Origin of the sequence: Halalkalibacter sp. AB-rgal2 (genome assembly GCF_041821005.1) — a bacterium.
GTDB lineage: Bacteria > Bacillota > Bacilli > Bacillales > Bacillaceae_D > Halalkalibacter.
Genome location: NZ_JBGUAV010000013.1, coordinates 57,672 through 99,286, shown reverse-complemented (window position 1 = coordinate 99,286; position 41,615 = coordinate 57,672). Strand labels below are relative to the sequence as shown.

Here is a 41,615-nt window from a genome sequence, read left to right as displayed (position 1 = left end):
GACTAATCTTTTATCAGTCGTCTTTTTTACTCTATCTTATTGTTCAGGATTACCGTAAATTTCTTCTAATGGTTCTGTAATAATTTTATTAACGTCTCCAATGATAGTACTTAAGTTTTGTTCTGCTTCCATTAATTTTGAAATTAATTCATGCTGCTGAACAAGTTCAAATTGCTTCTGTGCTTGCTCCGCTTCTTCTTGTGTAATTTGAACACCTTGCATTTGCTTTTGTTGTAGCTCAAGTTGCAATTTACGGAAATTGTCTAACATTCTTTTTGCCACTTCATCCGCATTAATTTGCCCATGTAATGAACGTAAAGTTGCAAACTCTTCACTATCAGCTAATGTTTGCTTTAATTCTTGAGCTTTTTCAATAATTGTAGACATGTTACGTCCTCCTAATAAAAGTATCTCTACGACTATAACAGTCCGTCGAAGAAGCGTCAAATATGATTCCTATCATTTTATCGTACAAAAAATAAAAGGAACCCTTGCAACAAACCGATAAATCCTCCAAGAAATGCACCTAAATATGTAATCATCTTAAATTCACGGCGTGATATTGATAAAACAAGATCTTCGAGACGCTCAACAGAAAAGGCCTCTACCTGTTCCTTCACGATGTCGTCTAAATGAACCTGCTCTAATAATATTTCTAAGCGAGAAGCAATTAAACCAATTAATACAGTGACTGCTCTTGGAATAACTACATCCATAACAGTGGATTCATATTGATTAGACCATTCCTTTATTGGTGATTTCATCCAATGAAAAATCGGAAGATTTTTTTCGATTGCTTGCTGTACATACGAAACAATTTCTTCTTCATTTAAATAAGACTCAAGCTCGTGTAATTCTTTTTGCTTCCACTTATTCCATTCTTGATGAAGTAATCGTTGTATAACTTTTTTGGTCTCATCATCTTGTAAGCCTTTTACAAGCGCAGGTTGGATTTTATCAACTAATCGATCATTGCCAAGAAACATCGAGATCATATTTCCAATTTTCCCTTTTTGTACAAGGAAACGGTCGATCATCACACTAAGCTGATCCTTCCCTTCTGAGCTTTGCAAGTACATTTCACCACGTTCAAGTAAATAGTCAGTGACGGTAGGTATGTTCGTTTCAATCTTTTCCATCATTGAGAGCGGCAAAAGCTCGTCCAATTTCTGATATCTATTCTTAGCAAAATAACTACGATAACTACCCTCAACTAACTTTCCAACTTGCGTATTGAGCCTTTGATAAGCTGAGGCTAGTCCCAATTGGTGCTTGAGAAAATGTTCACCTGTTTGTTCACTATTCATGAACTTCTCCGCTTCTTTTTGCAACCAGTTCGTCAATCCATCTGTAAACGTCGTGCTCATGAGACGTTTTGATATACCTTCCGCTGTAATTAAATAATGAACAACCATCTTACCGAGCTGTGAGGCTAACTCATGTCGCCTTTTTGGAATGACTCCAGGAGTAAACGGAACACGAAACCGTCCAATCCATTTCTCTGTATATGGTCGAAACAGCATTTTGATTGCTAATGAATTCGTTAAACCTCCAATAATAGCTCCTATTATCACCATGAATACGATTAATCCAAAAACACCCAAACTAATACTCCACTCCTTCTCTTCAATTCACCAAGTAGGCATGTAACACATAGTATACGATACGTACACTCTCCTATCTAGTATTTGTTTACACTCACCATTAAGACAATTATAGATGTAGGAGGATCATAATGAAACTAATTACTATAACCTCTAACTTATGGGAACAATACCGTTGGCCTTTATTGCTATTTGTTCGTCGTTATGAGAACTGTCACAACTATTCACTTTACCGCCGGTTATTCCATCTTAAAAAGAATGATTTACAAAAGCCTGGAACATGTATTTTAGTTGCGTTTTGGGAAGGACAATTAATAGCTACTGCCGTCATTAATCATTATGGCACCAAACATTCAGAAATTGTTATTTCACCTACATTCGATCGACCCAAAATCCATAAACGACTCATTCATTCTATCATCGACCAGCTTGGTGTCTTTTACACAAAAGTAAAGTACGATGATGAAAGAAAATTTAAAACCGCTCTCGAATCTGGGCTTGTTTGCTTCTCCTACAGTCAAGAACAAGAGACTAATTACCTTTGGCTCGGTGGAGGTCATTGGAATACAAATGACGTCGTCTCATGAATAAGATTAGGCCTCCTTTCAAAAACTAAAGAGTATCCTATATCATTGAATATTAGAAGGACGTGACATCAATGAAGAAAAAACAAAAGCATTCGTTCATCCCAGATCAAAATGCAAGGGAGCAGGCCTTTCTCGATGTTGACCGCATGATCAATGAAGGTTTAGGTGGTGGCACTGTACACGGTCATGATTCCGGCTTAATTGAAGAAACAAGAGGAAGTCTTGAACAGGAAGACCCTCCAAACTCCACAGATCATTAAGAAAAACCGTAATGCGCTCTTTTCTTAATTGCGTAAAGCGGAACGTGTAACGAGAGAAGTTCTCGCCTCACGTGAATCAACTACGTCCTCCTTGATTAAACTTCTGAAAAAAGAACGTATCATTAGGTTTTACCTAACAGATACGTTCTTTTTTGTTATACTTATAGTAATTAGACAAGCAATAAGGAGACGGCAACATTGAATGAAAAACTAATCAAACAATTCAAGCATGCTATTGTAACAAATAAGACTGAAGAACATGAATCGATTATATGGCTTGAGGATGAAACAAGACAACCTGTTGGCTTTTTAACAGACCAGTTAACAGAAAGTGAACTGCTGCTACTAACGATGCTCTTTCAACCAGTTGATTCTACTCCAAAACCTCAAGGTTCAAATGAAGAACATTGGGCTCATTTTTTATTGGCAAAAGGTGATCAACCTCGCGATCCTAAAATAATAAGAATGATTCATTTTACACTCGACAAGCGTATAGATGACCTCGATTCATTTCGTGATGTTTGGAATAATATTTTAGATGGACCAGTCATTATCGTATGGACATCATCCACACGTGGACTGATTATCCTTGATACGACAATGGAAGAGGAGCTTCCCGACTTCATTAGTATCAATCAAGCTATCGCTTCTGACTTTTACATCGATATGACATTACTAGTTGGTTCTAGCCACGAAATTGAACACGCTAAAGAGCAATTTCGTTGGGAGTCAGCTTGCTTAGATGCACTTATTAAAGCAAAAGTCATACATCGAGTGTTTTATGAGTATGAAGCGATTCCTTATTTATTACTAGAACCAATCACATTTGAGTTACGTGAACAATTTATTAATCGACTTTTAGATGAAGAACTGCGGTCCGACAAAGACTTCCTAAAGAGCATGAAAGTTTACTTTGAACATAATTTAAACATTTCAGCAGCAGCAAAGGCTCTGCATCTTCATCGCAATAGCTTACAATACCGCATTGATAAATTTACTGAACGAACGAATTTCGACCTTAGGCAATTTACTCACGCCTCCCTACTCTATCTAGCGTTATTACTTTTAGATACTCGTTCATAATCGGCAACATGCACAAAAACGCTTACATTTTTTTGTGCAAGCTTGCTATAGTGTTTTAAAAAGAAAAGGGTTACAATTTCATTAGTTCATTAATAGGAGGCGTTATACATGGCAGATATCGCATTAAAAAATGTATATAAAATTTATGATGGTGATGTAACAGCGGTTACAGATTTCAACCTTGATATTGAAGACAAGGAATTTATCGTATTCGTTGGTCCATCTGGTTGTGGTAAATCAACAACATTACGTATGATTGCAGGACTTGAGGATATTTCTAAAGGGGATTTATACATTGGCGACAAGCGTATGAACGAAGTAGCGCCAAAAGATCGTGATATCGCGATGGTATTCCAAAACTATGCCCTATATCCACATATGAATGTATATGATAACATGGCGTTTGGTCTTAAGCTTCGTAAGTTTAAGAAGGATGAAATTAAACGTCGTGTAACAGATGCAGCTAAAATTCTAGGTCTAGAAGAAATGCTTGATCGTAAGCCTAAAGCAATGTCTGGTGGTCAGCGTCAACGTGTTGCACTTGGACGTGCGATCGTTCGTGACCCACAAGTATTCTTAATGGATGAACCACTTTCTAACTTAGATGCGAAGCTTCGTGTACAAATGCGTGCAGAAATCATCAAGCTTCACAAACGTTTACAAGCAACGACAATCTACGTAACACATGACCAAACGGAAGCTATGACGATGGCAACACGAATCGTTATAATGAAATTAGGGGTTATCCAGCAAGTTGGTACTCCGAAAGATGTATATGATAACCCATCAAACGTATTCGTCGGTGGTTTCATCGGTTCACCATCTATGAACTTCTTACACGGTACATTAGAAGGTGAGTACTTCAAAGTGAATGACATTAACTTAAAAGTACCTGCCGGAAAGCTTTCATTCCTTAAAGAAAAAGGCTATGACGGTAAAGAGTTAATCCTCGGAATTCGTCCAGAAGCTGTACATGATGAGCTCGTATTCTTAGAAGGCTCTCCTGATACAAAGATTCAAGCAAAAATTGATGTTGCAGAGTTAATGGGTGCTGAAACGATCCTTTACTCAACAGTCGGTGGCCAAGACTTAGTAGCTCGTATTGATTCTCGTACAGATATTGCAAGTGGTCAAACGGTAGAGCTTGCATTAGACATGAACAAAGCTCACTTCTTTGATAAAGATTCAGAGGAAGTTATTAAAAAATAATAAAAACAAAAGAAGGTGTGTATCCTCCAAAAGGATCGCACCTTTTTCTACTATAATAATCACCACTCTTGAATGAGTACCAATGAAGCCTTATTACATGTTGGACAAGCCACGATATGGGCACATTTTTCCTCCTTTTGGTCATCCTTAATTCCATTATCTAATTTCTTCATTTCAATCGGTAAATAAGCATCGTATTTCTCACCAAAATCCATCATTCTACCATGATCAACAAGGATGGTATGACAATGCTTACACGTTTCATTTAATTCATTTAAGCCATTACAAACCGGACACATACTCATTTACATCCACATCCCTCACTTTATAACAATCAGCCAGAAAGGGTGCCCTTCTAAAATAAGGACACCCATGCCATTTTGTATTCATTTCATTATTAAGATTGACCACCCATTTGCTGTTCAGCCATTTGTACTAAACGCTTTGTAATTTCTCCCCCAACTGATCCGTTTGAACGAGAAGTTGCATCAGGTCCAAGCTGTACACCAAATTCTGAAGCAATTTCAAATTTCATTTGATCTAATGCTTGTTGTACTCCAGGTACGACAAGTTGGTTTGAACTATTATTATTTGCCATGTTGTCTCACCTCCTTGTGTACCTATAGTTTGATTCTTTTCTTCTCGATTATGTAAATGAATTTCTGATAATTTATGGCAGAATCTTATAGAAAGTATGATTTAATAATCATGATTTTTTATCTATATTTTCCTTTTTTAGAATTGTAAGAAAAATATAAAAATTGTACTATTCACGAATACATTTGTGTGATATATTATATCCTGATATTAATTATATTTATAAAGGAGGACAAACAATATGGCCTTAAATCAAGAACCTGGTCGCGAGCAATGGGCAACAAGATTAGGGTTTATCTTAGCAGCAATGGGGTCAGCCGTTGGATTAGGAAACATTTGGCGTTTTTCATATGTTGCAGGGGAAAATGGAGGAGCTGCCTTTCTTCTCATTTACTTAGTCATGATCCTTCTAATCGGCTTGCCTATTGTTATGGCAGAATTTACAATTGGACGAAAAGCACAAAGTGATGCGGTCGGTTCATTTGAGAAGCTTTCACCAGGAGGAGAACGATTAGCCGCCGGTGAACCTTGGAAAATAGCAGGTATTATGGGAGTCTCCGCTGCTTTTATGATTCTATCGTTTTACGGAGTCATTGCAGGATGGTTATTCTATTACTTGCTTAATTACTTGACAGGTAACCTTTGGACAGCTCCTGAAGGTGGCTATGGTGATTTCTTTGGTACTTTTATTGCAAGCTCAAGTCAACCAATTATATGGCAATTCATTTTTATGATTGTAACAGTCGGAATTGTGTATGTCGGTGTTAAAAAAGGAATTGAACGTGCAAATAAGATCTTAATGCCATTATTAGGTGTTTTATTAATTGTCTTATCAATTTACGGTCTTTCACTCGGTGGTGCTAAAGAGGGATTAGCATTCTTATTTTCACCAGATTGGTCAGCACTTTCTGATCCTTCCATTTACTTAGCTGCTTTAGGGCAGGCTTTCTTCTCACTAAGCTTAGGGATGGGAGCATTAATTACGTATGGTGGTTATCTTTCTAAGAAGGAAAGATTACCTGGTGCAGCAGCAAGCGTTGTTTCGCTCGATACATTGTTTGCTATTATTGCTGGTTTAATGATTTTCCCTGCTGTATTCGCTTTTAATATTAATCCTGCAGAAGGACCAGGTCTTGTCTTTGTTGTCATGCCAGATGTTTTTAATAGCTTTACGTTAGGTGGGGTGTTTGGAATCCTCTTCTTCTTCCTCCTTTCTGCTGCTGCATTGACATCTGGAGTTTCATTATTAGAGGTAGCCGTTGCTTATTTCATTCGTAAGTTTAGCTGGAACCGTAAGAAGGCAACGTTAATCGTTGGATTTATTATTTTCTTAGTTGGTATTCCATCGGCACTTTCACAAGGTGTATTAGCTGGATACGGTTTAGGTGGCCTCGATATTATCGATTCTGTAGACTTTATCGCTTCCAATATCTTTCTACCACTTGGTGGTTTAACTATTGCCATCTTTATGGGCTGGGGATGGAAGAAATCAGATGCATTACGCGACTCTGATTTTGGGGATACTCGACTCGGTCGAACATGGATCTTCTTATTACGATATATTGCACCTATTGCCATCTTGCTTGTATTCCTTGGTTCAGTCGGTGCTTTTAACTAATACCATTTCAAAAAAAATCACCAGATGTGAAAGGAACACGTCTGGTGATTTTTTATATTTTAAGGGATAATTGACAAAGCGCTCGCTCAGTTTATAGGTGCGGCTTGCACTTCCATTTCCTCTTTTATTAATTCTAATAAGAGCGTTAATCCTTTTTCAATCTTTTCCGGAGTCGCATGAGTGAAATTTAACCTCATCGTATTTTTCTTTGGTTCACCAGCATAGAACGGTTCCCCTGGAACATAAGCTACTCCTCTATCAACTGCTTTACTTAATAAATCCGTCATATTCAAACAAGGATCAACCTCAATCCAAATAAACATTCCACCCTTAGGCTTAACAAAGCTCAATCCAGGTACATTCGCTTGCTTTAAAAAGGCGACCATTGCCTCCATACGCGCTTGATACGTATCACTAATCTTCTGAATATGAGCATCCAAATCAAAGTGGCAGCATAATTGATATAGTGCATGCTGAGAAAGTGAATTCGAATGGAGATCATTCGCTTGCTTCGCTTGGGCCATCATCCGAATCACTTGATATGGACCAACAATCCAGCCTGTTCTTAGTGCAGGTACGGCTGTTTTTGAAAAAGTACTCGTATATAATACATGTGTACCATCATCCAATGCCGCAAGAGGTGTATACGTTTCACTTCGATCAAACTGAATTTCACCATACGGATCATCTTCAAACACAACAACTTTATGTTTATGGACAAGATTGACGAGTTGCTTTCGACGTTCAAGTGACCATACACGACCTGCTGGATTTGAAAATGTTGGGACGACATAGACACATTTAGGACGATACTCCTTTAATTTTCTCTCAAGATCTTCTGGAATCATTCCATCATCATCAGAATCAACTGCGACCACGTTCGCTTCATAGGAATGAAATACTTGTAAAGCTGCTAAATAGGTAGGATCTTCTGTTAATACAATATCTCCTGCACTTAACATTATTCTTGCAAATAAATCAATCGCTTGCTGAGAACCAGTCGTAACGAGAACATTATCTGGTGAATAGTTGACAATATCTTTCTTCGCCATCCGATCAATAATCACTTCACGTAACGGACGTAACCCCTCTGTTTCCGCATATTGCATCGACTGCTTTCCTGACTTAAACGTCCGATCAAACGCATCTTTAATACCTTCAATTGGAAACAAATCATCATCAGGTAATCCACCTGCAAACGAGATAATGTCTCCCTTACCAACAACCTTTAAAATATCACGAACAGCTGATGATTGGAGGTGTTTCACTCGATCTGAAAATGCATACTTCATCTAACGCACCTCTATTGTAATAAAATTTTGAATATTATATATATATACTACCTTATTCCGATAGAATGTCAACGTGAGATAAAAGAAGAGAATAGCTCAGAAACTACTCTCTTCAACAAACTCCTTATTTTTTCATCATCGCCGCATATTGCGATTTTACTAATTGGTAATATGCGCCATGATTATTCATTAATTGCTCATGTGTTCCCTCTTCCAAAATTTGACCATGCTCTAATACAACTATTTTATCTGCATCGCGAATCGTCGATAAACGATGAGCAATCATAATCGCCGTTCGACCTGCTAAGAGCTTCTTTAACCCTTCTTGTATTTTCAATTCTGTTTCGGTATCGATACTAGCTGTTGCTTCATCGAGAATAAGAATACGCGGATCTGCAAGTAATGCACGAGCAAAGGATAACAGTTGACGTTCACCAACCGACAGAACACTTCCTTTCTCTTCTACTTCCGTATTATAGCCATCCTCAAGCTTCAGAATAAACTCATGTGCTCCAATTGCACGTGCGGCATTTTTAACTTCCTCATCCGCTGCATTAGGACGCCCAAATCGAATGTTATCCATAATTGTTCCAGCAAAAATAAATGTATCTTGTAAAACGTAGCTAACATGCTTTCGCAAATCATCTAGCTTCAAGTCTCGTAAATCAACTCCATCTAGCAAAACCTTTCCGTTAGTCGGGTCATAGAAACGGCTGATTAAATTGACAATCGTTGATTTACCAGAGCCAGTATGTCCGACAAGTGCAATCGTTTCACCAGCTTCAAATGTTAAGTCTATGCAATGCAATGCTTTTCTCTTCTCATCATATGAGAACTCAACGCCTTCAAACGTAACCTCACCTTTTACATCTGCTAACACTTTTGCTTCTTCTTTTTCAGGTACAGATGGCTTCTCATCTAAAAATTCAAAGATTCGCTCCGATGAGGCCATACCTACTAATAATTGATTGTACACTTGACCTAGGCGGGAGATCGGCTCCCAAAACATTCCTAAATAGAAGGCAAAGGAAACAAATACACCGAGTGTTAATGTACTCGTATCTGATTGAAGCAAATACGCCCCATACCAAATTAAAACAACTGTACCGATAGCACCAGACATCTCTACAATTGGACGGAAAATCGCATTTTTCTTTGTTGCATCTCTCCAGCTTTCATAGTTATCTGTATTCACGCCATCGAAGAATTCCATATTTTCATGTTCTTGTGCATACGCTTGAGTGACACGAATGCCTTGAATACTTTCGTTCAAATGCGAATTTAATTTCGATTGTCGAATCCTAACTTTCTGCCATGAACGTCGTATGTTCTTTCTTAGCTTTGTTGAGATAAAGAACATGATCGGTACGACGATTAAAACCAAAATAGCTAATTCAGGACTTAATGTGAATAAAATAATGACAATCCCTAGTAACATCGCAATGTCCATTATTAAATTGACGACACCATTAGTAAATAAATCTTGCATCGAATTCACATCATTAATAACCCTTACCAAAATAGACCCAGCCGATCGTTGGTCGAAAAAACGGTGTGATAAACGTTGAATGTGATTAAATAATGCTGTACGTATGTCATAGATCATATGTTGCCCAAGCTCATTCATCCAGCGAATACGCAAAATATTAGCAAGCCACGATGCTAAATACATAAATAGGACTGTCAAAGCAATTGTCGTCATAAGCGACATATCACCAGGAGCAATCGCATAATCAATTGACCACCCAATAAAAATCGGAGCAGCTAATCGTACTGCACTTACAACGAGCATCGCTAAGATCGTTTTAGGTAAATAGCTTTTTGCATACGGCTTCATAAAGCCTAGTAAACGGCTCATTTGTTTCCAGTTAAAAGGCTTATCAATAATTTGTTCCACTGTATAATGAAATCGAGACCTTTTCTGCTCTTGTGTACGTTGTACGTCTGTATGTGTTTGACTCATTTTTACTCCTCCTTTCTCTATACTTGCTGCAGGACATATTCCTGATCCTGGTTTTGAATGTCATAAATACGGCGGTATTGGCCTTTTGAGTTTCTCAATAGTTCTTCATGTGTCCCACGTTCAATAACTTCACCTTGATCCAATACGAGTATTTCATCGGCATGCTTTACAGATGAAATACGATGAGCAATCACAAACGTTGTTCTTCCTTTCATCACTTCTTGAAACGCACGTTGTATTTTCGTTTCCGTTTGCATATCAACGGCGCTTGTAGCATCATCCAGAATTAAAATACGTGGATCCATAATAATCGATCGTGCAATAGCAATACGTTGCTTCTGACCACCAGATAATCCTAGACCACGTTCACCTAACACCGTGTCATAGCCATCAGGTAATTCTGCAATAAACTCATGCGCATCAGCACGCTTGGCTGCATCAATGATGTCCGCAATCGACGCATCAGGTCGACCATAGGCAATATTATCACGAATCGTTGATGAGAAAAGAAAGGTTTCTTGTAATACAGCACCAATCTGTTCGCGTAGTTCCTTCAACGTGTAATCATCAATCGAACGACCATCTATCAAAATATCGCCAGATGAACGTTCATAGAAGCGAGTAATCAATTGAATAATACTTGATTTTCCTGAACCCGTTGCACCAACTAATCCAATTGTCTTACCCTTCGTTGCTTCAAAGGAGATGTTCCTTAATGCTTGTTGCTGCTTGGACCCATACGTTAATGAAACGTTGTTAAAAATCACTTCTCCAACAAAATCATCTTTCTTTTGCAAGACAGGTTCCTTCGCATCATCACGACGTACAGACTCATCTAATACCTCGATTAATCGCTCTCCTGACGCTTTTGATTGTGAAAACATATTCACAATAAACCCTAGTTGCATAATCGGACCTATAATAAACCATACTAAGCTAAAGAAGGCGATAAGTTGGCCAACTTGCAAACTACCTTGAATCGTTAAATAACCACCATAAGCTAATAAAATAACAGCAGATACATGTCCTAGAAACTCCATTAAAGGAAAATATCTTCCCCATATTTTAGCAAGGTCAATATGTTTCTTACGGTAATCTTCATTCGATTGAGAAAATCGCGTAATTTCCTCATCTTCCTGTGATAACGCTTTAACCGTATTCATACCACTAACGTTTTCCTGGACTTTTGTGTTTAAACGAGCTAATGATTTTCGAATACCACGAAATCCTGGATGTACTCGCTTATCAAATTTTGCTACACTAATGGCTAAAAATGGGATCGTTATCATTGAGACGAGAGTAAGTGGTACGGAGTAATAGAACATTACTGACATACTAAAACCAATGAGTAATATAATATTTAAGAGTTGAGCACAGCCGAACGATAGGAAGAAGCGAAAGGCTTCGACATCTGCGGTTAATCGAGACATTAAATCGCCTGTCTTGGCATTATCATAATAGCGGAATGGTAAAAACTGAAGCTTTTCATATAACGTATCTCGTAATTTACGTACCGCCTTTATCCCGAATAAATCTCCTAAATATTGATGAACGTATACTGCACCACCTTTTATAATCATCGTTCCCATTATCGTTAAAGCTAAATAAGGAATTAATTCAAATCGACCATTTTCAATTGCTTCATCAATTGTAAATGCTAGAATCATTGGATAAAGAACCGTCATACCCGTTACGACAACGAGTGCAAGTAACGACCAAACGAACAATGATTTAAATGGCCAATAAAACTCTTTCAAACGTTTAAATGTATCCATCTCCATCACCTCATAATATGTACACTCTTAAACTCTATAAATTTATTTAGAGTCTCGAATGATTTTATGAAACTAAACACTATATTAAACCTAATACAAACTAGAAGTCAATAACGTTTTAAAACGTTTTCAAAATTTTATTAAAAAAGCTGTACAGCAATCTTTTCTTAGTTGAGTCGTGCGTGTAGCCGTTACAAAGAAATTATCGTTTGTAAGTAGGTTTCTCCTGTAGCGTATGGAGCCGACGTCACCTGCGAAGCCACGTTACACCTTCCACCATTAGACTTTCAAACGATTTATATAGTATGGATTATCTTAAAAAGATATCCCACTGCTTTACTTATTAGCAGTGGGATTTGGTTCATAAATATTTACGTTGTACTTTATGACCATCGAACACAAAGGTGATCGCTTTATCATTTACCTTCGTTTCAATATGAACGGTTCTTCCCCATAATTGGTATATATAAGGAAGCACTTTTTCTAAATACCCAACGTCAAGCTCTGTTCCTTCATAGGAGTGAGTAATATATAATTCACCGTTTTTCATATAATCACCGTTTGTCACAAGTAAATACGGAAAACCACCATTCACTCGAGACAAAACGAGCTGATCGCGAATATGCTCCCACTCTTTATCAACAATTTTATACTCACTTCCTTGCTTTTGGAACAAATACATGTCTTCGTTCATAACGAGATCTTTCGTTAGATAGTTACGAATAAATGAAATATCTGATTCAATCTCACGAACTTCAAAGATCTTATCTCTTCCACTACCCTCTTTAATACCTTGCCTTTCCTTCATATCATCAGTTGGGTGATTAAAACGTTCTTCAATATCCTCAAATATTTTCAACCCTAAATAGTAAGGGTTAATCGTCGTCTTTGATGGCTGAACAACTCCAGCATTTAATTTAGCAAATTCAATCGTTTCTTCGCTCGTTAAATCCATTTCCCTCAAAATACGTGCATGCCAAAATGATGCCCAGCCTTCATTCATAATTTTCGTCTCAAGCTGAGGCCAAAAGTATAGCATTTCTTCACGCATCATCGTTAAGACATCGCGCTGCCAAGGATCTAACTCTCGACTATACTCCTCTATAAATAACAATAAATCCTTTTCAGGCTTAGGTGGAAACTTCTTCTTCTTTTTTTGCTTTTCCTTGTCACCCTTCTGGTCCATATTCCATAAATCATCATATTCTGATTTTTTTCGTTTTACATTGGTGTCATCATCTTCATCTGTCATAGACCAATTTAATTTAGGTCTTACTAGACTAGGATCTATATGTTCTTGAATCGCCAAAACAGCATCTAAGAAACTTTCTACCTCTTCCTTCCCATATTGATGTTCATAATGCGCAATTCGTTCGGCAGTCGCACTCATACTCTCAACCATGTCACGGCGTGTATTCGAAAATCGAACATTGTTTTTAAAGAAGTCACAATGCGCAAGGACATGAGCAACAATGAGCTTATTTTGTATTAATGAATTACTATCTAACAAAAAGGCATAGCATGGGTCAGAATTAATAACAAGCTCATAAATTTTACTTAAGCCAAAATCATATTGTAGCTTCATTTTATGATATTGCTTTCCAAACGACCAATGGCTATACCTTGTTGGCATTCCATATGCACCAAACGTATAAATAATATCAGCCGGACATATTTCATATCTCATTTCATAAAAATCAAGTCCAAATCCATCGGCAATTTCAGTGATTTCTGAAATGGCATATTCCAGCTCTTTCTCTATTAGAGACATTGTTTTTCCCTCCCTCGTTTCAACCTCTCTTATTTGTATATGATTGAAGAAGGAAAATCATGTATCCGTATCTAGTTATGAACTCTCTTCGTTCCAAGTGTAGATACAAAGCGAACAAATGCTGAACGACCACTATCATCACGCTTAAACACTCCAGCATGGTGCAATATTTCTAAAAAGACTTGTCCAAGCTCTTGACGTAATAGTTGCTCAAAAGAAGCCTCATTGTCAAAGCCAAATTGATGTTTTATTTTATCTACCCATTTTAAATGCTTTGTAATCTCACCAGTTGCATTAACTGTTTCACCACGTTCTTTAGCACCTATATATGTGACAACTTGTTGCAGTTCATCCTTCAATCGTCCCGGTAATACCGCTAACCCCATCACTTCAATGAGCCCGATATTTTCTTTCTTAATATGATGAACATGCTGGTGAGGATGGAATAAGCCATCAGGATGTTCATCTGTTGTTTGATTGTTTCTTAAAACTAGATCTAATTCAAACTTTCCCCCTCGCATCCGGGAGATTGGAGTAATCGTATTATGTGGTGTACCATCTGTTTGTGCAACTATGTTAGCCTTACGATCCTCATATACACGCCAAGCTTCTAAAATATCATAGGCAACGTTTGCTAACTCTTCCTTATTCGTTGCCTGTAACCGTAGCACAGACATCGGCCATTTCACGATCCCTGCTTGTACTGATGGGAAACGTTCAAAAGAAAACATTTCTTCCATTTCCGCCTTAGCCATTGGAAAATCATGAGCTCCCCCTTGGAAATGATCATGGCTTAATATCGAGCCTCCGACAATAGGCAAATCTGCATTAGAGCCTAAGAAATAATGTGGAAACTGATCAACAAAATCAAGAAGACGTTTAAACGTTAAATGAGTAATTTTCATTGGCTCATGCTTTTCCTTTAAGACAATAGCATGCTCATTATAATAAACATACGGCGAGAATTGAATGTGCCATCTCTCGTCATTTAGCGTAACAGGGATTGTTCGTAAATTTTGCCTTGCCGGATGGTTGATACGACCTTTATAGCCTACGTTTTCTACACAAAGTAAACATTTAGGATAGTTAACACTTTCCAACCCTTTCGCAGCAGCAATCGCCTTAGGGTCCTTTTCCGGTTTGGATAAATTAATTGTAATTTCAAGCTGTCCATAGTCCGTATCAGCATACCAATGCTCATTCTTTGCAATGCGGTCCGTTCGAATATAATGGACATCCTTAGATAACTGATATAAATAACGCGTTGCCGCTTCAGAACTTTCCTTCTTATATTTCCAAAAAAACGTATCAATCACTTCAGAAGGTCGCTTCGTTAACATACCCATTAGTTGTGTATCGAGTAAATCACGATATACAACTGAATTAGATTCGAGTACACCCTCTTTTGCAGACCAATCTAATATACTTGTGAGAATGGTCACTGGTGTATCTAGCTCCTCTTCATCAACCTTTACTTCTTCAACCGTATCTAAAGACAAAACCGCTAACAGTTGGTTACGTGTCCAAATGACGTCCTCTTTCTCTATTAATTTTTTTTTCAATCCGTATTGAACTAATCGTTCAATATCATGATAAATACTCATCGCTCACGCATCCTTTCATAGTCTTAGTATCGGATACTCACCCTCAGTTTACACTAAACGAGAAAGTTAGTAAATTTATTTAATAAAGTTTTTATAAATTCATATCATATTATCTTCATCGATGATTTATGATCCATACAAGCAAACATAAAGTATAGATTCATGACACAACTGTATGAGCTTTCCACTAAGTAAAAAAAGCCTGCAAAGAAACACTCTCTGCAAGCACGCCATGTTAAACAAGTGATTGGACTTTAGCCATCACATCTGCTTTTAACGTTTTTAACGCCTGTTGACTTTCATCCAACGAACTCTTGTTTACACCAAAATAAAATTTCACTTTTGGCTCCGTACCAGAAGGACGAATACAGAACCATGATCCATCCGCAAGTTTATATTTTAATACATTTGACTTAGGCAACGTAATAGCCGCCTTTTCATTTGTCTCTAGTTCCATCACAATACTCGCTTCGTAATCTTCAACTGATACTACCGCATGACCGCCCATCATCTTTGGTGGTTCATGACGGAACTTCGCTAATATATGTTGAATCTTTTCAACTCCGGCTTTCCCTTTAAGTGTTAAAGACTCTAACCCTTCCTGATAGAATCCATATTTAGAGAAAATTTCTAACAACCCATCATATAATGTCATTTGACGTGTTTTATAATAGGTAGCTAACTCTGCTGCAAATAAACAAGCCTGAACAGCATCTTTGTCACGTACAAAATCTCCAATTAAATACCCGTAACTTTCTTCATAACCAAACAAAAATTGATGTTGCCCCGTTTCTTGATACTGTTTAATTTTTTCACCAATAAACTTAAAGCCTGTTAACGTATCAATCGTTGTTAAATTAAAACGATCTGCAATGGCTCGACCAATTTCAGAAGTTACAATGGTTTTTAACACCGCACCATTTTCAGGAAGTATATGCTGATGTTCCTTTTGTGTTAGCAAATAATCAAGCATTAGAGCGCCTGTTTGATTTCCAGTTAAAACAACATATTGATCTTCACTGTTTTTAACAGCCACACCAACACGATCTCCGTCTGGGTCTGTCGCTAATAGTACATCAGCCTGTTCTTTTTCACCTAACTCCATTGCTAGCTTAAATGCCGCATGCTCCTCAGGATTAGGCGAGCTCACCGTTGAAAAGTCAGGATCAGGGAGTTCTTGCTCAGGAACAACTGTAAGGTTCGTAAATCCGTTACTTTCCAACGCACGGCGAACTGGGATGTTGGCAGCCCCATGTAATGGTGTGAAAATAATTTTCACATTTTGGCCTTCTTCTTCAACCATTTCTTTTTGGACTAGAATCGACGCTAACGCTTCGTTGTAAGCTTCATCAATTTCCTCAGAAACTATTTTCAACAGCTGATTACCCTTTAGTTCCATTTCGTCAGCAACAGGAATCTCTAATTCATTTTCAACAGAATTTACGTATTGTACAAGCTCTTCAGCTGGTCCAGGAGGAAGCTGTCCTCCATCGTCTCCATACACTTTAAAGCCATTATATTCAGGAGGGTTATGACTTGCTGTTATCACAACACCACCAGCTGCCTTTAAATATCTCACAGCAAATGAGAGCTCCGGGGTCGGGCGTAATTCATGAAATAAATAGGATTGAATTCCATGGTTTCCTAACGTCAATGCCGTTTCTAATGCAAATTCCTTCGATTTATGTCTAGAATCAAATGCAATCGCTACACCACGTTCTTTTGCTTCCTGTCCTTGATTTTCTATGTAACGAGCCAGTCCCTCTGCCGCTCGACGAATCGTATAAGTATTCATGCGGTTCGTACCTGGGCCAATTTCTCCACGCATGCCGCCTGTTCCAAACTCTAAATTCTTATAAAAGCTGTCTTCAAGAACTTCTTCATTGCCGCTTAACTGTTCAAGTAATTGTTTAAGTTCTTCCTCTAATGCTGAATGCTTTGCCCATTTCTCATATTGTGTGCGCCAATTCATCTTCATTCCCCCTCAACAATTTCATTTCCGTTATCCATCGCTTATTATACCATTATCTTACTGACTACAAATACTTGCACTTAAAAAACTATCTATGTTTTTTATTAGTGTAAGGTACCTCCTAAAATGTCGCAATATACTCACTCATTATATAGAAAAGAGTTACCTCAGTAATACTTCTTTCTGAGGCAACTCTTACAATCATTATGATTTAAATCCATTTGGATGGGCTTGATGCCAGCTCCACGCATGTGAAATGATTTCCTTTAATGCAGGGTACGTTGGCCGCCACCCTAATTCTTCCTTCGCCAATTCAGATGAAGCAATTAAGGTAGCTGGATCACCAGCGCGTCTCGGAGCTACTTGTGCCGGAATGTCATGACCTGTTACATTTCGGCAAGTGTCAATGACTTCTTTCACAGTAAAGCCTGCACCGTTCCCTAAATTATAAATCGCACTTTCATCCTTTTTACGTAATGATTGTACAGCCAAATAATGAGCTTGAGCAAGGTCGAGCACATGAATATAATCACGTACACAGCTTCCATCCTTCGTGTCATAACCCTCACCAAAGATTTGTACATGCTCCCGCTGATTCAGCGCAACCTGTAGCACAATTGGTATAAGATGAGACTCAGGAGTATGATCCTCACCAATTTGACCTTTCGGATCAGCTCCAGCCGCATTAAAATAGCGTAAGCAAACCGATTTTAAACCATATGCTTGATCACACCACTTTAGCATTCGTTCAATTGCTAGCTTCGTTTCTCCATATGGATTTGTCGGGACCGTCGGATCTGATTCTTTTATCGGAATCGAGACAGGTTCTCCGTAAGTTGCCGCAGTTGAAGAGAATACGATTCGAGAAACATCATGCTCCTGCATTTTCTTCACTAGCTTATACGTGCCTAGTACGTTATTCTCATAGTACTTTAATGGATTACCGACACTTTCTCCAACTAATGAATATGCCGCAAAATGAATAACAGAATCAAACGTATGTTTTGAGAAAATGTCATCTAAGATCCGTTCGTCCTCGATTGAGCCCTCATAAAAAGTAGCACCTAATGTCGCTTCCTCGTGTCCTGTTTCTAAACTATCTAGAATCACGACTTCTTCCCCTTGGTCGCGTAAATATAAGACCGTATGACTGCCTATATATCCAGCTCCACCAACAACTAAAATAGCCATAGAACTTTCCCCCCTTCTTTTGCTTAAACCTCTGTCACTCCATTACCTGCTTCGCAAATGTAAAATGATGGTTCTAACCCCGTTTTTGCATGATACGTTTTTGCCACTTGCTCTTTAAACGATTCAACTTGTTCAGCGGCTACAATACTAACAGAGCATCCACCAAAACCAGCACCTGTCATTCTCGTCCCAATACAACCTTCAACAACATGTTGTGAATCATAAAGGGCATCTAACGCTTCTCCTGTCACTTCATAATCATCCCGTAATGAAACATGAGATTCTAACATACGCTTTCCAAACCGATTCAAATCACCTGACTCGAGCGCTGCCTTAGCATCTTCTGTACGAGCATTTTCTGTTACGACATGCTTCACCCGACGATAAAGCAAATCATTTTCTAAAAACGTCTCAATTGAAGCTAGGTCACCGACATGGGCATCACTTAACGTTTTCCATTCCGGTCGATGCTGTTGAATGATCGCAAGAGCCTCTTCACACTCTGCTCGTCGCTCATTGTATTTCGAATCAGCTAATCCTCTTCGTTTATTCGTATTCGTAATGACAATTTTATTTTCACCTAGCTCAAGAGGTACGTCATGTGCCTCCATCGTATTCGTATTTAAATAAATCGCGTGTTTTTCCTTACATAAACCAACCGCATATTGATCCATTATGCCACTGTTAACACCAATATAATGATTTTCCATCCTTTGACACAATTTAGCAAGCTCGACTCTTGATAACGAAACATGAAATAATTCGCTCAAGCCGTAAGCTGTTACCATACCGATAGACGCTGAAGATGATAATCCTGCTCCATTTGGAATTGTACCGTGATACACGACATCAATCCCTTTTAAGGAATCACTTAATTTCACTAATTCATTTATAATCCCTTTAGGGTAATTCCCCCAATCATCCTCATCTTTATAGGCAAGATCATCTAATGAGAATGTAATCTTTTGATCGAAGTTTGTACTTACTAATGTACACATTCGATCTGTGCGGGGACGAATCGTCATAAATGTCCCAATTGTTAATGCTGTCGGGAATACAAAACCTCCATTGTAATCCGTATGTTCACCGATTAAATTCACTCTTCCAGGAGCAAAGAATGTGCGTGCGTGCTGTGACTTATTTGAGAACTCATGAAAAAAGCGATCTTTTACTAATTGAATGTCCATCGTTTACCTCCATTAACCTATTTTCAAAGTTAATTAATTAAATTTATTAAGTATTATATCATAGGTTTGGTTAAGAAACAGCACTATTTCTTGAGAAAATTTGTTTTAATACGATCGTAACAGCTCCAATAACTGTTCCATTATCTCCTAAATGGGATAATACAATTTCAGTATTTCGAGCTTGCTCAGTTAATGCCTTCGTTTGAACGACTTTTTTTAATGGTTCAAGTATAAAATCACCCGCCTTCGAAACACCACCACCAATAATCACTTTTTCAGGATTCATAAAATGAATACTATTAATGATGCCGATACCTAAGTAAGTCCCTGTCTCTTCTAAAAGCTCAATCGCCAATTCATCTCCAGCCATTGCGCATTCATGAATCACTTTTCCACTTAAGTTATTTTTCATTAGAATCGACGTTCGTCCACTCTCGAGTGCTTCTAATGCTCGTTGCTGTAGCGCTTCACTACTTGCTATTGTTTGTAAGCAGCCGTAACTTCCGCATTGACACCTCTTCCCATACATATCAACAACAGTATGACCAATTTCCCCCGCAGTACCATAGTGTCCATAAAATAACTCGTTATTTAAAATAATCCCTGCACCTATCCCTGTTCCGACATTCATACATAGAACATGATCAATATCTTTCCCATTTCCGAACCAGGATTCTCCTAAAGCGAGTGCTCTTGCGTCATTTTCAACATAGGTCGTTATTTCAAAATGCCCCTCTAGCTCCTGTTTAATGGGGATATTCGCTAAATTGAAATTAGGAGCGTACAGAGCTATTCCGTTTGTATGGTCCACAATTCCATGCATCCCTACACCTATTCCGATAATTTTCTCTTCCGGGCATGAGGAGTGTGATAGAACATCAGTAATTACTTCTTTTAGTACCTTAAGAAATGTTTGTTCATTCATTCCCTTTGGTAATGCATGTGTTACTTGATGCTCGATTGTGGCATCCAAATCAGTGAGTACAGCTCTAATTGAACGACCGCCTACATCTATTCCAATAATGTATGAATGCTTTGCTTCTATTGTAAGAAGAATTGGTTTTCTCCCACCTTTTGACTTACCAATCGCGCTCTCCTTCACGATCCCTGACTCCAATAGTTCAGATACGATGTTCGTGACTGTTGGAGGAGTTAACTTTGTTTGTTTTGCAATATCTGCACGTGAGATTGGACCATATTCACGAATAATCGTTAAAATAACCGATCGATTCAAGGACTTCATTAATTGAAAGCTACCTGTTATATGCGTACGAGTCATATTCATCCCTCATTTCTATTCCTAACTAGTACTATGAAAAGTATATCGTCTCTTATAGAAAGTGACAATCGGTTATTCGATAGCGCTTCTGTACAAGCTCATAAAAAATATAGAAGATTTAACTGAACTTGAATATCCATATATGTTAGAGTAGAGGTAATTCAGTGAAAAATTGAAACCAATGTCTTTTACTGGGCGTATATTCTACTAACAAAGAAAAGGAGTTGTTAAGATGACTGAAATATTATGGTTAAGCATTATTGGTATTATTCTGTCTATCCTATTAATTATAGGGATTGTTGTATTTATTATTTTTAAGCTGCGATATAAGACGGCAAGTACAAACCAGGCTCTCATCATTACAGGGCCAAACCTCGGAAATCCAGATGAGGATTCACGAATTTTCGTTGATGAAAATGGTAGAAGTATGAAGATTATTCGTGGTGGAGGTGTGAGACTTAAACTCTTTCAAACTTGTACACCGGTTGATTTAAATTCCTTTCAAATTAAATTAACAACACCGAAAGTCTATACCTCCCAAGGAGTGCCTGTCATTGCTGATGCGGTCACTTCTGTAAAAATTGCCGATTCCCTTATCGGAGTAGCCAATTACGCAGAGCAATTTCTCGGAAAGAAGCAAAAAGAAATTGAAGATGAGGTTTCGAAAGTATTAGGTACCAACCTTCGTGCGATATTATCAAAATTGAGTGTCACAGAAATTAATAATGATCGGGAATCATTTAATCATCAAGTTCAAGATATTGCTCAAGAAGAGCTCGACAATATGGGCTTTAAAATCACTTCATTTGGTTTAGATGATTTAAGAGATACAGATGAAGAAAATGGATACTTAGAAAACCTCGGACGCCCACGAATAGCTGAAATACGCAAAAAAGCGGAAATGGCCGAATCTGATGCTGAAAAGGAAACAAGAATTTACCGAGCGAAAAATGATCAAGAGGCACAAGATGAAGAAAACCGCCGTCAAACAGCTATTGCCGAATCTCGTAAAGAAAAAGATGTAAAGGAAGCACAAATTAAAGAAGAAACAGAGCGTGCCCGAGCAAAGTCAGAGCAATCCTACGAGTTAGAGAAAGCTAAGCTTGCTCAACAAGTGAAAGAAGAAGAAATGCAAATTCAATACATCGAACGACAGCGCCAAGTTCAATTGCAAGTTGAGGAACAAAAACGCCGTAAAGCTCTCGCTGATGCAGATGCTTATGATATTAAAGCAAAAGCAGAAGCAGAAGCAGAGAAAGCTAGAATTGATGGGGAAACAAAAGCGACCATTGAAAAACAAAAGGGGCTTGCAGAGGCTGAAGTTATTCGTGAGCGAGGTCGTGCGGAAGCAGAAGCTAAAGAACTTATGGCTCAAGCAATGGAGAAGTTTGGAGAAGCGGCAATTCTCGAAATGTTTATCCAAGTCCTTCCGAAATATGCACATGAAATTGCCAAACCTTTATCACAAATTGACGAAATGAAAGTATTTGATTTTGGTGGATCAGATTCAAATGGCGGAGCATCAAAAATTACTAATAATGTAACGAAAACAATGCTAGGTCTACAAGAAAGCTTAAAAGAAACGACTGGAATGGACCTTAAAGAAATGTTAGAAACTTACGTCTCAAGAGGTCGAAATCAGTTATTTGAAGAGATCAAAGAAACTGCTAGTACAACTGAACATTCTAATCTCGATCAAACTGCTGACTACGAGGAAAAGGAAATGTCCAATCTAGAAAAACAGCGAGAAGAAAACGTAGATTCCTAACATATAAATGGAGCGTTATGTTAGCTATTACAGGAATTTTAAGCAACTTTAAGCAACTTCATGAAAATGAAGTACCGATACCACCTGTAATGAGCTTTACATAGCGCTCTTTTAAGTCCGATTTGATCGCATCTCCGCTATTGACTTCTAATGATTTCTAGTTTTAAATCAGGTGGTAATGGCTGCCCTAGATGAAATAAGTCAGCTGGATCACGACGATTACGTGCCGCTATCTCGCCTTCAACTGAAAGAAACACTTGATTTTGATAAACATCCCTACCCTTTTTTGCATGGACAAGAGCAACCCACTGACCTGGAACCGAAAAGATCACGTCAGCTTCATATAATCCTTCACCTATTGAATGGAACGTCCTCTCAATTTGATGAACAGTATCTGGTCGATCAAAAACGACCGAAACCTCAGCACCTTCAATTGGTTCATTTCGCTCATCAACAATATAAAGGTGAATCGTTGATATGTTACCTGTATAATAGACATCCTCACTAATCGTCGTTACATTCCAATGGTCAATAAGCTTTTCATTAGGAAAAAGAACGATCAGAAATATAGCAAACCCAATTAAACAAACGATCCCAGCTACGACCACTGGCCATTCAAAGGACGTTTTTGTCGCAATTCTCATCTCTAACCTCCTTGCTGTCATATTCATCATTTCCAGCAAGAAGAAAACTTAAACAAAAAGAATATAGAAATGCGACTTTTAAAAACACTTTATTTTTCCCTTTTTATTAATCTGCTTTTTTATCGGCATAGGAAATTAATTAAATCGTTATTTCTGACGGTATTCAATCGAAAATATATCATGTCTACGATCTTTCAATTGTCTCACACTACCGGCTCGGCGATTTCTTCTTAATATTTCTAAATCAACATCACCTACAACAACCGTTTCAATATTCGGCTGGCACTCTCCGACAATTCCGTCACGAGCAAATGCAAAATCAGATGGGCTAAAGATCCCTGATTGTGCATATTGAATATCCATATTTTCTACATCAGTTAAGTTGCCCACTGTCCCGGACAAAACGGTATATACTTGGTTTTCAATCGCACGCGCTTGTGAACAGTACCGAACGCGTAAGTACCCTTGACGATCATCCGTACAAAATGGTGTGAAAATGATGTTTGCTCCTCGATCTACTGCAATACGCCCAAGTTCCGGAAACTCAATATCATAACAAATTTGTATCGCTATTTTTCCACAATCTGTATCAAAGACATTTACCTTGTCTCCACCTGAAATACCCCAAAAACGCTTTTCGTTCGGAGTAATGTGAAGCTTGTATTGCTTTTCAATCGTCCCATCTCTTCTAAACAGATATGAAATATTGAAGATTTTCCCTTCTTCTTCAACAAAGTGTGAACCACCAATAATATTTACATTGTATTTAACAGCTAAATTCGTAAACAAGTCTAAATAATCTTCAGTAAATTCAGTTAAGCGACGAATTGCCAAGCTCGGACTTTTTTCAGGTAGAAAGGACAATAGCTGTAATGTGAAAATTTCAGGAAATACAGCAAAATCAGACTGAAAGCTTGCCGCAACATCTGTATAGTACTCACATTGAATAGCGAAGTCTTCAAATGATGATATTTTTTTCATTTCATATTGAATCGTTGTAATTCGTACTGGAAAGGATGTCTTAAATTGACGTTTAGGCATCGTCGCACGATAATCAATATTATTCCATTCCATTAATGTCGCATTACGAAGGGATGCTTTATCGTCATGTAAATAATTTGGATTGACCCGCTTTAACGTAAAACCGTTCATCACCTGGAACGTCAAAACAGGGTCATAAATGTTATGCATCATCACTTCTTCCACATACTGTCTAGGCGTTAATTCTTTAGCGTACTTGTAATAATTCGGTATACGCCCCCCAATAATGATACTTTTTAAATTTAATTCTCTCGCCAAATCTTTTCGAGCCTCGTACAACCTCCTACCTATTTTCATTCGACGGTAATCAGGATGGACCATTACTTCAATACCATATAAATTATAGCCTTCAGGATCATGATTTGTAATGTATCCTTTGTCAGTAATCTCATTCCACGTGTGTTGGTCATCATACTCATCAAAGTTAATAATTAAGCTTGAGCATGAACCAATAATAATGCCATCATATTCAACACAAAATTGCCCTTCAGGAAAGTGCTCTAAATGGCTCTGCAAATGTTCTATTTTCCATGGCTCCATATTACGAAAGCACAATTTTTGCATTTCGATTATTTCTAAAAAATCACCTTCACGTATATTACGAAGAATCATTTTCTTTTCATATTTAGATACATCAATTTTGGACACGATGTCACTCCCTTAAATTACAACATTCATCAACTACCTATTTATTATAAGAAATATTCCTCATAATAACATACATTATATTGAAAGGTATATTGTACATTTACTTCTGCGATAAATTCTGATTTATAAAAAAAACCACCTTATAGGCGGTTTTATTACTCTTCCTTAACAGCGATATGCACTTTAATTGCTCCAATACTAGTAGTGAATGGAATTGTAACAAATGGTAATTTAGAATGAAATCTAGAATCTCCTTCATTGACTATCGGCGTTGTTACATCAATTGTACAGGCTTCCTTTGAAAGTTCGGTAGCAGTTGTCCCTGCTACCCAATTACCAAATTCTTGAACAGCACTCCAACCCATGTCATCAAGTTCTTGGATTTCCATACCACCCATCATCGTACCTACTATTTTCTTTGCTGTTTCTCCTGAAAACGTTACAATAATTTGACCTGTAAGTTCCCCTTTTATTCCTAGTATTACAGCCACATTGTTTGATGGAATTGATCCAGTACCTGCACTTGGTCTTTCTTGATTAATCTCTAAGCCAAAGTGATTTGTTAATATCTCTTTCGTCGCTCTACTTATTGCATTAACATGATTAACATTCACGTAACATTCCCCCAAAAGCACCACGACAACACACATGTCGAATAGTGACAGATAATTATTATGAAAGTTGTCGTTCCTTGTCGTTTTCACGAATAGCATACCATTGTTCACGTGCCATTTCTACTATTTTTTTCTCTTCGTGTTTATTTTTATGTTCAACAACCTTTGCTAAATATTTCAATGCATCTTCTGTATGTTCAACTCTTCTAGCAATTTCTCCAATCATGTATAACATCTTAATATCTGTCATCGTTGTACCATCGTAATCAGCTTCCAAATAAGACGCTTTGTACTTTTCTAACGCCTTCAACAAAAAACGCCTTTCTTCTTGTTCATCTTTTCTCATTCGACAAAGCCACCCTAATCTTAAACATAAACTTGCCATAACAATTGTTTTTTCCTTCTTTACCATCCCACTAATAACTGCCAATTTTGTAGCTTTAATAGCATCTACCACATGTCGTTCTTGTCCAAAATCTTGTACTGACCAACCTCTTAACTGTTCTTTAATGACATTTAGAGAATCACTATTAATGCTAGAAGAAAATGTATCCATAAAGGCAAATCCACAATTAGGACATACGATAGCCTCATATAGTAAAGGATGAATACTAGAGTCTTTATACTCAGTAAAAAAATCAGTATGAATATTTTCTACTTTCAAAAAACGAGTGCGCACTCGTTTAGTCGAGTGTTTATGAGCACATATTTGACAAACACTCTCTTTATCATATAACGGTGTCAGCATTTCATTCAATTTTATCACCTAGTCTATTTGTCTTTCTTTTATTTTAGTTCAAAAGTACCTATTATACTAGAGGGAAATGGAATTTTTCTTATACCTAAATAATCTGTCCTTCGTAAACTCTCATCTTATGTATTCTAGCACCACATTCCAAGAAAAAATTATGCAATAAATTCTTCAGCAGTAATACTAGCAACTAAATCATAAAACGGCTTAAACTTTTTCTTATTTCGAAAATTTAATGTTTGATACATGTAATTTTTTATGTCGACAGCTCCCAAATTTCCCGCCATTAACGTCTGGATGATCTGGCTTAGGAACTCAATAAGCAAAATTAAACTATCCCAATCCATCTATACAAAGTCACTTACTGTATGACGTATGATTGACGAAGTTTGTCTAATAACTCTATATTTGACCAATAATGATTATTTTTGATTTTGTTGATCAATGTCGGAATAATTGGAATAAAAATACTCTAAATGACATTCGAATTATGATATTATAATAGTACGATCAATTACCGTTCATTTCTTGAATTCATGCCCCTTTAAAAAAACAGAAATTAAGAAAAGGCAAACTTGTTGAAAGGCAAGGACGCAAAGCCACAGGTCTACGGAACCAAACTATGACGGCTGGGCTACCGATAAAGATGGAGGAATCTTGATGTTTGTATTACCCCTGGAGAATATTAAGGAAATTGATCAAGAGTGGGAACAATTAATGAAAGAGGCAAAGGAAATAGGGTTATCCCCCGAAGAAGTTCGCTTATTTCTTAAACAAGGCAGCAAACATTCTCTAACCGTACAAATGATACAACAATCAAACTCATTAGCTTAACTCGCTAGAGACAAAGTCTCCTCCGGAGGCTTTGTCAAACTCACCGCTGTTTTACTTCCTCCATCCATTCATATTTTTTCACTATGAGCCTTTTCTACTTCAATACAAAAAAGCCCGAACGGAGGACGCCCTCCATCCGAACTATGAGGTCATTTAAAAAGTTTGGTTTCTAACTTTTCCTGTCCCCTTTAAGCAATGTGCAAAACCATTGTCTGTTTTGAATAGATTGATATGAGTGAAGCCATTGCTAGTCAATTCAAAGGTACTGAAAATGTTGATTTGTACTTTTAAAGTGGCCTCAACTATATTATTAAGGAATCGCTTGCTTTTGGTTTTGTAATAGATGTCTAAATACTCCTTTTTCTTCTTCTGCCAATTTAGCATACTCACCTGACTGTATGATATGGCCATGTTCTAGTACAATCACTTGATCCGCATCACGTATCGTTGATAAACGATGAGCAATAACAATAATCGTCATACTTCCTTGTAAATGACGTAATGCCTCTTGAATCTTCTTCTCATTCTCTGAATCTAAGGCACTTGTTGCTTCATCCAAAATGAGAATAGTAGGCTTTCTTAAAATCGCGCGAGCTAAGACTAAACGTTGCCTTTCCCCTCCTGATAGCTTCATCCCACGATCACCAATTATCGTATCTAATTGGTTTGGTAACATTTTGACGAAATCAGCTGCCATTGAAAACTCTAACGCTTCCCACATCTCTTGTTCAGTAGCATGTGGAGCTACTAGCATTAAATTCTCCCGGATCGTTTCATTAAACAAAAAAGGTTCTTGTGGTACATAACTAATCGATTGTCGTAAATCCATTAATCGTTTTTCCGTTAATGGTAATCCATCTACCAAAACCTGCCCCTTTTGTGGTTTATTTAAGCCCATAAACAGATCAATCAAGGTGCTTTTACCTGCTCCAGAACGACCAACGACAGCTGTCATTTTATTAGCGGGTATTCGTACAGAAATGTTATGAAGTGCGTATATATTCGATTCACTTTCTCCTTCATCATTATATGAAAAATACACATTTTTACACTCAATATGATTATGAACATTAAGCCGAGTTCCTTTATCAAACTTGTGAAATTCCTTCAATTCTTCACACTCATGTTGAATGGCTTTCACGACTTCAAAAGCAGGTACCGTATTAGCAATCTGCTCCATAGATGCTTGAATATCTGTAACACGAGGCCACAGTCTAGAGAAAATCACAATAACAAGTAATAATTGTCCTCCTTGTGAATGAAACAAGTTAATCGAAAAAAAAATAAACATAGCCATTAAGCAGGCAGATGCGATTTTATAATACATTTGAGATGTAGCTTGTAATTTCGTATAGTTAACCTGCTCTTCTTTCATCTTCTTTGTAACCGAATCATACCAACTTAATCTATTTAGCTCTAGTGTGTTACTTTTAATATCTTTAATTCCATTTATTTGATCTGTTACACCAGCTAAATACGCCTTACTTAATTCATGATTACGACTTCCTAATCTCATTGAATTCGATAAAAACTTACGAGAAAAAAACAACAGTAGTAATCCACTTAAGAGTACAAACCCCGTAATAGTAGGTGATAACCAAAAAGCAATACTAATTTGAATCAGCGTAAAAATAAAAGACGAGACAAATTGTAAAAAGGTAAATGTTCCTGCTCCAACTTTCGTAATTTCATTTGTAAGTATATTTATTAAATCAGATTTTCTTTTTTTTACAAAAAATGCCCATTTCGCTTGAAGAATTAAACGATACGTTTCAAATCGTAAATATCGATAAAAACCGTTTGTGATTTCAGTATTCTTAACCGTTATGTAACGTTGTAAAACATTTTGAGCTATAACAATCATAACAAAAAGAAGTAAAATGATTGGAAGTCCGATCGATGACGGTATTTGTTCAAATGGTTCAAATAAAAAAGCAATTCTTGCAATCTCGCCTTGTAAAGGTAAAATTCCACTCATACTAATCATTGGAATTAACAATAGAATGCCAATACCCTCTAATAAGCTTATACATGACATCGCCATTAAGTTGACATAGAGCCCTTTACCACTATAAGAATGGATCTGTTTCACAAAATATATGATGGAGTTCATTTTTTCCCCCTTAAATACTCGCTACTCTTCGTGTTTTCCTCCATACCCATAGAAATGGACGCAATAGAAAATATAAATAATGTAATTTCCTTGGAAGCTTTAACGTTCGAGCATCTTCTGGGTAAGGGTATAGATAACCCATCATTACGACACACTTTTTCTTAAACGACATTAAGGAAAATAAGTAACGACGATTGTATACAGAGATTTCACGTGGTAGCGGTTCACTATGGGGATCAACTAAATCCTCTAAATAGTAGAGAACTGTCCTTGAAAGTCTTTCTGCTTTTCTATTCATCAAATGAGTGAGCTTCTCAGGAATCTTTGTACGAAACATTTCAGAAGTTAAAAATAGTGCCTGACCTGCAACTGCAGGATGATAGTATTGCTTAATATGAGCACACACTAACTCCCAATTAAGATCCATATGTAACATGTGATGAATATCTAACAACCAGCGTAGCCGAAACCAGCCATGTCTTGCACCATGTATAATAAGAAACACAAATAAATCTTCATACCCTAAACAATATACATGCCCATTTAACTGGCTATGTAGCCTTTTATTTGCCCAAAGTGTATTGAAGCTTATTTCCTTTCCAGGACCGGGATGTAACCTCCAATGAACTTCAAATTTCATACCACTTTCCTCATGCTTGTATACAGTGTGGTGCTGTCGCCATTTCCAATCATTTAAAATGGTCGGCAGTGGTTCCTCCCTAATAAATCCCTCCTCTTTAAGAAGCTGATCCATTTTAGATAATTCATTAATTGGTACTAATGCATCTAGATCTGAGGATGTCCTAAGAGATAGATCACCATATAATTCGGCTAGTATAGGGCCTTTCAAAAAAAGAACATGTAACTTTTGCTGAAAAAATCGAACACTCAACCTTTCCATTTCTGATGTGAAGTACAACATTTTAAACGTATTCGCTTGATACCTTTCTTCTAAAGCTGCCATAATTGTTTTCGGAAAATCTACATTACTACGCTTAATAATAGGATATAGCACTGGGTATAAACGATGATGAATCGCATAGTTCAAAAACCGATCCCAATTCCATTGTTTTTTTTTTGTATGCACCATATCAATATCCGTTTGATTCCTCACACATTTCAACAAATACCTACATTCTAACGATAATTTTTCTTCTAACCGATACTCGCTTCTCATACTCCTCTCCTACTCTCTTTTGCTATTATTTGCTTAGAAAAGGTTTGAACAACTGTATATCTCTCCATTTCATCAGCTCCAGATACATAGTAAGAGCCACTACGAAGCCATGCATGTGCAGCCATTTGCCCTTGTTTTTCTTTCATAACTCCTAAATACAGAGTACTCGAAACACGACGCCGCTCTAACATTTTCATCGCTGCTATCGCTTGAACGAGACATTTACTTTCCCAAAATGTATAACGACTCATCACTTCAATAGCTAATGCGATATCATCAACTAATTGATTCGTCTCTTTAGAGTGACAAAAGGCAGACTCAGCATGTTGTTCTCCTAACCATTTAGAAACCGTCGCAAAGGGAAGGAGCTTTAAGGTACGTGCAATAGCTAAGAAGGTAAAAGCTTCAATGAATAGCAGCTTCCTATGAAAGTCTAGTTTCATAAAGGTGTTTAATGCCTGGAACAATTTACTCTCCCCTTTCTTTCTTACACCCCTTTAGAATGAAGGACAATTAAATCTTCTTTCAATAGTTTTTCAATAAACTGAATGACGTGCCTTTCACATAGTTCTTCTGTTACGTCATATTGTTCATGTAGCTTCATGACGACCTGTCCAATAGTCGTTGGTGATTCAATTAATTCCCATATATCTCCACCAACTGATCCTAAATTATAATACTTCCCCTTAGCTATATTTAACATCACCTTTTCACCATCCATATCACTTACGACGTTTCCTTTTGCTTGCACAACCTGATCTTCATTAGACAAAACGCTTTTCGCTTTCATAGCAATCCTCCTTCACTATCATACGTTCCATTTCTTTCATTATTATAGGTGCAGTGAACTCATTTTCTGGTCTCTCTATTCGAAATACACGAACATTCCTTAGAAGTCTACTTATCATCGTAAAATGCCACTCTAATAACCCTAATGGTTCAAGTAAATATTGACGGTACGTATGTTCCCCTAATAGACGAAAGCGGTCTAAGCTTTCTACTTCAGAAAGCCTCACTTTACCATTCTTTTTCATTGTTAATTCAAATACACCTGCAAGGCTTTGTGGTTCTGTATGGAAATATTCATGTACAGGGACAGCATATTTTGTCTCTTTTGCAAAAATAGAAGAATAACGGTCTGATTTCTCACCAAAATAATCAAGGCTTTTCTGCCAAAGCTTCTGTTGTGGGTATGCTGGTGATACAATTGGGACATTGTCTTCATCCAAAGAAACAGCTATGACATCATCACTTAATAACCGGTAGCCTTGTTTAATGAGTGCCGATGCCAAAGTCGACTTCCCAGCTCCCGAATCACCCACAATTGCGTAAACCTGACCATTTATCAAAATAGCACTACCATGTAGTGGGAGGATATTTCTTTGCATCAAGATAATTCCCATACATGTCCCCAAAAGAAACAAACGCACTTTACGTTCATCAGCCATAACTTCTGGAGACACGACAATTGTATGCCCTCCTTTAACTAAATACGTGGCTGTATGATCAATCTTAAACATAACAATTCCTTTTGTAATGACGAGATTACATTCCTTTTCATGTCTCTCCCACTCATTTGTTAAATCACTGACTTTAATTGTTACATCAGCTTTTTTGGCCTCCTCGGCATGAATAAGCTCAGGCAACGGCCACTCACTTTCTATTTGTAAACCAAATGCAAATGCATAGTAATTCTCTTTTGGTTGATTGTACATAATACCTCCTATAATTTGATGGTGGAGGTCAACGAGTTGCTGACCTCCATTAAGTATAAAATTATGAGCAGTCCTCTACACCATCATTTTTCTTACCTGGTCTTTTCCCTTTTCCACTCATTGTCATTGCTACTTCTAGCACTTCCAATGTAGGCTCTTGCCATACCTTTTTCATATTCTCACCTCCTTTCAAGTCGTTTTACATATAAATCGATAAACAATATATGCTTTCATTAGTAAGTCGTATTCATCTGTAATTATGTTATTGTCATTATTTTCAAGCTTTTTAATCGCTTCTTTTAAAGCAGGAATATGAAAGACAGATTGTGAAATAGAATCATTGACCATTGCTTTTAAATCAGCTATAAATGCTTGCCAATGCCGTCTTAAACGAAAAACGCTATCATTCCCTTGAACACCTCTAATCGTTTGATTTAAACGGATTGATTCAGGTAAATATCCTTTTGTTGCTCTTCTTACTAATGCTCTGTCTAACCCCTTCTGAATAAACTGATCATATGGAAGAGAGAGACAAAAGCGAACAACTCTTAAATCATTCGTAGGATCACGATCAGCTATCTGATACCGTAGTGATACTTTAGCTGAAAATGTGTTCGTTCGATTCCAGAATGAAAGCTGATCAAAATGAAATTGTCGAAGCTGCTCTGCTGTACGGTTTCTATTAAATTGCTTTTGGAAATGCGTTAGCTTTTCAAACACATTTGTCTCTTTGGCCAACTGTGGATGAACAAGATTTTCATCTATTAATGACGTGGTTCGCCCTCTAGATTGCCATTTGTGCTTTAATTCTCCTAAAGTTGCTAGACGCCGAATACCTACCCTTCGACTATATTGGTGAATTTCCCTCATCATCAAGAGCCATTTTAAGTTTTTGAAAAGAGCCATTTGATATTCTAATGCATCCCCAAATGAAATCGTCCAATTCCCACGTAATCCATTTAACATGACATTAACATTTTGCGAGCTTGCTATTTTATAAATACTGTGTAACCAATGGGCATTTAAATGATATTTATAAGGCATTTCTAGTGTCTCTAAGCAGTCATCTAATTCAGTGTACGAATTCATCCATTCATCTCTTAAAAAATTCGGCTTCATATTCCCAGAAAACCGAACAATGTCATAAACCATTTTCGTTTCATCAGCTACTAGACTCTCAGGAAGGTCAGGTTGGTAGTTAGGAGCAGGTGCATAACTATAAGTATGTAGCAGTTGATTTTTGTTTTTTAAGTTTTTAGCAGCAAAGCTGGCAACCGCACTTGAATCTAACCCCCCACTTAAATGCGCACCTACTTGTTTGGTTGTTCTAAGGCGTGACTTAATCGCTTGATCAAAAACATCTTGAAACGCTTCTATATATTCTTCATTTGATTGTAGCTTCAACTTTCCCTCGTTTGGTAATACAGAAAAACGTGTAAATGAAACGCCTGCTTCATTAACAGTAATCGTATGCGATGGTGGTACTTGCATAATTCCGTTATAAACCGTTTCATGTAGATCAGTTGAATCCAGTGTCGTAGATAGTGCAAGGAATTCTGCTAGCCACTTATCATTTAAGCGTTTCTTAGTAGATTGTTGTGTAATGAGAGGCTTCAATGCTGAACAAAAGGTAATTTTGTTTCCTTCACGGTAATAATAAAGCGTTCGTGCCCCGGAAAAATCCCTTGCACCAAACAACTCGTTTTTTCGACCATCCCATATAAGGAAAGCAAAATCACCAACAATCTGTGATACAACCTTTTCTCCCCATTTCTCATAAGCCAATAGGATTAAAATAGAATCGCTTAGATGATCTCGATCTTTATTGGCAATGGCTAACTTATCACACAATTCATCACGATTATCAACGATCGCATCTGCCGTAATCGCTAATTGACGATCAGTATCAAAGTAAGGTATTACGTTGTCAACTGATTCTTGAGTGATCCATTGATTGTGACAGCTAAGGAAAATTCCTTGTTTTGACCAAACATGAACGGTATCGGCACGATAGGGTATTTTATGAAGCAACTGATGCTGTTCCTCATCACTTATAGGATCTTGATAACAATCAAATATAGCTGCAATAGCACTCATATTACCCCCTTACCTTTCACCCTTCTGTTCTAAATAAAGAACGAATTTCCCTAAAAAATTTATACCTAAACGTTCTTTTTACAGGTATAAATTTATTTCTTTTGTTCTTTATAAAGAATTTATCATTCTTTCTATTTGCTGTCAATAGTCTTTTCTATTATTTCTTACTTTTTCTGTCTAAGTTAATCTTCTTATATACGAAAGGCCAAATTCCATTAAAAATTCATTCGTGACTCTCTCTAATATACAAATACGTATTTGTATATTGATTATTAGAAATCTCAACCGACTGGCCTTTAAACGCTTGCCTACTTATATCAATTCCTGGAGTATTCATATTTGAAATCAATTGATTTCCTATTAAAAGCACATCTGTTTCACTCACATCACTTGGTGGAAGAATTTCAATTAAACTGACCTCTCTCGTTAACGCGTTAGCCTCTATTTGATTATTTTGTACTGATATTTTATTAGTAGCGTGTACCTTAATGGCTTCACCATTCCCTTTGATGAATAGATCCGTATTGTGAATCCTCACCTCAGACTGAGGATGGTCAATTACAATCGCTCTACCATTCGTTGTTATGGAGCAATGTTCAAAATGATAGTATCCATTAAGGTTAATATGAATTTCACCATCTCCACTAGTCCCTGCTTCTAATTGACAGTCTACATACTTCCCACGTGGTAAATCAATCCCATAATACCCATTGTAACCAATGACTGATAACCGTTCGAATATACTACCATCACGGACATTTCCACTCATATTCCTTAATTCACCTTCACCTATTATTGTCACATCTTGTAAATGGATCGGTTCTCCATTTATAACTAACCCTTGCCCTTCTTGCTCATGTTTCATTTTAATATTCTTTCCCTTAATCCCATAAGGAGTATAACTATTAAACACAAGCTGAGAATTCTCTAATTCAAAACCATCAATCAAAATCTCTGGCCCCGTGAAAAGTGCCATTGAATTGTACATTCGATTTTGATAAAAATCGGCATAATGACTGGCATGAAGACTTGATCCATCAAACACATTCTTTTGTATCACTGCCTCTGAAAAAGGTGGTGAAATAGCCAGACCAATTGCCCCAGTCGAACCAAAATAATTATGTTCAACGACAGCGTTACGGCCATCAAACAAAATTAAATCATAACCAGCATTACTATGAAAGTCATTCTCCCTTATAACGACATCATGATTTGGAAAGAAACCTGCTTCCACGTCTATACCAGATTGCGGAGCTATTCCGTTCATATTGTGAAGAATATTTTGATAAATCTCGATCCCATCAACACCTCCAACTGTAATCCCTTGGCGACGATTATAAGCAAATTCGGAATCATAAATTCGAATATTTTCTGAAATGGTTTTCACATACAGCTCTACACTAAATGTTGACAACTCCTCTTGTTCAAAGACAATATGAACATAATTGGCTTCCTCTGGTACTTTTGTTAAGCTCCAATTAAGTTCATGGTTGCGTTCCTTGTATAGAAACACACCTTCTTGATCGTAAAAATAAAGGTGTGCTACCTCATCATTTAATAGACCTACGGGACGTGCAAGCTGGATTGTTCTTTCCGAGTCTAGAATTTCATGATCTAAATTAAACCAATTCTTCGTTCTAATTTCAGCCTCACCTTTTACCTTTTCTCCCTGCTCATTGAACGCACCGAATTCAAAATCACTTTCTTTAAAGTGTCCGATCATAGTTGCTTTACCGCCAACAGCAAGACCGTCTCCCGTGAATTGCTCTGCCTTCACGTTGGCAACTGTGACATTCTTTGCACCTTCCATTAAAATCCCGTATCCACTCTCATGTGTACCTGCAGAATGCTCATGATCTTTACTTGAATAGTCATGCTTATCACGTTCACCGACAAAGGTACCACCTTTAATGGTGACATTTTCAACTAATGGACCAATATATAACAGTTCATATCTTTCAAATCCATTTTCTTCTTTCTGAATAATAACTTCATCCTCCAACAATAGTGTCATATGACTGACCATATTAATTCTGCCTGCTGGATCGTAGGGCTCTTTTGCCTGAATGGTATAAACACCGTTTGGTACTTTTACTGTTGAATAACCTTGTTCTTGAGCCCACTTAAGAGCTTCATTTATTCCAACAGTCGTTGCTTCTGGGTTTGATCCATCATCATAAATATTCCAAACATCTAATTCTAGTACGTATATATCTTCATGGTTCTCTTCAATCGTCTCCTCTTTTATACAGCCACAACTAATAAGTACCACTATGAACATAACAGCGACAAGAATCGGCTTTACATTGATTTGGATTGATTGAATAAGGCTTTTCCCCCTCTTATTTTTTTCGAAAGTTGAATCAGCATGGCCATTTCCGGTGTACGAATAAATAATAGACCATACATGAAAACAGAAAGCGTCAGACAGATCAAAGCCCTACTTATTAGGGACATAAGATCATATCCTACAATGAAATATTGACAAACGAAGTTCGTTAGACTACACATAAATACCGTCAATAAACCAAACCAGCTATACCGTATAAAATAAGAAAGCACTGAACGTTTGAACACATGTTTATAGACGATAACGGGTTGTGTCCAAAATACGGTTAAAAGGGTTGCAAATGTCGTTCCAATAAAAATCCCCATCAACCCAATGTATTGCACCAATATGAGTGAAATGATTACATTAATCCCTCCTTCTATAATCGGAGCATATTGATCTTGAACAAATAACCCCGCTGTTTTTTTAAAAATCGCGATCGCTGCTTTCATTCCAGTTAAATAAAAATTAAGTAAAATAACAATTAAAACGGTCGTTTCTAATAAATATTCTTCTCCTACCCACCAGCTAATAAAAGGCTCGATTATATTAAATAACAAAACAGCTGAAATCGAATAAATAAAGAAAAGAATTAGAAATATCGTTTTAAAAATCACATAATTTTTTTCTGAATTCTCTGTCGCGACTAAATTACCAATACTCGCACTCACACTATGAATAATATTGTTAGCAAGTCCAGTCACTTGCTGAATAATTAATGTATAAATCGAATACAATCCAACCGTTGCTACACTAATAAAGGAAGAAATCAGAATATGATCGGTTCCAAAAACGAGAAACCCTCCAATATTATGAAGCAGCAATGCCTTAACATTTCGAATAAGATTTGTTTTTGTTTCAGAGTCTAGTGGATACTTTTCCTTAGTATGAATGTAAGGATACCTTTTTCTCACAATAGAACCATTTACAAGTTGCTGAATGATAAGCATTATAAGTTCTACGACTATATACAAAATGAAATTCGCCGTCCAAATAAGAATAAATACCTTTATAACAGTCGTGATAATTTGAAAGATTAGATCAATTCTCAATAACACATAGCCACGTTGATCTGCTTGAATGAGAGACCATTTATGGGCATTTAAATAGGACACCATATTTTTAGATACAAATAGTAGAAAGATTACAGTTAAATAGGGAACCGGTTCGGTGTCATTCATCAACATCGGTAAAAACGGTAGTAAAGCTAAGCTTAAAAGTAGGACGAGAATAGCAAGTAGAAGATACGCCTTTTTATACAATTGGATTAACGCAATCACTTTACGATGATCCCCAACAGCCAATGGCTTATATAATTGATAGATAATACTCATACCTATTCCACTTTCAGCTAAAGCGAGCATCGCAAGAACATTCGTTAACAGACTACTTAATCCTAAATACTCAATTCCTAATGTATCGAGAAATACTTTCCTTGAGAAGAAACCCAGTAGAGCAAGGATGATTTGTGAAACAAGCATGATCGTTAGATTCCTTATTGAATGTGTCGTTCTCATCGACAAGCCCTTCTTATTTCTCCTTGCTTTATTTGTATTTGTTTAAGCTTTAATTGAACCTTCACATTTCCCATCCTCACTTCTTTTGAGGCTACTGAAATAGGGGAAATCATTTTTTCAGTACCCTTGATTGGACTAGCAACGGCTTTTTCCATTATCTCTCTTCATTAGGAATATAGTTTTTTTCCTTAACAGAATGAAAAACTTTTAAACTTTCCGGTACTCGGATAATACGCAAGGTTCGAAGTCCTTTTTTACATAATAAATAAGCAAACAATAAAAATGGGTGTACACAAAACAAATGGAAAGAAATGAGTAAATCCCGGTTTCCCCCCACTGCATTCGCTATCTCCCGTTTTGATTGTTTAACAAATGTATAGAGCTTTTTTCGTTCTACCCCATTCGGATCCAGACTTCTTCGATGAATATACAACAGCCTGTAGTGACTAAATATCGTTGTAAGCATCAACTTATATGATTCAGGTAAAAGAGTAGGGTAATACCTTTCTAACAAAGCTTGTCTTTCCTTTAAGCCATTAATCATATTCAGATTTTCCAACGTATACGCATGGACTAAACTATCCTCACGTTGATAATAATAATAAAGTGGCTTAGAGCTAAGAACAAAACGATCGACGTGTTTCATGAGCTGATGTGCCCAAAAGACATCTTCAAACTTCACTCCTTCTTTAAAAGGCACCTTTTTAGCGAGTGATGTTTTTAATAATTTTCCCCATGTGAAATTTTTGACCCGTTCATTTACGACAAGCTCCTTCATAGCTTCTACATTAGATAGGATCATAACCTCTTGCTTATTTATATACCGTTGATCAAGGGTAAGTCTCTCATCATCTGCATAATAAAAATGGGATTGAACGATATCAGCCTGATGCTCCTTCATCAGACTAATAAGTTCCTCAATCATCGTTTCTTCAATCCAATCGTCACTATCAATAAACATAACGAAAGGGGAACGCACCAACTGCAACCCTTTATTTCTCGCAGCATATGCACCTACGTTGTCTTGTTCTATAACGACAATTCGATCATCTTTTTTCCTCCATTCGTTCATGATTCTACTACTGCCATCCGTCGACCCATCGTTAACGAGCAGAAGCTCAAAGTTGGAAAAGGTTTGATTCACAACACTTGTCAAACATCTATGCAAATAACGCTCTGATTGATAAATTGGTATAATAATACTAACTTCCATTTCTTGCAAAGCCTACACCTCCACTCCAAGAAGTTTATACAATTTGTCCATTTCATCTGAATAATCATAACGATTTTGCAAACATGCTTCTGAGAGTGAGTGCATCAATCGTCTATTTTCATATAGCTTAATAATTTCAAACGTTATTCCTTCAACCGATTGGTTACAGATTATACCATCTACTCCTTCATTTACTTGACTTCTAGCTGTACGGTAATTTGTAATAAGAACAGGCTTACCGAGAATCTGTGCTTCCGTTACCGTAACAGCTTTCCCTTCGTATCGTGATGGCTGTACATACAGATCAGCTGCCTTTATATAAGGATACGGATTTAGTTTCTTTCCAATGAGAAAGAAGGAATCCTCCATACGATATTGCTGAATTAGCTCATGTAATTGAACTTCATCACCACCGTAGCCCACAACATACCAAGCAAAATCATACCCTTTATGACGAAGCTCACTTAACACCTTAATAGCGCGATCGATTCCCTTTGCATGTGACAGTCTTGCTACTGTGACCATTTTAAAGCGAGAGTCCCTTATCATATCACCGCTTATAGCTTCCTTCGCTAACTCAGTAATTACTTTTTTTGATACGATATTTTCACATACATGGACCTTTGTAGCCAAAGTTGGATACTTTGATATAAATGCAGAGCGGCAATCTTCGGACACCGCTATAATGAAATCAAATCTTTTCCACACATTTAAATCACATGAAACATCTGTATCAACGGTTTCAAAATCTGTATGAACCCAAGCGACCTTCTTATCCGCCTGCACTTTGAATGCAACAAAATCATGCGGCCATAAATAACTAACCGCTACATCATAGGACTCCTTACATTTTGGCAATAATACTCGCGCATTTCGCCACATATATTGCATTTGTTTATAACCACTTTCAACAGATCGATAAGTAGACGCCTCTACCTTTGCTAATATTCTTGTTAATGCGAATAACCAATGACCACTTTTTAACAATTCCCCGATCGATTGACGAAAGGAACGATACTCATATCGTTCTGGTAATAAACGAGGAGAAGCAGGTAATAAATGAAAGAAGTCACCCTGATGACGGTAGAGCATTAGGTCTATTTGAAGCTTTTCATAATTCAATTCATGTAGTAAATTAATTAAACTTCTTTCAACCCCACCAATTTCTAGATCAAAGGAAGAAATAAGGACTTTCTTCACACGGTCACCTTCTTTTGGTTTTCCTGTATATAAAGCTTCTTCAATCGGTCAACACCAGTGTCTAGTGTATACTCTTTTTCAATAAAAGCTTGTTCAATTCTACTTAAGTCAAGCGTTTCCGTCTTTTTCATTTCCATTATCTTTTCTGCCCATACTTCGGCCCCAGATTCTAATGAACATCTTTCCATTTGGCCAATCTGTAGATCGGCCTCCGGTTGTATAGCTTCTGAAACAAGACACTTCTTTCCAGCGGCTTGTGCCTCTAATAGCACTATTCCGAGCCCTTCATACGTGGACGGAAACACAAATAGATCCATACTATGAAGCATTGTTGGAATATCTTCGCGTATTCCAGTAAAATGAACATATTCTTCCAATCCGATCCTTTGTGCCTTATCCTCAATTTCCTCTTTTAATACCCCATCACCAACTAGTAACAACACCACATCCATATTTCGCTGTCGTAAAATGGCTAATATATCAAGCAAAAAGGAATGATTTTTCGGTTCAATAAATCGGCCTATATGTCCAATGACAAATCGCTGTTCAATTCTAAGTTGCTTTTTAAATACTTGCACTTCCTCTACCGGCTCTTCCATAAAATCTTGGTAATGAATAACGTTAGGGAAAATCTGATAGTTACTCCTTTTTCCTAACCTGCGTTCACCAAATAAAAAACGCCCTGCTTGTTTACTACAAGCGAGCGTATATGTGGAAAACAATTGAATCGTCGGCTTCATAACAGCTGTATACAACCTTCGCATAAATGACTCCTGATCATCATCAGTTGTATGAGCATGTGAGATTCTCACCTTAACCCCTGCGAGTCGAGCAGCTATTTGTACTAAGCCACAATGAAATAATGTATGGGCATGAACAATATCATACGGCCCATATATTTCCATAATATGCTTCATCTCGATAATTGACAGATGATTGACAACACGAATAACACGACCTCC

Annotated in this window: 36 protein-coding genes, 1 pseudogene and 1 riboswitch (1 of these 38 only partly in view); of the genes and pseudogenes, 7 read left to right on the top strand and 30 right to left on the bottom strand. The window is 37.2% G+C overall.

The window, feature by feature from the left end; all coding sequences use genetic code 11:
* Nucleotides 1–36: 36 nt before the first annotated feature.
* Both ACERJO_RS12195 and ACERJO_RS12190 read right to left on the bottom strand, forming a co-directional pair.
* Entirely contained in the window at nt 37–387 is a 351-nt protein-coding gene (locus ACERJO_RS12195) for a YlbF/YmcA family competence regulator (RefSeq protein WP_247103124.1), read from the bottom strand.
* A 77-nt stretch (nt 388–464) separates the two neighbouring features.
* Nucleotides 465–1,604 carry a DUF445 domain-containing protein gene (locus tag ACERJO_RS12190; protein WP_373647647.1) on the bottom strand — a complete coding sequence of 380 codons (1,140 nt, stop codon included), beginning with the start codon at nt 1,602–1,604 and terminating at the stop codon, nt 465–467.
* 131 nt (nt 1,605–1,735) lie between these two features.
* Here ACERJO_RS12190 and ACERJO_RS12185 point away from each other — a divergent pair, with 131 nt between their 5' ends.
* The 4 genes from ACERJO_RS12185 to ACERJO_RS12170 all read left to right on the top strand — a co-directional run bounded on the left by ACERJO_RS12185 (nt 1,736) and on the right by ACERJO_RS12170 (nt 4,743).
* On the top strand, nt 1,736–2,191 hold the full coding sequence (locus ACERJO_RS12185; RefSeq protein ID WP_247103128.1) for a hypothetical protein: 456 nt from the start codon (nt 1,736–1,738) through the stop codon (nt 2,189–2,191).
* A gap of 71 nt (nt 2,192–2,262) precedes the next feature.
* A complete protein-coding gene (locus ACERJO_RS12180) occupies nt 2,263–2,451 on the top strand; it encodes a hypothetical protein (RefSeq protein ID WP_247103130.1) in 189 nt (62 codons plus the stop codon).
* Between the two features lie 198 nt (nt 2,452–2,649).
* Nucleotides 2,650–3,534 (top strand): PucR family transcriptional regulator, encoded by an 885-nt coding sequence (locus ACERJO_RS12175; RefSeq protein ID WP_373647646.1) that lies wholly within the window; start codon nt 2,650–2,652, stop codon nt 3,532–3,534.
* Nucleotides 3,535–3,642: 108 nt separating this feature from the next.
* Nucleotides 3,643–4,743, top strand: a complete 1,101-nt coding sequence (locus ACERJO_RS12170) for an ABC transporter ATP-binding protein (RefSeq protein ID WP_247103147.1) — start codon at nt 3,643–3,645, stop codon at nt 4,741–4,743.
* Between the two features lie 59 nt (nt 4,744–4,802).
* Here ACERJO_RS12170 and ACERJO_RS12165 read toward each other — a convergent pair whose 3' ends face one another.
* Together ACERJO_RS12165 and ACERJO_RS12160 are read right to left on the bottom strand one after the other, a co-directional pair.
* Complete coding sequence (locus ACERJO_RS12165) at nt 4,803–5,048, bottom strand: hypothetical protein (protein WP_247103151.1); 246 nt, start codon at nt 5,046–5,048, stop codon at nt 4,803–4,805.
* A gap of 92 nt (nt 5,049–5,140) precedes the next feature.
* Nucleotides 5,141–5,341 carry an alpha/beta-type small acid-soluble spore protein gene (locus tag ACERJO_RS12160; protein WP_247103152.1) on the bottom strand — a complete coding sequence of 67 codons (201 nt, stop codon included), beginning with the start codon at nt 5,339–5,341 and terminating at the stop codon, nt 5,141–5,143.
* A 240-nt stretch (nt 5,342–5,581) separates the two neighbouring features.
* Between ACERJO_RS12160 and ACERJO_RS12155 the strand changes: the two genes are divergently transcribed.
* Nucleotides 5,582–6,958 (top strand): sodium-dependent transporter, encoded by a 1,377-nt coding sequence (locus ACERJO_RS12155; protein WP_247103154.1) that lies wholly within the window; start codon nt 5,582–5,584, stop codon nt 6,956–6,958.
* 86 nt (nt 6,959–7,044) lie between these two features.
* Here the strand turns inward: ACERJO_RS12155 and ACERJO_RS12150 are convergent, their stop codons facing one another.
* From ACERJO_RS12150 to ACERJO_RS12110, 9 genes are all read right to left on the bottom strand, one after another.
* Nucleotides 7,045–8,250, bottom strand: coding sequence for an aminotransferase-like domain-containing protein (locus tag ACERJO_RS12150; protein ID WP_247103156.1), 1,206 nt, complete (start codon nt 8,248–8,250; stop codon nt 7,045–7,047).
* A 124-nt stretch (nt 8,251–8,374) separates the two neighbouring features.
* Nucleotides 8,375–10,213 carry an ABC transporter ATP-binding protein gene (locus ACERJO_RS12145; protein ID WP_373647645.1) on the bottom strand — a complete coding sequence of 613 codons (1,839 nt, stop codon included), beginning with the start codon at nt 10,211–10,213 and terminating at the stop codon, nt 8,375–8,377.
* Nucleotides 10,214–10,230: 17 nt separating this feature from the next.
* Nucleotides 10,231–11,988 (bottom strand): ABC transporter ATP-binding protein, encoded by a 1,758-nt coding sequence (locus ACERJO_RS12140; protein ID WP_247103160.1) that lies wholly within the window; start codon nt 11,986–11,988, stop codon nt 10,231–10,233.
* A 361-nt stretch (nt 11,989–12,349) separates the two neighbouring features.
* Nucleotides 12,350–13,759: a SpoVR family protein gene (locus ACERJO_RS12135; protein WP_373647644.1), complete on the bottom strand. Its 1,410-nt coding sequence runs from the start codon at nt 13,757–13,759 to the stop codon at nt 12,350–12,352.
* A gap of 71 nt (nt 13,760–13,830) precedes the next feature.
* Entirely contained in the window at nt 13,831–15,363 is a 1,533-nt protein-coding gene (galT, locus tag ACERJO_RS12130; protein WP_373647642.1) for a UDP-glucose--hexose-1-phosphate uridylyltransferase, read from the bottom strand.
* Between the two features lie 235 nt (nt 15,364–15,598).
* Nucleotides 15,599–17,335 carry a phospho-sugar mutase gene (locus tag ACERJO_RS12125; RefSeq protein WP_247103169.1) on the bottom strand — a complete coding sequence of 579 codons (1,737 nt, stop codon included), beginning with the start codon at nt 17,333–17,335 and terminating at the stop codon, nt 15,599–15,601.
* A 204-nt stretch (nt 17,336–17,539) separates the two neighbouring features.
* Nucleotides 17,540–18,526 (bottom strand): UDP-glucose 4-epimerase GalE, encoded by a 987-nt coding sequence (galE, locus tag ACERJO_RS12120; RefSeq protein ID WP_373647641.1) that lies wholly within the window; start codon nt 18,524–18,526, stop codon nt 17,540–17,542.
* A 23-nt stretch (nt 18,527–18,549) separates the two neighbouring features.
* On the bottom strand, nt 18,550–19,713 hold the full coding sequence (locus ACERJO_RS12115) for a galactokinase (protein WP_247103173.1): 1,164 nt from the start codon (nt 19,711–19,713) through the stop codon (nt 18,550–18,552).
* A gap of 70 nt (nt 19,714–19,783) precedes the next feature.
* Nucleotides 19,784–20,992 carry an ROK family transcriptional regulator gene (locus ACERJO_RS12110; protein WP_373647639.1) on the bottom strand — a complete coding sequence of 403 codons (1,209 nt, stop codon included), beginning with the start codon at nt 20,990–20,992 and terminating at the stop codon, nt 19,784–19,786.
* Nucleotides 20,993–21,224: 232 nt separating this feature from the next.
* Here ACERJO_RS12110 and ACERJO_RS12105 point away from each other — a divergent pair, with 232 nt between their 5' ends.
* Nucleotides 21,225–22,760: a flotillin family protein gene (locus ACERJO_RS12105; protein ID WP_247103194.1), complete on the top strand. Its 1,536-nt coding sequence runs from the start codon at nt 21,225–21,227 to the stop codon at nt 22,758–22,760.
* A 137-nt stretch (nt 22,761–22,897) separates the two neighbouring features.
* On the opposite strand, the gene ACERJO_RS12100 is transcribed toward ACERJO_RS12105, so the two are convergent.
* The 5 genes and pseudogenes from ACERJO_RS12100 to ACERJO_RS12080 all read right to left on the bottom strand — a co-directional run.
* Complete coding sequence (locus tag ACERJO_RS12100) at nt 22,898–23,404, bottom strand: FixH family protein (protein WP_247103196.1); 507 nt, start codon at nt 23,402–23,404, stop codon at nt 22,898–22,900.
* Between the two features lie 147 nt (nt 23,405–23,551).
* Nucleotides 23,552–25,057, bottom strand: a complete 1,506-nt coding sequence (locus ACERJO_RS12095) for a GNAT family N-acetyltransferase (protein WP_373647653.1) — start codon at nt 25,055–25,057, stop codon at nt 23,552–23,554.
* 191 nt (nt 25,058–25,248) lie between these two features.
* Nucleotides 25,249–25,707: a chemotaxis protein CheX gene (locus ACERJO_RS12090; protein WP_247103201.1), complete on the bottom strand. Its 459-nt coding sequence runs from the start codon at nt 25,705–25,707 to the stop codon at nt 25,249–25,251.
* A gap of 58 nt (nt 25,708–25,765) precedes the next feature.
* Nucleotides 25,766–26,455, bottom strand: coding sequence for a DUF2225 domain-containing protein (locus ACERJO_RS12085; protein ID WP_247103704.1), 690 nt, complete (start codon nt 26,453–26,455; stop codon nt 25,766–25,768).
* Between the two features lie 167 nt (nt 26,456–26,622).
* Nucleotides 26,623–26,715, bottom strand: a pseudogene (locus tag ACERJO_RS12080) (manganese catalase family protein); the annotation flags it as partial.
* 301 nt (nt 26,716–27,016) lie between these two features.
* Nucleotides 27,017–27,100: riboswitch (cyclic di-GMP riboswitch) on the top strand.
* Between the two features lie 18 nt (nt 27,101–27,118).
* Between ACERJO_RS12080 and ACERJO_RS12075 the strand changes: the two are divergent.
* Nucleotides 27,119–27,292 (top strand): anti-repressor SinI family protein, encoded by a 174-nt coding sequence (locus ACERJO_RS12075; RefSeq protein ID WP_247103203.1) that lies wholly within the window; start codon nt 27,119–27,121, stop codon nt 27,290–27,292.
* Between the two features lie 310 nt (nt 27,293–27,602).
* Here the strand turns inward: ACERJO_RS12075 and ACERJO_RS12070 are convergent, their stop codons facing one another.
* The 12 genes from ACERJO_RS12070 to ACERJO_RS12015 all read right to left on the bottom strand — a co-directional run.
* On the bottom strand, nt 27,603–29,405 hold the full coding sequence (locus ACERJO_RS12070) for an ABC transporter ATP-binding protein (protein WP_373647638.1): 1,803 nt from the start codon (nt 29,403–29,405) through the stop codon (nt 27,603–27,605).
* Between the two features lie 10 nt (nt 29,406–29,415).
* The gene (locus ACERJO_RS12065) at nt 29,416–30,582 is read right to left on the bottom strand and encodes a nucleotidyltransferase domain-containing protein (protein ID WP_373647636.1); all 1,167 of its coding nucleotides are present in this window, start codon (nt 30,580–30,582) and stop codon (nt 29,416–29,418) included.
* Nucleotides 30,579–31,049, bottom strand: coding sequence for a lasso peptide biosynthesis B2 protein (locus ACERJO_RS12060; RefSeq protein ID WP_373647635.1), 471 nt, complete (start codon nt 31,047–31,049; stop codon nt 30,579–30,581). Before ACERJO_RS12060 ends, ACERJO_RS12065 begins: the two co-directional genes overlap by 4 nt.
* 20 nt (nt 31,050–31,069) lie before the next feature.
* Nucleotides 31,070–31,372 (bottom strand): lasso peptide biosynthesis PqqD family chaperone, encoded by a 303-nt coding sequence (locus ACERJO_RS12055; RefSeq protein WP_252120636.1) that lies wholly within the window; start codon nt 31,370–31,372, stop codon nt 31,070–31,072.
* Nucleotides 31,347–32,297 carry an HPr kinase/phosphorylase gene (locus tag ACERJO_RS12050; RefSeq protein ID WP_373647634.1) on the bottom strand — a complete coding sequence of 317 codons (951 nt, stop codon included), beginning with the start codon at nt 32,295–32,297 and terminating at the stop codon, nt 31,347–31,349. Before ACERJO_RS12050 ends, ACERJO_RS12055 begins: the two co-directional genes overlap by 26 nt.
* A 61-nt stretch (nt 32,298–32,358) precedes the next feature.
* Entirely contained in the window at nt 32,359–32,472 is a 114-nt protein-coding gene (locus ACERJO_RS12045; RefSeq protein WP_247103220.1) for a paeninodin family lasso peptide, read from the bottom strand.
* 14 nt (nt 32,473–32,486) lie between these two features.
* Nucleotides 32,487–34,394, bottom strand: a complete 1,908-nt coding sequence (locus tag ACERJO_RS12040) for an asparagine synthase-related protein (RefSeq protein WP_373647633.1) — start codon at nt 34,392–34,394, stop codon at nt 32,487–32,489.
* 223 nt (nt 34,395–34,617) lie between these two features.
* Entirely contained in the window at nt 34,618–36,675 is a 2,058-nt protein-coding gene (locus ACERJO_RS12035; RefSeq protein ID WP_373647632.1) for a right-handed parallel beta-helix repeat-containing protein, read from the bottom strand.
* Between the two features lie 20 nt (nt 36,676–36,695).
* Complete coding sequence (locus tag ACERJO_RS12030; protein WP_373647631.1) at nt 36,696–38,240, bottom strand: lipopolysaccharide biosynthesis protein; 1,545 nt, start codon at nt 38,238–38,240, stop codon at nt 36,696–36,698.
* Nucleotides 38,241–38,394: 154 nt separating this feature from the next.
* Nucleotides 38,395–39,453 (bottom strand): glycosyltransferase family 2 protein, encoded by a 1,059-nt coding sequence (locus ACERJO_RS12025; protein ID WP_373647651.1) that lies wholly within the window; start codon nt 39,451–39,453, stop codon nt 38,395–38,397.
* 12 nt (nt 39,454–39,465) lie between these two features.
* Nucleotides 39,466–40,653, bottom strand: coding sequence for a glycosyltransferase (locus ACERJO_RS12020; RefSeq protein ID WP_247103226.1), 1,188 nt, complete (start codon nt 40,651–40,653; stop codon nt 39,466–39,468).
* Nucleotides 40,650–41,615, bottom strand: the 3' portion of a protein-coding gene (locus ACERJO_RS12015) for a glycosyltransferase family 1 protein (protein WP_373647629.1). Its footprint extends 174 nt past the window's final position; 966 of the gene's 1,140 nt are visible here — the last part of the coding sequence; the start codon falls outside the window, past its right edge — the gene reads right to left on this strand; the stop codon is at nt 40,650–40,652. The genes ACERJO_RS12020 and ACERJO_RS12015 overlap by 4 nt, the downstream gene beginning before the upstream one ends.

Excerpts from the sequence above, each read along its gene's own strand:
- ACERJO_RS12195 (WP_247103124.1), bottom strand. The coding sequence starts at position 387 with ATGTCTACAATTATTGAAAAAGCTCAAGAATTAAAGCAAACATTAGCT.
- ACERJO_RS12185 (WP_247103128.1), top strand. The coding sequence starts at position 1,736 with ATGAAACTAATTACTATAACCTCTAACTTATGGGAACAATACCGTTGG.
- ACERJO_RS12180 (WP_247103130.1), top strand. The coding sequence starts at position 2,263 with ATGAAGAAAAAACAAAAGCATTCGTTCATCCCAGATCAAAATGCAAGG.
- ACERJO_RS12170 (WP_247103147.1), top strand. The coding sequence starts at position 3,643 with ATGGCAGATATCGCATTAAAAAATGTATATAAAATTTATGATGGTGAT.
- ACERJO_RS12165 (WP_247103151.1), bottom strand. The coding sequence starts at position 5,048 with ATGAGTATGTGTCCGGTTTGTAATGGCTTAAATGAATTAAATGAAACG.
- ACERJO_RS12160 (WP_247103152.1), bottom strand. The coding sequence starts at position 5,341 with ATGGCAAATAATAATAGTTCAAACCAACTTGTCGTACCTGGAGTACAA.
- ACERJO_RS12155 (WP_247103154.1), top strand. The coding sequence starts at position 5,582 with ATGGCCTTAAATCAAGAACCTGGTCGCGAGCAATGGGCAACAAGATTA.
- ACERJO_RS12150 (WP_247103156.1), bottom strand. The coding sequence starts at position 8,250 with ATGAAGTATGCATTTTCAGATCGAGTGAAACACCTCCAATCATCAGCT.
- ACERJO_RS12145 (WP_373647645.1), bottom strand. The coding sequence starts at position 10,213 with ATGAGTCAAACACATACAGACGTACAACGTACACAAGAGCAGAAAAGG.
- ACERJO_RS12140 (WP_247103160.1), bottom strand. The coding sequence starts at position 11,988 with ATGGATACATTTAAACGTTTGAAAGAGTTTTATTGGCCATTTAAATCA.
- ACERJO_RS12135 (WP_373647644.1), bottom strand. The coding sequence starts at position 13,759 with ATGTCTCTAATAGAGAAAGAGCTGGAATATGCCATTTCAGAAATCACT.
- galT (WP_373647642.1), bottom strand. The coding sequence starts at position 15,363 with ATGAGTATTTATCATGATATTGAACGATTAGTTCAATACGGATTGAAA.
- ACERJO_RS12125 (WP_247103169.1), bottom strand. The coding sequence starts at position 17,335 with ATGAATTGGCGCACACAATATGAGAAATGGGCAAAGCATTCAGCATTA.
- galE (WP_373647641.1), bottom strand. The coding sequence starts at position 18,526 with ATGGCTATTTTAGTTGTTGGTGGAGCTGGATATATAGGCAGTCATACG.
- ACERJO_RS12115 (WP_247103173.1), bottom strand. The coding sequence starts at position 19,713 with ATGGACATTCAATTAGTAAAAGATCGCTTTTTTCATGAGTTCTCAAAT.
- ACERJO_RS12110 (WP_373647639.1), bottom strand. The coding sequence starts at position 20,992 with ATGACTCGTACGCATATAACAGGTAGCTTTCAATTAATGAAGTCCTTG.
- ACERJO_RS12105 (WP_247103194.1), top strand. The coding sequence starts at position 21,225 with ATGACTGAAATATTATGGTTAAGCATTATTGGTATTATTCTGTCTATC.
- ACERJO_RS12100 (WP_247103196.1), bottom strand. The coding sequence starts at position 23,404 with ATGAGAATTGCGACAAAAACGTCCTTTGAATGGCCAGTGGTCGTAGCT.
- ACERJO_RS12095 (WP_373647653.1), bottom strand. The coding sequence starts at position 25,057 with ATGATTCTTCGTAATATACGTGAAGGTGATTTTTTAGAAATAATCGAA.
- ACERJO_RS12085 (WP_247103704.1), bottom strand. The coding sequence starts at position 26,455 with ATGCTGACACCGTTATATGATAAAGAGAGTGTTTGTCAAATATGTGCT.
- ACERJO_RS12075 (WP_247103203.1), top strand. The coding sequence starts at position 27,119 with ATGTTTGTATTACCCCTGGAGAATATTAAGGAAATTGATCAAGAGTGG.
- ACERJO_RS12070 (WP_373647638.1), bottom strand. The coding sequence starts at position 29,405 with ATGAACTCCATCATATATTTTGTGAAACAGATCCATTCTTATAGTGGT.
- ACERJO_RS12065 (WP_373647636.1), bottom strand. The coding sequence starts at position 30,582 with ATGAGAAGCGAGTATCGGTTAGAAGAAAAATTATCGTTAGAATGTAGG.
- ACERJO_RS12055 (WP_252120636.1), bottom strand. The coding sequence starts at position 31,372 with ATGAAAGCGAAAAGCGTTTTGTCTAATGAAGATCAGGTTGTGCAAGCA.
- ACERJO_RS12050 (WP_373647634.1), bottom strand. The coding sequence starts at position 32,297 with ATGTACAATCAACCAAAAGAGAATTACTATGCATTTGCATTTGGTTTA.
- ACERJO_RS12045 (WP_247103220.1), bottom strand. The coding sequence starts at position 32,472 with ATGAAAAAGGTATGGCAAGAGCCTACATTGGAAGTGCTAGAAGTAGCA.
- ACERJO_RS12040 (WP_373647633.1), bottom strand. The coding sequence starts at position 34,394 with ATGAGTGCTATTGCAGCTATATTTGATTGTTATCAAGATCCTATAAGT.
- ACERJO_RS12035 (WP_373647632.1), bottom strand. The coding sequence starts at position 36,675 with ATGTTCATAGTGGTACTTATTAGTTGTGGCTGTATAAAAGAGGAGACG.
- ACERJO_RS12030 (WP_373647631.1), bottom strand. The coding sequence starts at position 38,240 with ATGAGAACGACACATTCAATAAGGAATCTAACGATCATGCTTGTTTCA.
- ACERJO_RS12025 (WP_373647651.1), bottom strand. The coding sequence starts at position 39,453 with ATGGAAGTTAGTATTATTATACCAATTTATCAATCAGAGCGTTATTTG.